41 protein-coding genes and 2 rRNA genes (1 of these 43 only partly in view) are annotated in these 43,379 nt (G+C 55.1%); 15 read left to right on the forward strand and 28 right to left on the reverse strand.

The annotated features are described in order from the left end of the window. From ABLX76_RS15520 to ABLX76_RS15545, 6 genes are all read right to left on the reverse strand, one after another. Nucleotides 1–1,242, reverse strand: the 5' portion of a protein-coding gene (locus ABLX76_RS15520; RefSeq protein WP_050442669.1) for a glycoside-pentoside-hexuronide (GPH):cation symporter. Its footprint begins 147 nt before the window's first position; only the first 1,242 of its 1,389 coding nucleotides appear in the window; the start codon lies at nucleotides 1,240–1,242; its stop codon lies off the left edge, out of view. Between the two features lie 70 nt (nucleotides 1,243–1,312). After that, complete coding sequence (locus ABLX76_RS15525; protein ID WP_023291510.1) at nucleotides 1,313–2,323, reverse strand: LacI family DNA-binding transcriptional regulator; 1,011 nt, start codon at nucleotides 2,321–2,323, stop codon at nucleotides 1,313–1,315. A 459-nt stretch (nucleotides 2,324–2,782) separates the two neighbouring features. Beyond that, nucleotides 2,783–4,048 carry an MFS transporter gene (locus ABLX76_RS15530; RefSeq protein WP_023291509.1) on the reverse strand — a complete coding sequence of 422 codons (1,266 nt, stop codon included), beginning with the start codon at nucleotides 4,046–4,048 and terminating at the stop codon, nucleotides 2,783–2,785. Between the two features lie 41 nt (nucleotides 4,049–4,089). Continuing rightward, on the reverse strand, nucleotides 4,090–6,213 hold the full coding sequence (locus ABLX76_RS15535) for an alpha-galactosidase (protein ID WP_065883478.1): 2,124 nt from the start codon (nucleotides 6,211–6,213) through the stop codon (nucleotides 4,090–4,092). A 114-nt stretch (nucleotides 6,214–6,327) separates the two neighbouring features. Further along, nucleotides 6,328–7,323: a substrate-binding domain-containing protein gene (locus ABLX76_RS15540; RefSeq protein WP_032454463.1), complete on the reverse strand. Its 996-nt coding sequence runs from the start codon at nucleotides 7,321–7,323 to the stop codon at nucleotides 6,328–6,330. A 90-nt stretch (nucleotides 7,324–7,413) separates the two neighbouring features. Next, nucleotides 7,414–7,962 (reverse strand): helix-turn-helix domain-containing protein, encoded by a 549-nt coding sequence (locus ABLX76_RS15545; RefSeq protein ID WP_002882865.1) that lies wholly within the window; start codon nucleotides 7,960–7,962, stop codon nucleotides 7,414–7,416. Between the two features lie 99 nt (nucleotides 7,963–8,061). Between ABLX76_RS15545 and ABLX76_RS15550 the strand changes: the two genes are divergently transcribed. After that, nucleotides 8,062–8,721 carry an AzlC family ABC transporter permease gene (locus ABLX76_RS15550; RefSeq protein ID WP_044520898.1) on the forward strand — a complete coding sequence of 220 codons (660 nt, stop codon included), beginning with the start codon at nucleotides 8,062–8,064 and terminating at the stop codon, nucleotides 8,719–8,721. After that, a complete protein-coding gene (locus ABLX76_RS15555) occupies nucleotides 8,721–9,044 on the forward strand; it encodes an AzlD domain-containing protein (RefSeq protein ID WP_101978045.1) in 324 nt (107 codons plus the stop codon). The genes ABLX76_RS15550 and ABLX76_RS15555 overlap by 1 nt, the downstream gene beginning before the upstream one ends. Here the strand turns inward: ABLX76_RS15555 and ABLX76_RS15560 are convergent. From ABLX76_RS15560 to fdhD, 9 genes are all read right to left on the reverse strand, one after another. Beyond that, nucleotides 9,041–9,634, reverse strand: a complete 594-nt coding sequence (locus tag ABLX76_RS15560) for an ATPase AAA (RefSeq protein ID WP_044520894.1) — start codon at nucleotides 9,632–9,634, stop codon at nucleotides 9,041–9,043. The two genes, ABLX76_RS15555 and ABLX76_RS15560, sit on opposite strands and share 4 nt — an antisense overlap. After that, complete coding sequence (locus ABLX76_RS15565) at nucleotides 9,631–10,068, reverse strand: PTS sugar transporter subunit IIA (protein ID WP_348874801.1); 438 nt, start codon at nucleotides 10,066–10,068, stop codon at nucleotides 9,631–9,633. The genes ABLX76_RS15560 and ABLX76_RS15565 overlap by 4 nt, the downstream gene beginning before the upstream one ends. Nucleotides 10,069–10,077: 9 nt before the next feature. Continuing rightward, nucleotides 10,078–10,347, reverse strand: a complete 270-nt coding sequence (locus tag ABLX76_RS15570) for a hypothetical protein (RefSeq protein ID WP_348874803.1) — start codon at nucleotides 10,345–10,347, stop codon at nucleotides 10,078–10,080. A 59-nt stretch (nucleotides 10,348–10,406) separates the two neighbouring features. Further along, nucleotides 10,407–11,249 carry a class II fructose-bisphosphate aldolase gene (locus ABLX76_RS15575; RefSeq protein ID WP_032429032.1) on the reverse strand — a complete coding sequence of 281 codons (843 nt, stop codon included), beginning with the start codon at nucleotides 11,247–11,249 and terminating at the stop codon, nucleotides 10,407–10,409. Beyond that, nucleotides 11,236–12,603, reverse strand: a complete 1,368-nt coding sequence (locus ABLX76_RS15580; protein ID WP_004203642.1) for a PTS sugar transporter subunit IIC — start codon at nucleotides 12,601–12,603, stop codon at nucleotides 11,236–11,238. Before ABLX76_RS15580 ends, ABLX76_RS15575 begins: the two co-directional genes overlap by 14 nt. Then, a complete protein-coding gene (locus ABLX76_RS15585) occupies nucleotides 12,596–12,910 on the reverse strand; it encodes a PTS sugar transporter subunit IIB (RefSeq protein WP_004203640.1) in 315 nt (104 codons plus the stop codon). Before ABLX76_RS15585 ends, ABLX76_RS15580 begins: the two co-directional genes overlap by 8 nt. An 11-nt stretch (nucleotides 12,911–12,921) precedes the next feature. Further along, nucleotides 12,922–13,902 carry a 6-phosphofructokinase gene (locus tag ABLX76_RS15590; protein ID WP_241515739.1) on the reverse strand — a complete coding sequence of 327 codons (981 nt, stop codon included), beginning with the start codon at nucleotides 13,900–13,902 and terminating at the stop codon, nucleotides 12,922–12,924. Between the two features lie 389 nt (nucleotides 13,903–14,291). Then, nucleotides 14,292–14,504, reverse strand: a complete 213-nt coding sequence (locus ABLX76_RS15595) for a YdgH/BhsA/McbA-like domain containing protein (protein ID WP_023291501.1) — start codon at nucleotides 14,502–14,504, stop codon at nucleotides 14,292–14,294. A gap of 128 nt (nucleotides 14,505–14,632) precedes the next feature. Beyond that, a complete protein-coding gene (fdhD, locus tag ABLX76_RS15600; protein WP_348874805.1) occupies nucleotides 14,633–15,469 on the reverse strand; it encodes a formate dehydrogenase accessory sulfurtransferase FdhD in 837 nt (278 codons plus the stop codon). Nucleotides 15,470–15,625: 156 nt separating this feature from the next. Between fdhD and fdnG the strand changes: the two genes are divergently transcribed. The 5 genes from fdnG (at nucleotide 15,626) to ABLX76_RS15625 (ending at nucleotide 22,344) form a co-directional block, all read left to right on the forward strand. After that, a complete protein-coding gene (gene fdnG / locus ABLX76_RS15605; protein ID WP_348874807.1) occupies nucleotides 15,626–18,676 on the forward strand; it encodes a formate dehydrogenase-N subunit alpha in 3,051 nt (1,016 codons plus the stop codon). A gap of 12 nt (nucleotides 18,677–18,688) precedes the next feature. Next, nucleotides 18,689–19,591, forward strand: a complete 903-nt coding sequence (gene fdxH, locus ABLX76_RS15610; protein WP_002882822.1) for a formate dehydrogenase subunit beta — start codon at nucleotides 18,689–18,691, stop codon at nucleotides 19,589–19,591. Continuing rightward, a complete protein-coding gene (gene fdoI / locus ABLX76_RS15615; protein WP_004203632.1) occupies nucleotides 19,588–20,223 on the forward strand; it encodes a formate dehydrogenase cytochrome b556 subunit in 636 nt (211 codons plus the stop codon). The genes fdxH and fdoI overlap by 4 nt, the downstream gene beginning before the upstream one ends. Beyond that, nucleotides 20,220–21,149: a formate dehydrogenase accessory protein FdhE gene (gene fdhE, locus ABLX76_RS15620; RefSeq protein WP_348874808.1), complete on the forward strand. Its 930-nt coding sequence runs from the start codon at nucleotides 20,220–20,222 to the stop codon at nucleotides 21,147–21,149. Before fdoI ends, fdhE begins: the two co-directional genes overlap by 4 nt. Before the next feature lie 277 nt (nucleotides 21,150–21,426). After that, the gene (locus ABLX76_RS15625) at nucleotides 21,427–22,344 is read left to right on the forward strand and encodes an alpha/beta hydrolase (protein WP_044520862.1); all 918 of its coding nucleotides are present in this window, start codon (nucleotides 21,427–21,429) and stop codon (nucleotides 22,342–22,344) included. A gap of 10 nt (nucleotides 22,345–22,354) precedes the next feature. On the opposite strand, the gene fabY is transcribed toward ABLX76_RS15625, so the two are convergent. The 5 genes from fabY to typA form a co-directional block, all read right to left on the reverse strand. Continuing rightward, nucleotides 22,355–23,296 (reverse strand): fatty acid biosynthesis protein FabY, encoded by a 942-nt coding sequence (gene fabY, locus ABLX76_RS15630; protein WP_004178031.1) that lies wholly within the window; start codon nucleotides 23,294–23,296, stop codon nucleotides 22,355–22,357. Between the two features lie 44 nt (nucleotides 23,297–23,340). Beyond that, complete coding sequence (gene dtd / locus ABLX76_RS15635) at nucleotides 23,341–23,778, reverse strand: D-aminoacyl-tRNA deacylase (protein WP_004203627.1); 438 nt, start codon at nucleotides 23,776–23,778, stop codon at nucleotides 23,341–23,343. Next, nucleotides 23,775–24,635, reverse strand: a complete 861-nt coding sequence (locus tag ABLX76_RS15640) for a virulence factor BrkB family protein (RefSeq protein ID WP_117129495.1) — start codon at nucleotides 24,633–24,635, stop codon at nucleotides 23,775–23,777. The genes dtd and ABLX76_RS15640 overlap by 4 nt, the downstream gene beginning before the upstream one ends. Next, a complete protein-coding gene (gene yihX / locus ABLX76_RS15645; RefSeq protein ID WP_348874812.1) occupies nucleotides 24,629–25,228 on the reverse strand; it encodes a glucose-1-phosphatase in 600 nt (199 codons plus the stop codon). Before yihX ends, ABLX76_RS15640 begins: the two co-directional genes overlap by 7 nt. Before the next feature lie 135 nt (nucleotides 25,229–25,363). Then, a complete protein-coding gene (typA, locus tag ABLX76_RS15650; RefSeq protein ID WP_023291496.1) occupies nucleotides 25,364–27,187 on the reverse strand; it encodes a ribosome-dependent GTPase TypA in 1,824 nt (607 codons plus the stop codon). 378 nt (nucleotides 27,188–27,565) lie between these two features. On the opposite strand from typA, the gene glnA reads away from it, so the two are divergent. The 4 genes from glnA (at nucleotide 27,566) to ABLX76_RS15670 (ending at nucleotide 31,852) form a co-directional block, all read left to right on the forward strand. After that, nucleotides 27,566–28,975: a glutamate--ammonia ligase gene (gene glnA / locus ABLX76_RS15655; protein WP_004203622.1), complete on the forward strand. Its 1,410-nt coding sequence runs from the start codon at nucleotides 27,566–27,568 to the stop codon at nucleotides 28,973–28,975. 188 nt (nucleotides 28,976–29,163) lie between these two features. Next, nucleotides 29,164–30,213: a nitrogen regulation protein NR(II) gene (gene glnL / locus ABLX76_RS15660; protein WP_004203621.1), complete on the forward strand. Its 1,050-nt coding sequence runs from the start codon at nucleotides 29,164–29,166 to the stop codon at nucleotides 30,211–30,213. Nucleotides 30,214–30,221: 8 nt separating this feature from the next. Then, nucleotides 30,222–31,631: a nitrogen regulation protein NR(I) gene (gene glnG / locus ABLX76_RS15665; protein WP_002882749.1), complete on the forward strand. Its 1,410-nt coding sequence runs from the start codon at nucleotides 30,222–30,224 to the stop codon at nucleotides 31,629–31,631. A gap of 110 nt (nucleotides 31,632–31,741) precedes the next feature. Beyond that, nucleotides 31,742–31,852 carry a YshB family small membrane protein gene (locus ABLX76_RS15670; RefSeq protein ID WP_004152951.1) on the forward strand — a complete coding sequence of 37 codons (111 nt, stop codon included), beginning with the start codon at nucleotides 31,742–31,744 and terminating at the stop codon, nucleotides 31,850–31,852. 35 nt (nucleotides 31,853–31,887) lie between these two features. Here ABLX76_RS15670 and hemN read toward each other — a convergent pair whose 3' ends face one another. Both hemN and yihI read right to left on the reverse strand, forming a co-directional pair. Continuing rightward, entirely contained in the window at nucleotides 31,888–33,261 is a 1,374-nt protein-coding gene (gene hemN / locus ABLX76_RS15675; RefSeq protein ID WP_050534191.1) for an oxygen-independent coproporphyrinogen III oxidase, read from the reverse strand. 188 nt (nucleotides 33,262–33,449) lie between these two features. Next, nucleotides 33,450–33,956, reverse strand: a complete 507-nt coding sequence (gene yihI, locus ABLX76_RS15680) for a Der GTPase-activating protein YihI (protein WP_101978051.1) — start codon at nucleotides 33,954–33,956, stop codon at nucleotides 33,450–33,452. A gap of 584 nt (nucleotides 33,957–34,540) precedes the next feature. On the opposite strand from yihI, the gene yihA reads away from it, so the two are divergent. Then, nucleotides 34,541–35,176 (forward strand): ribosome biogenesis GTP-binding protein YihA/YsxC, encoded by a 636-nt coding sequence (gene yihA / locus ABLX76_RS15685; RefSeq protein ID WP_023291493.1) that lies wholly within the window; start codon nucleotides 34,541–34,543, stop codon nucleotides 35,174–35,176. Nucleotides 35,177–35,536: 360 nt separating this feature from the next. Here the strand turns inward: yihA and polA are convergent, their stop codons facing one another. Continuing rightward, complete coding sequence (gene polA, locus ABLX76_RS15690) at nucleotides 35,537–38,329, reverse strand: DNA polymerase I (RefSeq protein ID WP_048296380.1); 2,793 nt, start codon at nucleotides 38,327–38,329, stop codon at nucleotides 35,537–35,539. A gap of 396 nt (nucleotides 38,330–38,725) precedes the next feature. On the opposite strand from polA, the gene ABLX76_RS15695 reads away from it, so the two are divergent. Then, complete coding sequence (locus tag ABLX76_RS15695; RefSeq protein ID WP_049014350.1) at nucleotides 38,726–39,634, forward strand: acyltransferase; 909 nt, start codon at nucleotides 38,726–38,728, stop codon at nucleotides 39,632–39,634. Nucleotides 39,635–39,673: 39 nt separating this feature from the next. On the opposite strand, the gene dsbA is transcribed toward ABLX76_RS15695, so the two are convergent. The 3 genes from dsbA to ABLX76_RS15710 all read right to left on the reverse strand — a co-directional run bounded on the left by dsbA (nucleotide 39,674) and on the right by ABLX76_RS15710 (nucleotide 41,656). Further along, nucleotides 39,674–40,297 carry a thiol:disulfide interchange protein DsbA gene (dsbA, locus tag ABLX76_RS15700; RefSeq protein ID WP_004203613.1) on the reverse strand — a complete coding sequence of 208 codons (624 nt, stop codon included), beginning with the start codon at nucleotides 40,295–40,297 and terminating at the stop codon, nucleotides 39,674–39,676. A 27-nt stretch (nucleotides 40,298–40,324) separates the two neighbouring features. Then, nucleotides 40,325–41,311: a serine/threonine protein kinase gene (locus ABLX76_RS15705; RefSeq protein WP_004203612.1), complete on the reverse strand. Its 987-nt coding sequence runs from the start codon at nucleotides 41,309–41,311 to the stop codon at nucleotides 40,325–40,327. A 75-nt stretch (nucleotides 41,312–41,386) separates the two neighbouring features. Further along, nucleotides 41,387–41,656 (reverse strand): YihD family protein, encoded by a 270-nt coding sequence (locus ABLX76_RS15710; protein WP_002882612.1) that lies wholly within the window; start codon nucleotides 41,654–41,656, stop codon nucleotides 41,387–41,389. 71 nt (nucleotides 41,657–41,727) lie between these two features. On the opposite strand from ABLX76_RS15710, the gene mobA reads away from it, so the two are divergent. After that, nucleotides 41,728–42,309: a molybdenum cofactor guanylyltransferase MobA gene (gene mobA / locus ABLX76_RS15715; RefSeq protein ID WP_348874817.1), complete on the forward strand. Its 582-nt coding sequence runs from the start codon at nucleotides 41,728–41,730 to the stop codon at nucleotides 42,307–42,309. Then, nucleotides 42,306–42,812: a molybdopterin-guanine dinucleotide biosynthesis protein MobB gene (gene mobB / locus ABLX76_RS15720; RefSeq protein WP_023291488.1), complete on the forward strand. Its 507-nt coding sequence runs from the start codon at nucleotides 42,306–42,308 to the stop codon at nucleotides 42,810–42,812. The genes mobA and mobB overlap by 4 nt, the downstream gene beginning before the upstream one ends. Nucleotides 42,813–43,004: 192 nt before the next feature. Here mobB and rrf read toward each other — a convergent pair. Together rrf and ABLX76_RS15730 are read right to left on the reverse strand one after the other, a co-directional pair. Further along, a 5S ribosomal RNA gene (gene rrf / locus ABLX76_RS15725) occupies nucleotides 43,005–43,120 on the reverse strand. Between the two features lie 96 nt (nucleotides 43,121–43,216). Then, a 23S ribosomal RNA gene (locus ABLX76_RS15730) occupies nucleotides 43,217–43,379 on the reverse strand; the annotation flags it as partial.

The following is a 43,379-nucleotide window of genomic DNA, read 5'->3' on the forward strand; positions in this document are numbered from 1 at the left end:
TTGAATAGTCTGAGAATTCTGCTGCGGCTCATTCGCGACATAGCCGGTAAATGCCAGAATCCAGGCGACGATTGCGCCAGCGACCGCCAGCCCCATTTTGAGCATAAACAGGTTTCCCGCAAAGGAGATGCCGGTCAGGCGTTTACCAAATTTCCAGTCACCGTAGTCATCGACGTCGGACATCATCGCCCACAGGATGGGGCCAGACTGAATTAAATGCAGAATGTTAATGACGATAAATAGCGCCATCAGCGGGGTCAGTGATTGCGGATCGATAAACCACAGCGCAAATGACAGAATACCGAGAATAATGTTAATAATGCGGAATAGCGCCAGCTTATCAAAGCGATCGGTAAGCGGTTTGGCAAGCACGCTGCCCAGCATATTACAGGCCACGCCCAGCGCCATAAAGAAGGTAATAAATCCGACAGACGCCTTCATGACATAAGTCGCATAATAAATAGTGACGCCACCGCGGATAAATGCCGGAAAAACGTTCAGGAAAGTAATAGAGATCATTAAGAGCCACTGATCGTTTTTGATAATGTCCCGCAGGTCTTTTTTCAACGACTCGTTTTGCTTAACCGATACCACCCGCTCTTTAATGCTGGAAAAGCAGAACAGGAACATCAGCGTTGCCGCACCACCCATAATGACCATGGTCAGCTGGAAACCGGAGGCGCGGTCGCCATTACCCAGCCAGTCCGTTAACGGCAGAATAGAGGAGGAGATAATTAATGTTGCCAGGCCATTCAGGAAAAAGCGCCATGACAAACAGCCCATACGCTCTTTCTGATTGAGGGTAATGACGCCGCCGACCGAGCAATAGGGAATATTAATCGCGGTATAAATCAGTGACATAACCAGATAGGTAACCCAGGCATAAATAATCTTGCCGTTCATGCTGAGCTCTGGGGTCGTGAACATCAGTACCGCCCCCAGACCAAACGGAAATGCCATCCATAATAGCCATGGACGGAATTTTCCCCAGCGCGACACGGTGCGGTCGCAGATTGCCCCCATCAGCGGATCGCTAAACGCGTCGAAGATGCGAATCACCAGGAATAATGTGCCCACCACTCCGGCATTGAGGCCATAGACATCGGTATAGAACCACGTCAGATAGAGCGCCAGTACGCTCCATATCATTCCTGAACCGGCGTCACCCATGCCGTAGCCGATCTTCTCCCTCAGCCCCAGCTTTTCATAAGCGCTTGGCTTTTCCATTGCGGTAGCAGACATAAATACACCTATTTTTTGTTAAAAGGAGCCCATGGCGCCAAATGTCGCGCCATTTCTAAACATAAAACCCTTACAGGGAAGTAATATTAATTTTTACGCTGCTCTCACGAATAATTAACCGAGAGACAATTTCGTGCATTTCAATACTGTCCGGCTGCTGTTGATGTTTCACCATCTGAAACGCGAGGTGAGCAATTTCATTTACCGGCTGTGCAACGCTGGTGATTTTTTTTGTTTGCGCCAGTAGGGTATTATCAAAGCTGGCAATCGCAATATCTTCAGGAGCGGAGATGCCTTTTTCTTTTAGTCCATCGATAATATAGTTTGCCGCAATATCATTATACACTAAGAGGCATGTACAGGTTCGCGTCGGCTCGCTGAGTTTCTCGATAACATCATCAAGAATACTAATATGGCCTGATATCTTTTCACCCTCGCCTTTGGCTATCCAGAACGAATTATCTTTAGCAAGCTTTAAACCGTGACTCGCTATTTTTTTGCTGTACGACGAAACCTTACGGCTATCCACCCCTTCCTGGGCCACAAAGCCAAATGAAAGATGGCCTGTATGAATAAAATGTTCCGCAATACTTTCTGCGCCCCGGTCCTGATTAATCGATACGGAATTAAAGAACCGGGATACCTGGGTGACGACGGCGACCGGGATCCGGGTAATGCTTAACCATTCTGAAAGTTCGGCTTCTGCTTCTGTCGGCACCCATAGCAAACTGTCAATGCCCATCCCCACTAAGGTCTGAATAATATGTTTATCCTGCTGCGGCTGATTCTGATGCGTTTTAACGATCACCGATTTGCCGATATACCGGGCCTCTTCTTCCACCGTCGCCAGCAGTTCACAGAAGTGAGGATTCACCAGATTAGGCAAAACCACACCAATCAGCCCTGAACATTTCCCGCTAAGCTGAAACGAACTTTTGCTGGGAACATAGCAAAGATAATCCATCGCCTCCCGCACCGCCTTACGCGTTTCCGCGACTACGCTGGGGTGATTATTCAGGACTCGTGATACGGTCGCCGTCGAGACCCCAGCTCTTTTCGCTACGTCTTTAATCGATGCCATGGTGATTGATCATACCCTCTAACAATGGTGTTCACTATAAATTGTGAACTCTGCCAGGAATGTAATCCAGTTCACATGTTGCTGCGTTACATAGATCCATACTCTGGCCTCGCATTTTTATTTTACTGGTCATCTTTATTAAGATACGTTAATTGAGAAAAATAACATAATAAAAAGATATCAAGCTTTCCAGACAGGAAATACAGAGGTGTGATGATATCATTACAGCTCATCACGAGTATGAGGGAGTTAACTTTTATTGACCGAAAGGATTATCTCTTTTTTACAAAAAGAAGAATAAGTTATAGCCCTTATATAGGGTAAAGCCGGGTACAATTCTGGCGGTTATTGTTCATTCCTTATATTTTAATGCCTACCGCTGCTTATGCGCTCTTTCATTTTCACCATAAAAATATTCTTATCTTTCAGTCACATCCATGTGATCTTACCTTCCAATGATTAAACCGTCATCGCATTATCGCGCAGCGGCTCAGTTTTCGTCTTACCCGCTAACGTAAACGCCGATATTAAAGTGACGGTGAGGGCAATACCGCCGAGGATCATATAGGTCTCCTGGAAACCAATCCGATCATACATATTCCCGGCGAAGGCGGAGAGGAAGATCGCCGCCACCTGCTTGGCGAACTGGAAGCCCACCAGGTAAATGGTCGCCGACAGGCGGACGTCAAACACGCCGGTAATATATTTAAAGGCGCCCACCAGCAGGAATGGCACCTCCAGCGCATGGAGCATTTTCAGCGCCACCACTTCCGCGGCGGTGGTGGCGAAGGAAGAGCCAATCATTCTTGCCGCCATCACCATCCCGGCAATCAGCAAGGTATTCTTCGCCCCGATGCGGTTAATAATCCACGGCGAGCTGAACATAATGATGGCGTTACAAATTTCTCCCGCGGTGGTGGCGAAACCAAAGGCACGGGTGCCTGCTTCCGGGGTCGCGAAGAACGATTTAAAGAAGGTGGCGAACTGCTGATCGAAAACGTCATACACGCAGGCCACACCGATGACGTACAGAATAAACATCCACATCTTCCGCTGGCGGAACATGCGCACCGCCGTTTTTAAATCGATCGCCGGGCGATTGGCGCCGAGCGAGTCCATTACCTGCGCGGACTGACTGGCCTGCGGTTTGGCGATAGCCACCAGCACCACCAGCAGCAGCGCGGCGGCCGAGCCCATCCAGAACACCCACTCCGGGTTAACGCTGAACAGCATCCCCGCCGTGGTGGCGCACAGCGCCCAGCCCAGGCAACCAAAGGTGCGCGCCTTGCCGTATTCAAACCCGCTGTTGCGGCTTACCCGTTCGATATAGGCCTCCATCGCGCCGGCGCCAGCGGAGAACACAAAGCCAATGTAAGCGCCGCCGCTCAGCGCCCCGAGCCAGATATTGGTTTTCAGCAGCGGAGCGAAAACATAGAGGAAGAAGGGAGCAATCAGCACCAGCAGAACGGTCACGATCCACATCAGGTGTTTTTTCAGCCCCAGCTTGTCAGAGATCACCCCGAGGATCGGCTGGAAACAGATGGCGAACAGCGACAGGCTGGAGAAAACGAGGCCGGTTTCGGTTTTATTCAGGCCGATGACGTCCGACAGCCAGATCGGCAGAAACGGAAAGCAGGTGGCCATGATGAAGAAGTAGAGAAAGAAGAACAGCCCGAAAATCCAGAAGTTGGGGTTGTTTTTGTGGGTACAGACGGTCGGGTTCATTATATTTTCCTCAAGAAGGGCCGCGGCGCGGCCCGGTACCATCACACGCGTTGCAGGCCAATCAGAATGGCGCTTTCCGGGTCGAGGATGGGCAGCGCCAACCCCGCCTGCTGTAGCCACTCACCGCTTACGGTCTGCGGCGTCGTCATCCATGCCGGCAGCTTCCGCATGGTGTGGCCGCCCTCGCCGGTGATCTGTATGTTCGGATGATCGAGGAGCGTCACCTGATAGCGGGCGCTCGCCTCCAGCCCCGCCAGGCGCAGCGGCGCCATCAGGGTGTAGTCCGGCATCGCCAGCTGGCTGACGAGGAAAATCGCCTGCGCTTTATCCGGGCTGACGACGCCATGGGCAAGGGTGGTGGCGTCCGGCATATCCATCCGCCACTGCACGCCGTGATGGATCACGTCGCGCCACTGCTTATGCAGGGCCGCGTATTTCCGGTACCCGGCGCGTTCTTCTTCATCGGCGCTCACCGGATCCAGCTCAAGCCCCATATGACCGAACAGCGCCGTCAGGCCGCGGAAGGCGATACTGTGCTGGCGGAAGGTGGCATGACAGTGGCGATTACCGATGTGCGCGCCCATCACCTCCGGCGGGAAGAAGTAGCTCATGCCGCGCTGGATGGTATTGCGTTCAAGGGCGTCATTGTTGTCAGAAGCCCAGAAGCGATGGCTGCGCTTGAGGACTTCATAATCGATACGACCGCCGCCGGAGGAGCAGGATTCAAATTCAATATGCGGGAAGCGGGCCACCAGCGTATCGAGCAGGCGATAGAACTGGCGGGTTTGCGCATCGGCGGCAGCTTTACCGTTATGCCCCGGCTGCACCAGCTCGCGGTTCATATCCCACTTCACGTAGTCCACCGCGTGCTCGCCCAGCAGCCAGCTCATCCGCTCCAGCAGATAATCAAAGGCTTCCGGAATATTCAGGTTCAGGACAAACTGATGACGCCCGGGAAGCGGCGTATAGCCCGGCAGCGCCAGCACCCAATCAGGGTGTGCCCGAAACAGATCAGAATCCGGGTTAATCATCTCAGGCTCCACCCAGATGCCGAACTCCATCCCCAGCGACTTCACGTGGTCGATAACCGGCGTCAGGCCGTGGGGATATTTGTCCTCATCGAGATACCAGTCGCCGAGCGCCGCCCAGTCGTCGTTGCGTCCTTTAAACCAGCCGTCGTCAATGATAAAACGCTCCACGCCCAGCGCCGCTGCTTCATCCGCCATGCGCATGATGTAGTCCGGATCGTGGTCGAAATAGATCCCCTCCCAGGTGTTGAGATGCACCGGGCGCGGCTTGTTGCCCGGGAAGCGAATAATCCGTTCGCGCAGATAACGATGGAACTGCTGGCTCATACCGTTCAGCCCGTTCGCCGAGTAGCTGGCATACAGGTACGGCGTCCATAAGGTTTCCCCTTCCGCCAGCGCCATTTCGCCAGGCAGATAGAGCGCCTCGGCCTGCAGATAGCGGCGGCCATCGGTTTTCACCTCCGCCCGCAGGCGATGGTTGCCGCTCCAGCCCAGATGCACGCCCCAGACTTCACCCTGCATCTCGCTAAAGGCGTGGCTGCCGGTGATCAGGGCCGGGAAATGTTCGTGAGAGGTACGCCCGCGGCGGTTCTCCAGCACAAAGCTGTCGTGCTCCAGGGTCAGGCGATGAGGCTGAAACTCGCGGATCCAGCGGCCGTGGAAAGCCATTACCTCGCGAGCGCGTTCGGCGATCGGCAGCGTGACCGCCAGGCGCTCCACCTGCCATGGGCTGGCGCGCAGATTGGTCACGCCATGGCGCACGCTCAGCACGCCGCTGCTATCAAGCTGGATTTCACTGCACAACCGCAGGCCGGCCTGCGGGTCTTCGCTGACCAGGGTCAGCGTCTGGCCCTCGTGCCGCACTTCGCTGGTGGCGAAAATCGGCGAGGCATCCAGCCCCTGGCGATGGCCTTCAATGCCCGGAGCGCCAAACAGACCATGGCCCAGCTCCGCCATTAAGGTGACCGGGGAATCGACGTCGAGGCGGCCATTGGCGACCGGCCGCGTCAGGCTGTCGGCATCCTGCGGCGAAAAGTGGCTTAAATGCGGCCCCCAGTAGATAATTTCGGCGAAAGGGTGGGTTTTGATCACCACGTCAGCCGCTGCGCTTTGCAGGCGTATAATCGAATCAGACATTAGACATCTCCACTTCAAGGAATGCCTTACTGTTGATCCGAAACGTTTCGGAAACCAACCAAAACGTTTCGGATCCGTGATCGAGTTCAGGAAATTAATCTGTGGAGAGCGGTATCAGGCGGTTTCGCCGGGGATGAATTCGGGCTGCCAGAGCACCTGGAGCGAGGCCAGATCCTCGCCGGCGATTAAGCGGCGGACCATCGTGGCTATCTGGCGGCCCACCCCCTGTCGGGTGGACTGAACCACTGCGCCTACCGGGGTGTCGATGATGCTGTCCTGCGGCAAACCGTCGTAGACCACCAGTGAGACGCGATCGGCGCCGGTAAGACGCCCGAGCTGAGCCAGGGCCATCGCCGCGCCGTCGCCATGGGTGTTGCAGTCGGTGACAATCGCCGTTGGCGGTTCAGGCAAGCGCAGCAGCTCCATCGTTGCCTGAAACCCGCCGCGGCGGGTGGGCGGCACGCTGCGCAGCCAGGTTTCCGCCAGGCCCGCTTCGCGCAGGGCTTCCAGGTAACCGTTGCGCCGTTGGGTAATAAACGCCTGATTATTATTTTCACTCAGCAGCGCGATGCGCCGATGCCCCTGGCTAATCAGATGGCGGGTGGCGCGGTAGGTACCCGCCTGGTTATCGAAATCAAACCAGGCGTAGGGCTGCGGCAGGCGGCTACGGCCCAGCGCGAGGAAAGGAAAGCCGGAAGAGAGCAGCTGAATCAGGCGCGGGTCGTCGTCCAGGGTATGCGCGACGATCAGCGCATCGACGCGACGGCTCTGCACCATGCGCATATACCCGTGCTTATCGGCCTGTTCATCATCGGCGATCAGCAGTAAATCAATCTCATAGCGCGCCAGTTCGTGGCTGATTTCTCCCACCATTTCGAGAAAGACGTTGTTATTCAGCGGCGCGGGACGTACCGGGAACACGAGGCCAACGGCGTCGATTTTGCCCATTTTCAGGCGACGCGCGAACGTGTTTGGCCGATATCCGCGACGCTGCGCTTCAGCCTCGACGCGAGCACGGGTCTCCTGCGACACATCATCATAGCCGTTTAACGCGCGGCTGACGGTCGTAACCGAGATCCCAAGTTCTTTAGCAATGGCTTTCAGCGACATAGGTATGCCTGTCTTCGCGGAAGAATGCGGCTAGTGTCCCGCAATACGGCTATGGCGTCCAGCGAGAGCGCGACGCCCGCCGGTGCGATGTCAGTTTTGCTCAGCGATCAGCAGCGCCTGCGTATCCGGCTCCAGGGCCTGAAACACATGCTCCTGATCCGCCGGGTAGCAGATATAGTCGCCCTCGCCGAGCTCTTCCGGCGCCGACGTCAATCCTACCCGCGCGCGCCCCTGAGTGACGATAATATGTTCCACTGACCCTGGCGGATGCGGATGCGAAATGCGGTCGGCGCCGGGCTGGGTGAGCAGCAAATAGATGTCCCGACGCGCGCCGGGCGGACAGGCGGCCAGCAAAATAGCCTGATAGTTCGCCTGCTCCGCCACCACTTTTGTCCCCTCGCCGCGGCGGATCACCTGCGTTTTGTTCACCTGCGGCTCAAGCAGCCGGGCAAATGGAATATCCAGCGCCACGCAGAGCGACCACAGCGTTTCCAGACTAGGATTACCGTTGCCGGACTCCAGTTGCGATAGCGTGGATTTGGCGATACCCGCCCGACGCGCGACTTCCGCCAGCGAAAGCCCGGTCCGCGCCCGCTCCCGCACCAGACTTTTGGCGATAACGCTGATTGGCTGTGTCATACCCGCCCCTTGTTTTTTATATCGAACGATTTGTTCGCCTTGAAAAACGATTATTATGTGTTCATTATAATGGAAATTCGTTCGATATGGCTAAGTGATATGAAACAAACTCTCTCCAGTCTCAGCGGAGACACGATAAAAGCGATTGCTTTAGTTTGCCTCGCCGTCGGGGTGGTGGGCATGTCCTATGGGTCGCTGGCGGTGGCTTACGGCTTCCCCTTATGGGTGCCGCTCGTGCTTTCGGTGTCCGTGCTGGCGGGCGCCTCTGAATTTATGTTTATCGGCATTGTCGCCAGCGGCGGTAGCCCACTGGCCGCCGCCGCCGCTGGCCTGTTAGTCAACGCGCGTCATATCCCTTTCGGGGTGACCGTGCGTGAACTGGTGGGTCAGCGCGCCTTAAGCTTTATCGGGTGCCACATTATGAACGACGAGAGCGTGGTCTTTGGCTTGTCGCAGCCCACCCCCGCGCAGCGCAAAGCGGCCTACTGGCTGTGCGGCGCCGGCGTGGCGCTGATCTGGCCTTTGGGTACGCTCACCGGCGCCGCCGTCGGCAAACTGCTGCCGGCGCCGGAGACCATCGGGCTTGATGCGGTCTTCCCGGCAATTCTGCTGGCGCTGGTGATCCCGGCCTTTAAAAACCGTACCACGCTGATCCGCGCCGCCAGCGGCGCCGCGCTGGCGCTTGCCGCCGTGCCGTTTGCGCCTACCGGGCTGCCGGTGCTGCTCTCGCTGTTTGGTTTACTGTCGAGGAAAAAATAATGGGCAATATGACGCTGTTTATCGCCGGTATCGCCATCCTGTCGCTGGGAACCTATCTGATGCGTCTTGGCGGCGTGAAGCTTGGTAATCGGCTGGCCTTTTCCGAGCGCTCGCAGGCGCTGCTTTCCGATGCGGCGACGGTGCTGCTTTTTTCCGTCGCCCTGGCCACCACTTTCTATGAAGGCGCGCATTTCGCCGGCATGGCGCGCGTTCTGGGCGTTGCCGTCGCGGTGTTCCTCGCCTGGCGCAAGGTGCCGCTGATCGGCGTAATTATCGCCGCGGCGGTGGTGACGGCGCTGCTGCGGCTGGCGGGTATGCCCTAGGACGGGTATGCGAAATTCGCCAGGCCGGTGCGTTGTCCGCTAATTGTGCCTTCAAGCCAGTGAATAACCGGCGTTATCTCCAGCGGGCGCCGCTGGTCTATCGTCAGAAGGGGCCCTAAAGACATGGGCTGCGCACGCCCGGCCAGCTGGGCCAGCTCCGGCAGATACTCTTCGCCGGGGTGGCCCGGCGACCGCGTCGCCAGCCGCGAGGCATAGCGCGCGACCGCCAGCTCGGGAGAGATATGGTTCCAGATCTCAATCACCTGCTCCACGCCCGCCTGCTGCAGCAATTTTTGCAAGGTCTCCCGGGGCTGGAAGCCGAACCAGGCGTCGATCAACCAGACCATGCTGGCAGGCGATGCGCCGACAATCGACCAGATCACCTCATACGCCGCACAGCCCAGTTGGCGATTCATTGGCCGGTCGACCGGGGCCAGACGCGCCATAAACGGCTCTTTGATGCCGTCGATCGTCAATACCGGCAGGCTGAAGGTCTCCGCCAGCAAACGGGTGATGGTACTCTTCCCCGAAGCCGGAATGCCGTTGATTAAAATAGCCGTTTTGCAGACTGGGGTCAGATGTCTGTTCATAGTAATGCGACAACCTCCTCCCGGCTGCGGGCCATCCGCAGTTTGGCCATCGTGTCATTGTTATCCAGCAGCGCGACGATGGAGCGGATCCCCTCCTCGATATGCGCATTGCTATCCCGGGCGCCAAACATAATGACGATGTCGGCCTTTTCACTGTCTGCAAAGGGAATCGGCTTTTCCAACAGCACCAGGCTAAAGCAGTTGCGTCTGACGCCGCACTCGGGTCGGGCATGGGGTATAGCAATACCTTCATCGAAAACGTAATAGGCGCCATGATTCAGGGTATTGTCGATCACCGCCTGGCTATATTCCTTCGAAATAAAGCCTTTTGCCTCCAGCGGGCGGGCAGCCAACTTTATTACCCGCTGCCAGTCGGACTCCACAACGCCAACCTGAATGGCATCGGCCTCAATAAGCAGTTCTTTTATGGTCATTCTGTATTCCTAAATATTGCGGCGGATAATATTGCGTAAATTATCAATCTGCAGAAACAGCGTATCAATATCCTGCCGGTGAGTGGTGCTTTTGGCATATATGGATAGCGCCCGGTTGTAAGTCAGCATCAATGTTTTTTGCACCTCGCTATTGCCAGGCTGGCGCTGTAGTTCGCCTTCCAGCCTGGTAATCTCCTCCGCCAACTGACGGGACTGTTGATCATAATCCTGCAGCGGGGTTTGCTCTTTTTTCCACAACGTTTTCAATGATTCAAACATAGCAAGTTCCCTCCCTGGCGGAAGACAGGGCAACGAAATTGAGAGTGACGGAGAAAACGTTATTTAAATAACGCCATTTTTTCCATTAAGACATCAGTGACAGCCTGGTTGGCGGGAATTAAGAATTTCCGTACGCTGTCATTCACTTTCCCTTTCTCAAACGTCGTTTTACAGCGGTCAACCCACTGCACGTTCATTTCCGTCCCGACGTTCACTTTATTAATCCCTTCGGTGACGGCCAGCCGCATATCCTCGTCGCTGACGCCGGTACCGCCATGCAGCACCAGCGGCACGCCGGTCGCCGCGCTAATCTGTTTCAGCCGCTGGTGCTGTATCTGCGCTTTACCGGTGTAGAGGCCATGCACAGTGCCCACCGAGACGGCCAGCATATCGACCTGGGTCTCCTCCACAAAGCGTTTTGCGTCTTCGACGGTGGTAAAACAGATATCTTCCGCCGCCACCGCTTTTCCATCCTCTGACCCGCCGATCGCCCCCAGTTCGCCTTCTACCGTAATATTGCGCGGGCGGGCCATTTCCACCACTATTCGCGTATTACCGATATTTTCCTCAAGGCTTAAATGTGAGCCGTCGTACATCACCGACGAAAAGCCCGCGTTCATTGCCGTCTCGATGGCCTTAATATCTGAGCAGTGGTCAAGATGCAGACAGGTTGGAATATTTTCACTGTCCGCTAATGAACGCACGGCGTCGACCAGCAAACGATAGCCGAGGTACTCCGCGGTCCCGGTTGAAATTTGGATCATTAACGGGCTGTGGCTGTTTTGCGCGGCTTTGAAAAATGCCGGTAGCATCTCAATACAGTGCAAGTTAAACGAGCCAATCGCTTTAAAATTTCTCTCTTGGGCGATTTTTAAAATCTCATTGAAATTATACAGACTCATGAACATTTTCCCCTTTCGGCTTAGCGGATTTCCCGTTGACAAACCATGCCAGTGCGGCGACAAACACAATAAATAAGGCGACAAAGAGCCAGTTATTCTGGAAGGCGTGGCCTAATACCAGACCCGAGCTGATGACGTCAGAGTCGCTGAAGGTGACGCCCGTAAAGCCGTAACTCTCCAGCATGGGCACCAGAATGGCCGGCAGAAACGTGATAAACAGACCGTGAATAACCCCGCCGATCATCGCCCCGCGGCGTCCGCCCAGCGCGTTGCCAAATACCCCTGCCGTGCCGCCGGCGAAAAAGTTGGTTAACAGCCCGGGGAGGATCATCGCCAGACCGAACATTGGGAAGACCAGCATGCCGATAATCGAGCCGACGGTCGTCGCCAGAAATCCGACAATCACCGCATTCGGCGCATAAGGAAACAGTACCGGGCAATCGAGAGCCGGCTTCGCATCCGGAACAATACGCATCGCGATACCGCGAAAGGCCGGCACCAGCTCATTGAGCAATAAACGCACGCCGCTATAGAGGACAAAAACCCCGGCGACAAACTGAATGGACTGCATAAAGGCATACATCAGGTAGTTAATCCCGCCGGAGAACTGCGCGATGTACTGCGGGCCCGCCGCGATAGCCGGGATGAGATACATCGGCACCATCACCACCGCCATGGCCAGATAGGTATCCTGCAGAAACTTAAAGTTATCAGGCAGCTCGAGATCTTCCGTGGAGCGGGAACCTTTGCCGACGACCTTCGCGACGGCGGCCTGCACCAGATAACCGATGGTACAGAAGTGCCCCAGGGCTACGTCGTCAGACCCGGTTATGCGCCTGACCACCGGCTGCGCCAGGGCCGGCATTAACACCGCCATCACGCCGCCGAAGATGCCCCCGGTTAAAATCAGCGGTACGCCGGTGAGCCCGGATTTATAGCCAATCACGGCGCCGATCGTCGCCATCCACAGCAGCGCCTGACCGGTCAGGAAAATATATTTTAGCGGCGTCAGACGGGCGATAATTATATTGACGGCAAAGATCACCAGCAGCGTCAGCGCCACTTCCGAACCTAATTCCCGATTCGCTAACCCGGCGATGGCGGCCACATCGGTAATGTAGCCCTTCATGCCAAACCCCTGGGTGAAAATATCGTTGAGGAAGGTTAGCGTGGCGACAATGATGTTGATCCCGGCCATCATAATTAAGAAGCCGAGCAGCGTTTTAAACGTCCCTTCCGCGGTTTTGCCCGGGGATTTCTTTTGCAGGATCAGGCCAAGCATGGCAATAAAAGCAATAAGAATAGATGCCTGACCAAGTAAATCCTTAACGATAAACGCAACGAAGCTATTCATAATCAGCCACCTTCAGATGACGTTCTTTTAAGAATGCGACGATTTTGGTTTCAATTTCCTCTTTATCCGTAAGTTTATTGAGCACCACGACGCGTTTAATTTCCTCTTCAGTGGCATCGGCAGTTAAGATGTCGGCAAAGGTTTTTTGCGTCAAAATCATATCCGATTTAAAGGCTCCGGCTTCGGATACGGTGGTGTGTTCAATATGAGCGGGAATTTCCAGCTTTTTTAAAACTGCCTTCGCCGTCATTTCAATGGCAAAGCTTGAACCGAGGCCGCAGCCACATACGCATAAAATTTTCAGCATGGAGGGTCTCCTCAAATAATATTGAGTTGCTTGGCAAGTTTATAATGATGTCCTTCAGGATCGACCAGACGTTTTTTCATACTGACTAAATCAATCGGAATAGGTTTATTACTGGAATTAATTATTATGGCTTTATTTTTCATACCTGACTGAATACAGCGAACCACCTCACTGGCCATAATGGTGCCCTGATAAATCTCTTCACAGGTCGGTTCACCGCTGCGTAAGCCATAGCCGACAATCGTTTTACGGATACGGACGCCAATTTGCGGTTCCAGCTGTTTGATCATGGTATCAATCGCTCCCTGAAAGCCGGGAGAGTACTCTTTGGTGTAGCCTTCTGAGCAGAGGATAACGACGCTGTTCTGCATGCTCAGCTTCCGGGTAATCCGTTCCGCAAGCATGGCCAGCGGCATCTGCGCCTCCGGGATCAGGGCAATATCCGCATTGCATTTAATGGCGGACTGTAACGTTAGTTCTCCACAATAACCTCCTAATATCTCAACCATAAAAACCCGCCCCGGCAGCGCTCTTCCGGTATTTCTTAAACGGGAGACTTCTTTAATAATCTGCTCGCAGGCCGTGGAAAAACCAATCGTATAATCACTGCCATACACATCATTATCGATAGTCATTCCCACGCCAAAGCAATTAATATCAAATTCACTTAGGGTATTGAGAAACTGCAGGCTGCCATCCCCCCCGGCCATAATAAGCACATCAATACGCAACGATTTAAGTTTTTTAGCAATCATTTCATATTCGCTGCGCTGCAGTTTGCGACTGGTGCGTCCGGAGGTAATGATCGGCACAGCGGTAATAGAGAAATCAACCAGATCGCGCCACGCGATATCCTGATGATTTTTCTCCAGCAGACCAGGAATACCGCCATTAAACAGGGTGATCTCGGCATCAGCCTGCCTGGCAATCTGGAATATAAAATTATTCATTCCCGAAACATCCCCGCCGCTAATAACGATGCCAATTTTCATGACGCTTCCTCGCTCATTTGCCTGACGACATTTTTCCCTGACTGCAAGACTTCTATTTGCAATGGAGATCACATAATGCGTATTAAATTAGGTCCGTGAATAGTTGACAGGAGTGATATCACGCTTATTTTTGTGATAAACATCTCATTAAAAGAGAGTGATCTTCATCGCTTTCTGGTTTTAATATCTTTATATTTCATAGCGTTAAAACATCGAGATATTCAGCATTGAAGATGTTTCATTTGCGGTAATAATGGGGATTTAAGAAAAGAACGGAAACGTGAGTACTGCCACATTTTTTTCGCGACGGTGGGAAATAGTGGCTGTTTTTTGCCAAAGCGGAAACAAAAAAAGCGCCCTGAGGCGCTCTTTCGACAGTAACGTTACGCTTATTTGTTCAGTTCCGCAGTCATATGCACGCGGTTGCCGGTAAACGCTTCGGTAATTTTGTAAGACGAAGCGCCTGCTGCCTGGGCCTGTGCGGCGATTTTCGCTTCCGCGCCGTCCATCGTTGTCGCGGTAGCGGTGACGGTTTCAGCAGCGAAGGAAGCAAAAGAGGCGGCCATAGCGATTACTGCGACAAAAGTTTTGATGCTTTTCATGAGATAAACCCTTTCATTTAGTTGTTTAGATAAGGCGTTGTGCCTTGATGTGTTAAATAGTAGCCCGCACATCACCAAACAAAAAGCGGAAGGATTTGCTGTCATTGTTCAAATTTACTGATCAACTTTTAACCCGCATTCAAACGCTGCGGGTGGGTGTAGATCGTCGCCCTGCCCGGCTTGCAAAAGCCCACCAGCGTCAGGTTGCAGCGCTCGGCGACTTCCACCGCTAAGGTAGTAGCTGCTGATACCGCGAACAGGATCTCGACGCCGCACATCGCGGCTTTCTGCACCATTTCATAGCTGGCGCGGCTGGATACCAGCGCGGCGCCAGGCAGCCAGCCCTCGCCGATTTCCGCCCGCCGGCCGAGCAGTTTATCCAGCGCCACATGCCGGCCGACGTCTTCAAAACCGCCCGCCAGTTCGCCCGTCGACCGGACCCAGGCGGCCGCGTGGGTGCAGCCGGAGAGTCGGCCGATCGGTTGAAAGTCGTTAAGATGCGCCAGAGCCTGGTCGAGGTTGGCGAGATCGAACGTCTGGGTGAACGGCAGCGGCTGGACCGGCTTACCAATATCATTGAGCTGCTCGACGCCGCATACCCCGCAGCCGGTGCGCCCGGCCAGCGCGCGACGCCGGGCTTTGAGCCCCATAAAACGCCGGCTGGAGAGTTCAATCTGCACCTCAAGGCCGTTGCACATCGACACCACGTCCATGCCGAAAATCTCCCGCCGATGCTCAATAATCCCTTCGGATAAGGAGAAGCCGACGGCGAATTGCTCGAGGTCTTTCGGCGTGGCCATCATCACTACGTGGGAGATACCGTTGTAGACCAGCGCGACGGGGACCTCTTCCGCTAACTCATCTGGCTGAGGGTGTTGCAGATCCTCGCGCTTCCAGAGGGAGACCTGGCGATATCCTGTGATATTCGTCACATTTTCGATTTGTTCGAGAGGCTTCTTGTTCACTTTGCTTTAACCGTATTGGAACAGGCATACACACAATGTGGTATTCTGTTTTTATCCCTTCAGGAATGAGGGAAATATGCCCTAATTCTGAACCTTTGCGGCCTTCACCGCAAAGCAAATAACTACATGTGACAATGTCGAAACAAGGAGCGAACCATGCAGGTCAGCAGAAGGCAGTTCTTTAAGATCTGCGCTGGCGGTATGGCGGGAACCACGGCAGCAGCGCTGGGCTTTGCCCCGGCAACTGCGCTCGCGGAGACACGGCAGTACAAATTGCTGCGCACACGCGAAACCCGTAACACCTGCACATACTGTTCTGTCGGCTGTGGGCTGTTGATGTATAGCCTCGGCGACGGCGCAAAAAACGCCAAAGCATCCATTTTCCATATCGAAGGCGATCCGGATCATCCGGTTAACCGTGGTGCGCTCTGTCCGAAAGGGGCCGGTCTGGTGGACTTTATCCATTCTGAAAGCCGCCTGAAATTCCCGGAATATCGCGCGCCAGGCTCCGATAAATGGCAGCAAATCAGCTGGGACGAAGCGTTCGATCGCATCGCGAAGCTGATGAAAGAGGACCGCGACGCCAACTTTATCGCACAAAACGACGCCGGCACCACCGTCAACCGCTGGTTGACCACCGGGATGCTGTGCGCCTCCGCTTCCAGTAACGAAACCGGCTATTTAACGCAAAAATTCACCCGCGCCCTCGGGATGCTGGCGGTGGATAACCAGGCGCGTGTCTGACACGGACCAACGGTAGCAAGTCTTGCTCCAACATTTGGTCGCGGTGCGATGACCAACCACTGGGTGGATATTAAGAACGCCAACCTGATCGTGGTGATGGGCGGTAACGCCGCTGAAGCGCATCCGGTGGGATTCCGCTGGGCGATGGAAGCCAAAATCCATAACGGTGCCAAACTCATCGTTATCGATCCGCGCTTCACGCGTACAGCGTCAGTGGCTGATTTCTATACCCCGATTCGTTCCGGTACCGACATTACCTTCCTGTCGGGCGTGATCCTGTACCTGCTGAATAACGAAAAATTCAACCGCGAATACACCGAAGCCTACACCAACGCCAGCCTGATCGTGCGTGAGGACTACAGCTTCGACGACGGGCTGTTCAGCGGCTATAACGCAGAAAAACGCCAGTACGACAAAACCAGCTGGAACTATGAGCTGGACGAAAACGGCTTCGCCAAACGCGATACCACGCTGCAACATCCGCGCTGCGTCTGGAACCTGCTGAAGCAGCACGTTTCCCGTTATACCCCGGATGTGGTCGAAAACATCTGCGGTACGCCGAAGGCCGACTTCCTCAAAGTCTGTGAATACATTGCCGAAACCAGCGCGCCGGATAAAACCGCGTCGTTCCTGTACGCTCTCGGCTGGACCCAGCACTCCATCGGCGCGCAGAACATCCGCACCATGGCGATGATCCAGCTGCTGCTCGGCAACATGGGGATGGCAGGCGGCGGCGTCAACGCCCTGCGCGGCCACTCCAATATCCAGGGTCTGACCGACCTCGGCCTGCTCTCTACCAGCCTGCCGGGCTACATGTCGCTGCCTAACGAAAAACAGGCCGACCTGCAGACCTACCTGACGGCTAACACGCCGAAGCCGCTGCTGAAAGACCAGGTCAACTACTGGGGCAACTATCCGAAGTTCTTCGTCTCCATGATGAAAGCCTTCTTCGGCGATAAAGCGACAGCAGAAAACAGCTGGGGCTTTGACTGGCTGCCGAAGTGGGATAAGAGCTACGACGTTCTGCAGTACTTCGAGATGATGAATCAGGGCAAAGTGAATGGCTATATTTGCCAGGGCTTTAACCCGGTCGCCTCGTTCCCGAACAAAAACAAGGTCGTCGCTTCCCTGTCGAAGCTGAAGTTCCTCGTGACCATCGACCCGCTCAATACCGAAACATCCACCTTCTGGCAAAACCACGGTGAGTCGAACGATGTTGACCCGTCGAAAATCCAGACCGAAGTGTTCCGTCTGCCGTCCACCTGCTTCGCCGAAGAGAACGGGTCTATCGTCAACTCCGGCCGCTGGCTGCAGTGGCACTGGAAAGGTGCGGACGCCCCGGGGATCGCTGTCACCGATGGCGAAATCCTCGCCGGTATCTTCACTCGCCTGCGTAAGATGTATGCCGAAGAGGGTGGCCCGGCGCCAGAGCCAGTGCTCAACATGACGTGGAATTACTCCACACCGCATGAGCCGGCGTCGGAAGAAGTGGCGATGGAAAGCAACGGTAAAGCGCTGGCGGATATTACCGACCCGGCGACCGGCGCGGTGATCGTCAAGAAAGGGCAGCAGCTGAGCTCCTTCGCACAGCTACGCGACGACGGCACGACCTCCAGCGGCTGCTGGATCTTCGCCGGAAGCTGGACGCCGGAAGGCAACCAGATGGCGCGCCGCGATAACGCCGATCCGTCCGGTCTGGGCAATACGCTGGGCTGGGCCTGGGCATGGCCGCTCAACCGCCGCATCCTGTATAACCGCGCCTCCGCGGACCCACAGGGTAAACCGTGGGATCCTAAACGTCAGTTGCTGAAGTGGGACGGCGCGAAATGGGGCGGCGTGGATATTCCGGACTACAGCGCCGCCGCGCCTGGCAGCGACGTCGGTCCGTTTATCATGCAGCCGGAAGGGATGGGCCGTCTGTTCGCTATCGATAAGATGGCGGAAGGACCGTTCCCGGAACACTACGAGCCGTTTGAAACGCCGCTCGGGACTAACCCGCTGCACCCGAACGTGGTCTCTAACCCGGCCGCTCGCGTCTTCAAAGGCGATCTCGAGCAGATGGGCAAAGCGGAGAAATTCCCGTACGTCGGCACCACTTACCGCCTGACCGAACACTTCCACTACTGGACCAAGCACGCGCTGCTTAACGCCATCGCGCAGCCGGAGCAGTTTGTGGAGATCGGTGAAAAACTGGCGAATAAGCTTGGCATCAGCCATGGCGATACCGTCAAGGTCTCCTCCAACCGCGGCTACATCAAGGCCAAGGCGGTGGTGACCAAACGTATTCGCACGCTGAAAGTGGACGGTAAGGATATCGATACCATCGGCATTCCTATTCACTGGGGCTATGAGGGCGTGGCGAAAAAAGGCTTTATTGCCAATACCCTGACGCCGTTCGTCGGTGATGCGAACACGCAGACGCCGGAGTTCAAAGCTTTCCTCGTGAACGTGAAAAAGGTGTAACGGAGACGACTTATGGCTTATCAATCGCAAGATATTATTCGTCGTTCCGCGACTAACGGTTTCACCCCCGCGCCTCAGGCGCGGGACCACCAGCAGGAGGTGGCGAAGCTTATCGACGTCACCACCTGTATCGGCTGTAAAGCCTGCCAGGTGGCCTGTTCCGAGTGGAACGACATCCGGGATGAAGTCGGTCACAACGTCGGGGTGTATGACAACCCGGCGGACCTGACCGCCAAGTCATGGACGGTAATGCGCTTCTCGGAAGTGGAGCAAAACGACAAGCTGGAATGGCTCATCCGCAAAGATGGCTGCATGCACTGCGCCGATCCGGGCTGCCTGAAGGCCTGCCCGTCAGAAGGCGCGATCATTCAGTACGCCAACGGCATCGTCGATTTCCAGTCCGAGCAGTGCATCGGCTGCGGTTACTGTATCGCCGGCTGTCCTTTCGATGTGCCGCGTCTGAACCCGGAAGACAACCGCGTCTACAAATGTACCCTGTGCGTAGACCGCGTCACCGTCGGCCAGGAACCGGCCTGCGTGAAAACCTGCCCAACCGGCGCCATCCACTTTGGCTCCAAAGAGGATATGAAAACGCTGGCCGGCGAGCGCGTGGCTGAGCTGAAAACCCGCGGTTACGACAATGCGGGCCTGTACGATCCGGCCGGCGTCGGCGGCACCCACGTCATGTACGTGCTGCACCATGCCGACAAGCCGAATCTGTACCACGGCCTGCCGGAAAACCCGGAGATCAGCCAGACCGTCAAGTTCTGGAAAGGCATCTGGAAACCGCTGGCGGCCGTCGGCTTCGCCGCGACCTTCGCAGCCAGTATCTTCCACTACGTCGGCGTCGGTCCGAACCGCGCGGAAGAGGAAGAGGACAACCTGCATGAAGAGAAAGACGAGGTGCGCAAATGAAACGACGTGACACCATCGTGCGCTACACGGCGCCGGAACGCATCAACCACTGGGTCACCGCCTTCTGCTTCATCCTGGCGGCGGTAAGCGGGTTAGGCTTTTTCTTCCCGTCCTTTAACTGGCTGATGCATATCCTCGGCACGCCGCAGCTGGCGCGAATTCTCCACCCATTCGTCGGGGTGGTGATGTTCGCGTCGTTCATCATCATGTTTTTCCGTTACTGGCACCACAACCTAATCAATCGGGATGATATCTTTTGGGCGAAGAATATTCGTAAGATCGTCGTCAACGAGGAGGTAGGCGATACCGGGCGCTATAACTTCGGCCAGAAATGCGTATTCTGGGCGGCGATTATCTTCCTGGTACTGCTGCTGGTGAGCGGTGTGATCATCTGGCGTCCGTATTTTGCGCCGGCTTTCTCAATCCCGGTGATCCGATTTGCGCTGATGCTGCATTCATTTGCCGCAGTGGCGTTAATTGTGGTTATCATGGTGCATATCTACGCCGCCCTCTGGGTGAAAGGCACCATTACCGCGATGGTGGAAGGCTGGGTCACCAGTACGTGGGCGAAGAAACATCACCCGCGCTGGTACCGAGAGGTCCGCCAGAAACAGGAAAAGTCATCTGAATGAGTATTCGCATAATCCCGCAAGACGAGCTGGGTTCGAGCGAGAAACGCACGGCGGAAGCCATTCCGCCGCTACTGTTCCCCAGACTGAAAAATTTGTATAACCGCCGCGCTGAACGCCTGCGCGAGCTGGCCGCCAACAACCCGCTGGGCGATTATCTGCGCTTTGCCGCGCTGATCGCCCATGCCCAGGAAGTGGTGCTGTACGACCATCCGCTGCAGATGGATCTCACCGCCCGCATTAAAGCGGCCAGCGAACAGGGCAAGCCGCCGCTGGATATCCACGTCCTGCCGCGCGACAAACACTGGCATAAGCTGCTGCACTCGCTGATTGCCGAGCTGAAGCCGGAGATGAGCGGCCCGGCGCTGGCGGTGATTGAGAATCTGGAAAAAGCCTCTGAGCAGGAGCTGGAGCAGATGGCCAGCGCGCTGTTTGCTTCCGACTTCGCCTCGGTCAGCAGCGATAAAGCGCCGTTCATCTGGGCCGCGCTGTCGCTCTACTGGGCGCAGATGGCCAGCCTGATCCCCGGAAAAGCGCGCGCCGAATACGGCGAACAGCGCCAGTTCTGCCCGGTGTGCGGCTCGATGCCGGTCTCCAGCATCGTGCAGATCGGTACCACCCAGGGGCTGCGCTATCTGCACTGCAATCTGTGCGAAACCGAGTGGCACGTGGTACGCGTCAAATGTAGCAATTGCGAACAGAGCCGCGATCTGCACTACTGGTCACTGGACAACGAGCAGGCTGCGGTGAAAGCTGAAAGCTGTGGCGACTGCGGAACCTACCTGAAAATTATGTATCAGGAGAAGGATCCGAAAGTCGAAGCCGTCGCCGACGATTTGGCATCCCTGGAGCTCGACGCCCGCATGGAGCAGGAAGGCTTCGCCAGAAGCTCAATAAACCCGTTCATGTTCCCCGGCGAAGGGGAGTAAGTTCTCATCAAACCGGGAAGCACTTGCGACCCGGTCTTTCAATGCGTTTCTATAAAGATCATCTTGCTACGCCATTGGCTTACAGTAATCGAATCAGGCTCGTACAGCTACCAGTCACACATTACAAGTGCCAAACCGCAGTATCCAGCACCTCGGCCGGCGTTCACGCATTTTTGCGAGCCGCTTTCCAGAACGTAAAGGCGATCTCATCAAGTCTGTCTTTTCGCCATAATCCAGGCTATAACACTGGATATTAAAACAGTATAAGGAACTTCACATGGCGCTGGAAAAAGGGATTGCTTCGCTGGTTGAGGCGTTTATTGCGGCAGAGCGTCCGTCATCACGCGATCAACATATTGATGATCGGAGAGCCGGCTATATCGCCAGCGCGGTGCTCGCCGGGGAGATGGAAACCAGAGTGCGGGTGGAGGATATCACGCTGGAGGGGATGAACTTCCGCATCGTTTCACCACCCACCGCCAGCGGCTTGTTGCCGACACTTATCTACTACCACGGCGGCTGTTTTGTCAGCGGCGGCTTTGCCACCCACGACAATCAGCTCCGTCAGCTAGCCTGGTTCAGCGGCTGCCGGGTGATCGCCGTGCAGTACCGCCTGGCGCCGGAGCATACCTTTCCGGCGGCGCACGATGACGCAGAACAAGGTGTCATGATTATCCACCGACACGCGGAGCAGCTTGGCGTTGACGCATCACGCATCACCCTGGCTGGCGACAGCGCCGGCGGGCACCTCGCTCTGGTAACGGCCCTGCGCCTGAAAGCGAATACGGCGTGGCAACCCGCGCAACTGATTCTGATTTATCCCATGCTTGACCCCACCGCCAGCATGGCGAGCTACGTCAGCAACGGCGCTGACTATGTGATTACCCGGGACACGCTGCTGAGCGGCTATGAAATGTACCTCGCCTCGACGCCGGCGAACCATCCGGATGCCAGTCCGCTCTGGCGAGACGATTTTCACGGTTTGCCGCCGGTGCATATTCTGACGGCGGAGTTCGATCCTTTACGCGACGAGGGCGAAGCGCTGCATCGAAGGCTGATGGCGCAAGGGGTGGAGAGTTCCTGTCAGCGCTATCTGGGAGTGATCCACGGCTTCTTTCAGCTGGGGGGGATCAGCCGCGCCGCGCGAGAGGCCATGCGGGATATCGCCTGGCGCGTAGCATCGCCAGGACGATAACCGCCCGGGGCTACTCTTCCTCGTTGCCGCCCTCTTCGTAAGAGCCAAAGGGCTTCGCCGGCAGCACGATGTAGATCCCCTCGAATACGGCGCCCTGTTTATCGTCGCCAAAAAGCTCCACCTGCATTTGCACGCGGGCTTTACGCCCACGCGCCAGACGGTCAAGATCGCCGCTCAGCGAACCGAGGTCGGCAATGGCGCTGGGACGGCCGCTAATGGGCTGACTGTAGCGGATGTGCGCATCCGCCAGAATGATGGTGCCCCCCAGGTGCCGCTCGCGCAGCATCAGCCAGATAAGCCCCCATCCGGTTAAGGTGGCGAGAGAGAACAAGCTGCCGGCAAACAGCGTGTGGTGCGGATTCTGATTCCCCGCTTCCGGCATGGTAGTAATAAATTTCTGCCCGGTGTACTGCTGAATGCGCACGCCCATCTTTTCACTCAGCGGGATATGCTGATACCACGCCTGCTGCAGCTGCGCGCACCAGTCGCCGCGGTGGAGAATATCGTCCAGCGACGCGACCGGTTTAATCATCAGGAAATGACGGATCGGCGTGGTGGTCGGGGTAGTAATCTCCCCCTGATTGACAAAGCCGAGCTTGGCGAAAAACTCCACCGCATCTTCGCGAGCGCTACAGGTGACCCGCTTAACCCCTTCCTGACGCGCGACGGACTCGAGGGTCATCGCCATCAGCGTACCCAGCCCTTTATCCTGCACCGAGGGATGAACAGCCATAAAGCGAATGGAAGCTTCATTCTCCGCATTGATATATAGCCGGCCGACGGCCACCAGGTTGCCCTCTTCATCCACCACCATCTGATGATGCGCCATCGCATCCCAGGCGTCACGTTCCGAACCCTTAGGCTGATGCAGCGGCTTACGCAGCATTTCCCAACGGAACTGATAGTAGCTCTCTAACTCTTCTGCTGTTTGCGGTACACGAAGGTGATACATAGTCGTACTCTCTTTTGTTACCCGCAGCCTGCCCGGAAGCTGGGTCATACCTGCAACCAAAAGGTCACGGGACCATCATTGACCAAAGAAACCTGCATATCCGCAGCGAATCTTCCGGTCTGGGTGTTCATTTCCTGCTGGCGACAGCGGGCGACAAAATACTCATACAGCGCCTCAGCGCGGTCCGGAGCAGCGCCTTTCGAGAAGCTCGGCCGCATCCCCCGCTCGGTATCGGCCGCCAGCGTAAATTGCGAAACCACCAGCACGCTGCCGCCCGCCTGCTGAACATTCAGGTTCATTTTCCCCTCCGCATCGCTGAAGATGCGGTAGCCCAGCACGCGCTCGCAGAGGCGATTCGCTTTTTGTTCATCATCGTCTTTTTCGACCCCCAGCAGCACCAGAAGCCCCGGGCCAATTTCGCCCGTCACTTCGTCCGCCACGGTAACGCTTGCACGGGATACGCGTTGAATTAATGCAATCATGGTTGTTCTGTTTCTTCTGTTTTAAGTTTGCGGTATTCACCGAGAGTGACAGTAATTTCAGCGCCAAGCAAGACGATACACCAGGTCCAGTACACCCAGACGAACAAAATCGGCACCACCGAAATCACGCCATAAATGAGCTGATAGGACGGAAAGGTGGTGATATAGAGGGCAAACGCTTTTTTACCTGCCTCGAACAGCAGCGCCGCCACCAGCGCCCCGATCACCGCGTCGCGGTTCCGCACCTGGGTCGTGGGTACAATACTGTAGAGCAGCCAGAATGCTGCCCAGGAGAGGATCAGCGGGAAAAGGCGGAGCAGATTATCAATTACGCCGTCCAGGTCGCTTGCCCAGCGCAGCGACAGCAGATAGGAACTGATCGCCAGGCTGGCGCCCGCCAGCAGCGGACCAAGGGTCAGGATCATCCAGTAGACGGCAAAGGAGTAAACTTTGGACCGGCTGCGCGTGCTGCGCCAGATGGTGTTTAGCGCACTGTCGATCGAGTACATCAGCAGCAGCGAGGTCACGATCAGGCCAAAGGCGCCTACGGCGGTCATGCGGCTGGAATTGGCGACGAACTGCTCGATATATCCCTGGATCACATCCCCGGTCGCCGGAATAAAATTGGCGAAGATAAAATGGCGGATCTGCACGCTGACTTCGGAGAACATGGGGAAGGCCGCAAACAGCGCGAACACGACGGCAATCAGCGGCACCAGGGACAGTAATGACACATAGGCGAGGTTCCCCGCCAGGGTGGTCATATGGTCTTCATCAATACGCCGCCACAGCAGCTTAAGCCACGCCAGCAGCGGCCGGGTATGGTGGAGTAATTTTTGATGAACGGTTCTTAGCATATCTGTTTCGCGAAATAGTCAGGGATGGTCTTCTTCCCGGTCACCAGAATACTGGTGATCCCCAACCGGTTAGCCCCTGCTATATTATCGACGTTATCATCAAAAAAGACCGTATCTGCGGCGGAAAAACCCTCTTCTTCCAGTACTCGCTGATAAATTTGCGCTTCAGGCTTACGCATTCCCATCTCCTGAGACAGATAGATGCGATCGGCGGCAGCGCGCACTTCCGGGTATTCATCCGGCCAGAACGTGGTGTGAAGACGATTGGTATTGGAGAGCACCACCACGCGATGGCCCTGGGCACGCAGTTTTTGTATGATCGCAATCACTTCCGGACGCAGCGCGACAAACACTGCCTGCCAGCCGTGAGCAAACTGCTCATAGCTGAGGGACATATTCATTTCATGGCACATGGCGGCGGCAAAATCTTCATCGCTGAGCTCGCCGCGCTCATGCTGATGGAATGCCTCTCCCATGGTGAAATGCTGCTTCAGCGTCGCCAGCGGGATGCGGGTTAAATCGCTCCAGGCCCCCAATACCCGGTTGAAGTCAATGTCGACAATCACATTACCTAAATCAAAGATATAGAGCATTTTCGTCTCCTTCCGCGCCGTGGAAAATTAACTTTAGCGGGAAAGGCAGGATTTGACTATTGGCGTGTGATGCAGGAATCAAAAAAAGAAACCCCGCCGGAGAGGCGGGGTTTTACGAACAACAAGAAGAATAAATTACTCTTCTTTTGCACCGCGCATCGCGCGTTTACGGTCGTTCTCGGTCAGGTGACGTTTACGGATACGGATAGAGGTCGGAGTGACTTCTACCAGTTCGTCGTCATCGATGAACTCCAGAGCCTGCTCCAGGGTCATCTTAACCGGCGGAACCAGAACCGTGGCTTCGTCAGTACCGGACGCACGCATGTTGGTCAGTTTCTTACCGGTCAGGCAGTTTACCGTCAGGTCGTTAGAACGGCTGTGAATACCGATGATCTGGCCTTCGTAAACTTCCGCACCGTGACCGAGGAACAGCTTACCGCGATCCTGCAGCCCGAACAGGGCGAACGCTACCGCTTTACCCTGACCGTTGGAGATCAGCACGCCATTGTTACGCTGGCCCACTTCGCCCGGACGAACGTCGTCGTAGTGGCTGAAGGTGGAGTACAGCAGACCGGTACCGGAGGTCATGGTCATGAACTCTGAACGGAAGCCGATCAGACCGCGGCTTGGGATCACGTAGTCGAGACGTACGCGGCCTTTTCCGTCCGGATTCATGTTTTTCAGGTCGCCTTTACGCTCGCCCAGCGCCTGCATAACAGAACCCTGGTGCTGCTCTTCGACGTCCAGCGTCACGTTCTCGAACGGCTCTTGTTTACGGCCGTCGATTTCACGGAAGATAACTTTCGGACGGGAAACCGCCATCTCGAAACCTTCACGACGCATGTTTTCAATCAGAACGGACAGGTGCAGTTCACCACGGCCGGAAACGCGGAACGCATCAGCGTCTTCGGTTTCTTCAACGCGCAGCGCCACGTTGTGCACCAGCTCTTTGTTCAGGCGGTCCAGAATCTGGCGAGAGGTAACGAACTTACCTTCTTTACCGCAGAACGGAGAGGTGTTGACGTTGAAGAACATGGAAACGGTCGGTTCATCGACGGACAGGGCTGGCAGCGCTTCGACATTCTGCGGGTCGCAGATGGTGTCGGAGATGTTCAGCTCGCCCAGACCGGTGATCGCGATGATGTCGCCAGCTTCAGCTACGTCGCTCTCGATACGCTCAAGACCCAGGTGGGTCAGTACTTTACCGACTTTACCGTTACGGGTTTTGCCTTCGCTATCGATGATAGTGACCTGCTGGTTCGGCTTCACTTTACCGCGTTTGATGCGGCCGATGCCGATGACGCCAACGTAGTTGTTGTAGTCCAGCTGGGAGATTTGCATCTGCAGCGGACCGTCAAGGTCAACGTCCGGCGCCGGCACGCGATCGACAATCGCCTGGTACAGCGGGGTCATGTCTTCAGCCATGTCTTCGTGGTCCAGACCCGCGATACCGTTCAGCGCGGACGCGTAAACGATCGGGAAGTCCAGCTGTTCGTCGGTCGCGTCGAGGTTAACGAACAGGTCGAACACCTGATCGACAACCCAGTCCGGACGCGCGCCCGGGCGGTCAACTTTGTTGATGACCACGATCGGCTTCAGACCGTGGGCAAAAGCTTTTTTGGTCACGAAGCGCGTTTGCGGCATCGGGCCATCAAAGGCATCTACCACCAGCAGCACAGAGTCAACCATGGACATAACACGCTCAACTTCACCTCCGAAGTCGGCGTGCCCTGGGGTATCAACGATGTTGATACGGTAATCATTCCATTTGATTGCGGTGTTTTTCGCGAGGATGGTAATCCCACGCTCTTTCTCCAAATCGTTGGAGTCCATCACACGTTCTTGTGCTTCAGTACGTGCGTCGAACGTACCGGATTGCTGTAGCAGCTTGTCAACCAGGGTAGTTTTACCATGGTCAACGTGCGCGATGATGGCGATATTACGCAGATTTTCGATCACAACTTTGCCTCAGGCATTAGAAATAGCGCGTTATTGTACACGTATTAAGCGAAGGACTGAACAGGATCACAAACATCCTCCGCAAACAAGTATTGCAGAGTTTCTTTGTGACCGCTTTCACGGAGCGATAAAAGGGCACCGTAACAAAAATTGCACCAAAATGGTGCTCAATGTTCACACTGAGGCACTATTTTGGTGCATTATCTCCATCATGGTGCAGTCCTTTTGCACTATGGTGCGCATGATACAGCGTTTTATAGGGCATTTAAAAGTTGGCACAGATTTCGCTTTATATTTTTTAAGGCAACAACGCCACTTTTAAGCAGTATGAAGTTTTCGTTACCACGACGACAATGACCAATCCGGGAGAGTTTAAGTATGTCCGCTGAACACGTTTTGACGATGCTGAACGAGCACGAAGTGAAGTTTGTCGATCTGCGCTTCACCGATACCAAAGGTAAAGAACAGCACGTCACGATTCCGTCTCATCAGGTAAATGCCGAATTCTTCGAAGAAGGCAAAATGTTTGATGGCTCCTCGATTGGTGGCTGGAAAGGTATCAACGAATCTGACATGGTCCTGATGCCGGACGCTTCCACCGCGGTCATTGACCCGTTCTACGAAGAACCGACCCTGATCATCCGCTGCGATATCCTCGAGCCAGGCACCCTGCAGGGCTATGACCGTGACCCGCGCTCCATCGCGAAACGCGCTGAAGAGTACCTGCGCGCCACCGGCATTGCTGACACCGTCCTGTTTGGGCCAGAACCAGAATTCTTCCTGTTCGACGACATCCGTTTCGGCGCCTCTATCTCCGGCTCCCATGTCGCGATCGATGACATCGAAGGTGCGTGGAACTCCTCCACCAAATACGAAGGCGGTAACAAAGGTCACCGTCCGGGCGTGAAAGGGGGTTACTTCCCGGTTCCGCCAGTAGACTCTTCTCAGGATATCCGTTCCACCATGTGTATGATCATGGAAGAGATGGGCCTGGTTGTTGAAGCTCACCACCACGAAGTGGCTACCGCAGGTCAGAACGAAGTGGCAACCCGCTTCAACACCATGACCAAAAAAGCGGACGAAATTCAGATTTACAAATACGTTGTTCACAACGTCGCTCACCGCTTCGGTAAAACCGCGACCTTTATGCCGAAACCGATGTTCGGCGACAACGGTTCCGGTATGCACTGCCATATGTCTCTGGCGAAGAACGGCACCAACCTGTTCTCCGGCGACAAATACGCAGGTCTGTCTGAGCAGGCGCTGTTCTACATCGGCGGCGTAATCAAACACGCTAAAGCCATCAACGCCCTGGCGAACCCGACCACCAACTCCTACAAGCGTCTGGTCCCGGGTTACGAAGCGCCGGTTATGCTGGCTTACTCTGCCCGTAACCGCTCTGCCTCCATCCGTATTCCGGTGGTGACCTCTCCGAAAGCGCGTCGTATCGAAGTGCGCTTCCCGGACCCGGCTGCCAACCCGTACCTGTGCTTTGCGGCGCTGCTGATGGCTGGCCTCGATGGTATCAAGAACAAAATCCATCCGGGCGAAGCAATGGACAAAAACCTGTACGACCTGCCGCCGGAAGAAGCGAAAGAGATCCCGCAGGTTGCCGGTTCTCTGGAAGAAGCCCTGCAGGCCCTGGATGCTGACCGCGAGTTCCTGACAGCTGGCGGCGTATTCACTAATGACGCTATCGATGCTTACATCGCCCTGCGTCTGGAAGAGAACGACCGCGTACGCATGACTCCGCATCCGGTTGAGTTCGAACTGTACTACAGCGTCTAATTTTGCTGTAAATCCAGGGTATGTCGTGTTGTGGCGCGAGATGCCCGGGATATTTTGTTGCCGTGGAAACTTTCAGCCCATCTCAGGATGGGCTTTTTTCTCCACCAACACGCTGATCTCGCGAGCTTTTTACCGATAAAAAGCTATACTGCACTAAATTGGTGCACTCTTTTTCAGGAGACTGTCGAATGGCAACAGGCACACTGCCCGATGCTGGGCAGATCCTTAACTCTCTTATCAACAGTATCTTACTGGTCGATGACGACCTGGCGGTGCACTTTGCCAATCCTGCGGCCCAGCAGCTGCTGGCGCAGAGTTCGCGCAAACTGTTTGGCACCCCGTTACCTGAGCTGTTGAGCTATTTCTCATTGAATATCGGGCTGATGCAGGAGAGTCTGCAGGCGGGCCAGGGTTTTACCGATAACGAAGTGACGCTGGTTATCGATGGCCGCTCGCATATCCTGTCGCTGACCGCCCAGCGGCTGCCGGAAGGCTTTATTCTGCTGGAAATGGCGCCGATGGATAACCAGCGCCGCCTGAGCCAGGAGCAGCTGCAGCACGCGCAGCAGGTCGCCGCCCGCGATCTGGTCCGCGGCCTGGCGCACGAGATTAAAAACCCGTTAGGCGGCCTGCGCGGCGCGGCACAGCTGCTCAGCAAAGCCCTGCCCGACCCGGCGCTAACGGAATATACCAAAGTGATCATCGAGCAGGCCGACCGGCTGAGAAATCTGGTCGATCGTCTGCTCGGGCCACAGCATCCGGGCATGCACGTTACCGAAAGCATCCACAAGGTCGCCGAACGGGTAGTGAAACTGGTCTCGATGGAGTTGCCGGACAACGTGAAGTTGATCCGTGATTACGACCCCAGCCTGCCGGAACTCCCCCACGACCCGGATCAAATTGAACAGGTGTTGCTGAACATCGTCCGTAATGCGCTGCAGGCGCTGGGGCCGGAAGGGGGCGAAATTGTTCTCCGTACCCGGACCGCTTTCCAGCTGACGCTGCACGGGGTGCGTTATCGCCTCGCCGCCCGTATTGACGTCGAAGATAATGGCCCGGGTATTCCGCCCCAGCTCCAGGATACGTTGTTTTATCCGATGGTCAGCGGCCGCGAAGGCGGTACCGGCCTGGGCTTATCTATCGCCCGCAGCCTTATCGATCAGCACTCCGGCAAAATTGAATTCACCAGCTGGCCGGGTCATACCGAATTTTCGGTATACCTGCCTATTCGGAAGTAGAGGTGTTTATGCAACGAGGGATAGCCTGGATCGTTGATGACGATAGCTCCATCCGCTGGGTGCTTGAACGCGCGCTCACCGGAGCCGGCTTGAGCTGCACAACGTTCGAAAGCGGCAATGAGGTGCTAGATGCCCTCACCACCAAAACCCCGGATGTACTGCTGTCAGATATCCGTATGCCGGGAATGGATGGCCTGGCGCTGCTCAAACAGATTAAGCAGCGTCATCCAATGCTTCCGGTCATCATAATGACCGCGCATTCCGATCTGGACGCCGCGGTCAGCGCTTATCAACAAGGCGCGTTTGATTATCTGCCCAAACCTTTTGATATCGATGAAGCCGTCGCCCTCGTCGACCGGGCGATTAGCCACTATCAGGAGCAGCAGCAGCCGCGAAATGCGCCGATAAGCAGCCCCACCGCCGATATCATTGGCGAGGCGCCGGCCATGCAGGATGTCTTTCGCATTATTGGCCGTCTGTCGCGCTCATCCATCAGCGTGCTGATCAATGGCGAATCCGGTACCGGTAAAGAGCTTGTCGCTCATGCCCTGCATCGTCATAGCCCGCGCTCAAAAGCGCCATTTATCGCGCTGAATATGGCGGCGATCCCCAAGGACCTGATCGAATCGGAACTGTTTGGGCATGAAAAAGGGGCCTTTACCGGCGCCAATACCGTCCGTCAGGGTCGCTTTGAACAGGCTGACGGCGGTACGCTGTTCCTGGATGAAATTGGCGATATGCCGCTGGATGTCCAGACTCGCCTGCTGCGCGTTCTGGCGGATGGCCAGTTTTATCGCGTGGGCGGTTACGCGCCGGTGAAGGTCGATGTGCGGATCATCGCCGCCACCCACCAGAATCTGGAGCAGCGGGTGCAGGAGGGGAAATTCCGTGAAGATTTATTCCACCGCCTGAACGTGATCCGGGTGCATTTGCCGCCGCTGCGCGAGCGTCGGGAAGATATTCCTCGTCTGGCCCGCCATTTTCTGCAGATTGCCGCCCGCGAGCTAGGTGTTGAAGCCAAACAGCTGCATCCGGAAACGGAGACAGCGCTGACCCGCCTGGCGTGGCCGGGCAACGTTCGCCAGCTGGAAAACACCTGTCGCTGGCTCACCGTCATGGCCGCCGGCCAGGAGGTGCTGACGCAGGATCTGCCGAGCGAACTGTTTGAGACCACCATTCCTGATAGCCCGACGCAGATGCAGCCAGACAGCTGGGCGACGCTGCTGGGTCAGTGGGCCGATCGGGCGCTGCGCTCCGGTCATCAAAACCTGCTCTCAGAAGCGCAACCCGAAATGGAACGCACGCTGCTGACAACCGCCCTGCGTCATACTCAAGGACATAAACAGGAGGCTGCGCGCCTGCTGGGATGGGGTCGTAATACCCTGACGCGTAAGCTAAAAGAGTTGGGTATGGAGTAGGGTTTAACGGCGTGATGAAAAATAGCCGATCAGCGCAAAGTGCTGCTATTTTGTACTTTACTGTTCCGATGAGTTGAGTATGATCGTGCCCGGCATTAGGGGAGAGCATCATGTTTGAATCACTGGTGAGTATGATATCGAGCGGCGCCGCTGCGAGTCACACGCCGCAAACGGCAGTCGCTGCCGTGCTGTGCGCTGCGCTGGTCGGGCTGTTCAGCTAATTGTTCCCCCTCTCCTGCGGGAGAGGGGGAAAACATTAAATCACCCGTGAGAACTGCTGCATCCGAGCCTTTTGCCGGAGATAGGCATCAAAGCACATGCAGATGTTGCGGATCAGCAGGCGGCCTTTCGCCGTTACCTGGATAGCCTTACTCTCCACCACCACCAGCCCGTCATGCGCCAGCGGCGCCAGCAGTTTCAGGTCCTCGGCAAAATAAGTCTGAAAATCCACGGCCCACTGCGCTTCGACGGCATCAATATCCAGACGGAAGTTACAGATCAACGCCTTAATCACGTCGCGACGCAAACAGTCGTCACGGGTTAACGCGATCCCGCGCCACAGGGCGTTCCCTTGCTCTGCCACCTGCTGGTAGTACTGCTTCAGCTCTTTTTGGTTCTGAGCGTAGCTGTCGCCAATCATGCTGATCGCAGACACGCCCATCCCCAGCAAATCGGTATCGCCCTGAGTGGTGTAGCCCTGGAAATTGCGATGCAGTACGCCGTGACGTTGCGCGACCGCTAATTCATCATCAGGACGCGCGAAGTGGTCCATGCCGATAAACTGATAGCCCGCCGCCGTCAGCGAGCCGATGGTCTCCTGGAGGATCTCCAGCTTCTGTTCAGCAGAGGGCAGATCGGCATCTTTAATTTTGCGCTGTGCGGCAAAGAGCGTGGGCAGATGCGCGTAGTTAAACACGCTCAGGCGGTCAGGGTTGAGCTCGGCGACCTTTTGCAGGGTGAAGGCAAAGCTCTCCGGCGTTTGCTTCGGCAGGCCGTAGATGAGGTCGATATTGGTCGAAGTAAATCCAATCTCCCGCGCATGGCGAAGCAAGTCAAAGATGAACGCTTCGTCCTGCTCGCGGTTAACCAGACGCTGAACCTCTTTATTGAAGTCCTGCACGCCCATACTCAGGCGGTTGAAACCCTCAGCGCGTAAATGATCGAGGACATCCAGCTCGATTTCACGCGGATCGACCTCGATAGAGATCTCGGCTTCGGCGCTGAAATGAAAATGGGTACGCAACAGATCCATCAGGCGACTGATTTGCGCCTTATTGAGATAGGTCGGCGTGCCGCCTCCCCAGTGCAGTTGCTTAACCTGACGGTTGGCAAACAGCGGCGCGCGGTGGATGATCTCCTGTTCAAGGAGATCGAGATACTGATCGGCCTTATGCTGCTGGCGGGTGACGATCTTATTGCAGCCGCAGAAATAACACAGCTTATGGCAAAACGGGATATGCACATACAGCGACAGGGGACGCTGTGGGTAACGGGCCACAGCGGCATCGAATTCCGCCGCGCCGAATTGTGGTGAAAACTCCAGCGCGGTGGGATACGAGGTATAGCGCGGCCCGGAATAGTTATATTTCTGGATCAGGGCCAGATCCCAGTCGATTATCTGCTCAGACATGCTCACTCCTTCCGATGGTGCCGCCGACGGGTACGCCGTCCCGGCCCCACCGCACCGCGGGTCATGAGCCGGTTGCGCAGCCATTTTTGACGCCGCGACAACCGTCGTAGTTTAACGAATAACCACAGCAGATAACATATAACCAGAAGGGTTATAAGCAGTACCGGGGATCCGATGGGATGCAAATGTTAGTTTCCACCCTTCAGCAGACGCATCATATCTTCCTGACGCTCTTCCTCTTCTTCATCTTCGTCTTCGTAAGAGAGGCCGAGCTGCTGCATCAGCTCATCAATACGATCCAGTTTGGCATCCACCCAGCTCTGCTCTTCAGCATTCAGGGTACCGCCCTCTTCCAGACGTTCCAGCAGCGCGTCCAGGCGCTCATCATTCTCCAGCAACTCCAGCTCAGCCTGCGGTGAAAGCATAGGTTTCTCGCTCTTTGGTTTATGCTGCTTGGGAGCTGGAGCGCTGCTTTCGCTCGCGCCCAGCGGGATTGGTTTTTTGCTGCCCACGCGCGGATCTTGCGCCTGGCGCTGTTTTTTACCCGCTGAAGCCGCATCGCCGCCGTTCGCGCGACTTCCTGCCGCGTGGCCACGATGTTTCTTCTGCCGTTTGCGATCGCGAGCTTCCTGATTTAACTCTTCACGCGACTTGCGGCCGGATTTGCCACGGGTGGCGGATGTCGGTTTTTTCATGGTGTGTAATCTTCAGACAGTATTATTCAGTATAGAATTGAGGCGGAATCTAGCAGAAAGCAAGCAAAGAAAAAAGGCGACAGATTACTCTGTCGCCTTTTTCCTCACTGACCACCCTTAACGGGCTCTTCTTTCCCTGTTCGCTAACGACTTACCCTGTCTTTCCCTTAGCGTCCAACGGTCCCTGTTTCTTCCTTTTCCCTTTGAAACGTTTCCAAAACGCGTGTCATCCTGGCAATCCTGTGGTCTTCGCCTCCTGGCGCTTCCTGACCCCTCGTCCTGAGTCCTCATCCTTTTCAGCATCCTCGCCGTTGTGTATTACTTTACCGTGTTGACAAAAATCGACAACCAGTCTGGCCGTTAAAAATCTACTTTCAGATTTCTCTATTTTTATAATTTATTTAGTTTCATATGGTTATGATTTATTGGCCTTATTTTTCTCAGGCATGTCCTATACGAAGAATAGCCAATGTCTCACAAAGTGCAGGGTTTTTACTTACAGAACCGGCGTGCGGTAAAAACAGCCTTTTTCTGCTGTTCAGGTATAATCCCTGCCATAGCCTGTTTTAACGGAGACGACCGTCTTGACCAACTGGAATTATCAACTGACGCACTTTGTCACCAGCGCGCCAGATATCCGCCATCTTCCTGCCGATACTGGTATTGAAGTGGCATTCGCCGGCCGCTCCAATGCGGGAAAATCCAGCGCACTGAATACGCTGACCAACCAGAAAAGCCTGGCGCGGACCTCCAAAACGCCCGGACGTACACAGCTGATTAACCTGTTCGAAGTTGCCGAAGGCAAACGCCTGGTCGACCTGCCCGGCTATGGTTATGCGCAAGTCCCGGAAGAGATGAAGATCAAGTGGCAGCGCGCGCTGGGAGAATATCTGGAAAAACGTCTGTGCCTGAAGGGCCTGGTGGTTCTGATGGACATTCGCCACCCGCTTAAAGATCTCGATCAGCAGATGATCCAATGGGCGGTAGAAAGCGATATTCAGGTGCTGGTGCTGCTGACCAAAGCCGATAAGCTCGCCAGCGGCGCGCGTAAAGCGCAAGTGAATATGGTGCGTGAAGCGGTACTGGCCTTCAATGGCGATGTCCAGGTTGAACCCTTCTCCTCGCTGAAAAAATCTGGCGTGGATAAGCTGCGACAGAAGCTGGATAGCTGGTTTAACGAAATCCCGCCGCAGGAAGAAGAGCGCGCCGCAGACGAGTAATCGTCACGAACAGCCGGATAAGAGCGTACCGCGCCTTATCCGGGTTCCTCTCCAGAATCAAGCACAAGCGTGTCCTGTCCCTTTGCCACTTTTCTTTCGCGCAATAAAAAACGCCCCGGTCATAAATGACCGGGGCGGCTAAAATATTCAGCCAAATCCGATTACGTGAAGTAAAAGGTCTGAAAGATAGAACATCTTACCTCTGTACCCTACGCGAATAACTCTACTCTTCTTTCGCTCACGGATAAAGCATTTTTTGTAGTTTTTTTTCACTATTTACATAGCAAATTCAAATGATCCTCACAAAACTCTATAAGTTATGTTGCTTACTTACAGAAAATCGCGTTGCGCTTTGTATACTTAGTGCGCTTGATCCCAGTTTTCTCCGCTGCCCACTTCCACCAGCAACGGTACCGCCAGCGTAGTGCTGTTCTCCATCAGTTCGTGGATCTTTTTCGATACGGCATCAAGCTCATCTTTATGCACTTCAAAGACCAGTTCATCGTGAACCTGCATGATCATCCGCACGCGAGGCTTCTCGCTGCGCAGCCATTCATCAACGGCAATCATCGCCCGCTTGATGATATCCGCAGCCGTCCCCTGCATCGGGGCGTTAATCGCCGCACGTTCCGCACCGGCGCGACGAGCGCCATTGCTGGACTTGATATCCGGTAAATAGAGTCGACGGCCATCCAGCGTTTCAACATAACCTTGCTCCTTCGCCTGCGCGCGGGTGCGCTCCATATACTCCAGCACGCCCGGATAACGCTCGAAATAAAGATCCATGTACTTCTGCGCTTCTTTACGCGGGATGTTCAGCTGGCGGGCCAGGCCAAAGGCGCTCATGCCATAGATCAGACCGAAGTTGATAGCTTTCGCACTGCGCCGCTGTTCGCTGCTGACGCTGTCCAGCGGTAAGCCAAACACTTCAGCCGCCGTCGCCCGGTGAATATCCTTCCCTTCCGCGAAGGCGGTCAGCAGGCCTTTATCCCGCGACAGGTGCGCCATAATGCGCAGCTCGATTTGCGAGTAGTCCGCCGAGACAATGACGTAATCTTCCGGCGCGATAAACGCCTGGCGAATACGGCGCCCTTCTTCGTTACGCACCGGAATGTTTTGCAGGTTTGGATCGGTAGACGACAAACGGCCAGTGGCGGTAACCGCCTGATGATAGGAGGTATGCACGCGGCCCGTTTTGGGGTTAATCATCAGCGGCAGCTTATCGGTATAGGTCGACTTCAGCTTCGCCAGCCCACGGTACTCCAGAATCACTTTCGGCAACGGGTAATCGAGCGCCAGCTCTTCCAGTACCTCTTCAGAGGTTGACGGCGCGCCGCCCGGCGTCTTCTTCAGCGGTTTGATACCCTGTTTTTCAAACAGGATCGTTTGCAGCTGTTTGGTGGAGGAGAGATTAAACGCTTCCCCGGCGATCTCATGCGCCCGCTGCTCCAGCTCAACCAGGCGCTGGGCAATTTCCTGCGAGTGCGCATGCAGCACGGCGGGGTCGATTTTAACGCCATTGCGCTCAACGCGAGACAGCACCGGCACCAGCGGCATTTCAATGTGTTGGAAGATATTCAGCGGACCTTCATGCTGCTGCAGCTTCGGCCACATTTTCAGATGCAACTGAAGCGTGACGTCGGCGTCTTCCGCCGCGTAGCGACCAGCCTCCTCCAGCGCAATCTGGTTAAAGGTGAGCTGATTCTTACCCTTGCCAGCGATCTCTTCGAAGGTAATCGTTTTATGCTTCAGCCAGCGGTCGGAAAGACTGTCCATATCGTGGCGGCCCGCCACGCTGTCGAGAATGTAAGATTCCAGCATGGTATCGAACGCAATCCCGCGCAGCTCAATGTCGTAATTAGCCAAAATGCCGCGATCGTATTTGAGATTTTGCCCAACCTTGAGCAGCTTCTCATCCTCCAGCAGCGGTTTAAGCAGCGCCAGCACGCGCTCGCGCGGGATCTGGTCCGGCGCATCAAGGTAATCATGCGCTACCGGGACATAGGCGGCCACGCCCGGCTCAACAGCGAATGAAAGGCCGACCATGTTGGCGGAGATGTTATCCAGGCTGTCGGTTTCCGTATCAAAGGCAAAGAGCGGCGCCTGCTTCAGCTTATCGATCCAGGTGAGCAGCGTGGCCTCATCAAGGATAGTGACATAGTGCTCTGCTGAAAGTGCAGTAGCGGCTTCAACCTCTTCTTCGGCTTCTGCCGCTGCTGCAGGCACTGCAGGTTTCGCAGCCGGTTTGCCCCCCTTCGCCTGCAGCCATTTCCCGGCTTCAACGTCGGTGGTCCAGCGCTTAAACTCATACTGTCTGAACAGCGCCAGCAGATCGTCTGCCGCCGGCGGCTGCACCTCAAGCTCTTCACAAGTGAGCTCCAGCTCGACGTCGGTTTTGATGGTCGCCAGCTGATAAGAGAGATAAGCCACCTCCTTGTTCTGCTCCAGCTTCGCCGCCATCGTTTTCGCGCCGCGGAAGCTCAGTTCAGCGATTTTCTCCGGTTCCGCATACAGCGTATCGAGGCCGCCAAGGCCTTGCAGCAGCGCCTGGGCGGTCTTTTCGCCCACGCCCGGCACGCCAGGAATGTTATCCGAGGAGTCGCCCATCAGCGCCAGGAAATCAATAATCAGCTCCGGCGGGACGCCGTATTTGGTAACCACCTCATCCGGCCCGAGGATAGTGTTGGTCATGGTATTGATCAGGGTGATCCCCGGCGTCACCAGCTGGGCCATGTCTTTATCGCCGGTACTGATCAGCACCGGACGTCCGGCCCTTTCCGCTTCCCGCGCCAGGGTGCCAATCACATCGTCAGCTTCGACGCCCGGGACTGCCATCAGCGGCAGCCCCATCGCTTTCACCATCTTATGCAACGGCTCAATCTGCGCGCGCAGATCGTCCGGCATCGGCGGGCGATGAGATTTGTAATGTTCGAACAATTCATCACGGAAGGTTTTCCCTTTCGCATCAAAGACCACGACGGCATGAGTCGGTTGATACTGCAGAATCAAACTGCGCAGCATATTCAGTACGCCGTACATAGCCCCGGTGGGCTCCCCTGCGCTGTTAGTCAGCGGCGGAAACGCATGATACGCCCGATAAAGATAGGAGGAGCCGTCAACGAGGATGAGAGGGTTTTCTGGGATCTGAACCATAATTTCCGTGCCTGTTTATCAGATTATGGATAAAGGATGCCACAGACGGGCATGAAATCCTGAATTTTTCCCGCATTTCGCGGAAAAGATTCAACGATCGTCGCGATCGCGCGACAACTTAGCTTGTGGATAACTTTGTGCATAGTTTTACAACGTCAGCTTATCCGCCCCGGGAAATAAATGAATAAATAGTATTAATTACTATTTATCAATCACTTAAAAACAGATCAACGATCCTGGCATTAATTTGATGACCTAATCTTCCATGTGGATAGAAGATCCTTGTTTTTTTCTGTTCTGGTAAGACCCGTCATTTGCCGCGTTTTCTGGTAAAATCAGCCCCTTGCGCAGCTTAAAGGCGCTCTTTGTCAGCCTAACTTTCTGAATAAACTAACTATGTCGAGATTACTCGCTGCGATAACACTTCCGCTGAGTATCGCCTTAACCATCTTAGTCACCGTTATCTGCTCTGTACCGATCATCGTCGCCGGGCTGATTAAACTGCTGGTCCCCATTCCAGCGGTATGGCGCTCTATATCCGTTTTTTGCAATTTTATGATGTACTGCTGGTGCGAAGGGCTGGCGCTGCTGTTGCATCTCAATCCCTGGCTAAAATGGGACGTCCAGGGTCTGGAAGGCCTGAACAAAAAGAACTGGTATCTGCTGATCAGCAACCACCACAGCTGGGCAGATATCGTGGTGCTGTGCGTACTGTTCCGCAAGCATATTCCGATGAATAAGTACTTTCTTAAACAACAGCTGGCGTGGGTACCGTTCATCGGTCTCGCCTGCTGGGCGCTGGATATGCCTTTTATGCGCCGCTATTCGCGTAGCTATCTTATTCGTCACCCGGAACGCCGTGGTAAAGATGTCGAAACCACCCGCCGTTCATGTGAGAAATTCCGCTCACATCCGACGACTATCGTCAATTTCGTGGAAGGCTCACGTTTTACCGACGCAAAAAAGCGCGAGACGCGCTCCCCTTACCACAATCTTTTACCACCGAAAGCGGCAGGTATTGCCATGGCGCTCAATGTTCTCGGTTCGCAGTTCGATAAACTACTGAACGTTACGCTGTGCTACCCGGAAAATAATGCAAGGCCGTTTTACGACATGTTAAGCGGCCGACTGACGCGCATTGTGGTTCGTATCAATCTGGTACCGATTGGCGAAGAGCTACACGGCGATTACGTCAACGATAAGAACTTTAAGCGTGGCTTCCAGCGCTGGCTGAATGGGCTGTGGGAAGAGAAAGACCGTCAGTTAACTGACATTATGCGGGACAAAGAAGGGGCGCCACGGTAAAGCAGATAGAGTAACGCCGGTCAGTGACCGGCGCTTTTTTTATTTCTTCTCAACCAGCTGCTTCACGGTATCCGCATACTGAGCGACGAAGACATCCATATTGCTGGTGTCCATCCCCTGCGGGTTCAGCTGGTACTTACCATTGACGTACATAGCCGGTACCCCCTGCAGCTGCAGATCGGCTGCCGCTTTCTCCTGCTGAGCGACCAGAGATTTCACCACGAAGCTGTTCCATGCGGCATCGTAGTCTTCCCCTTTCACGCCAGCGTCGACGAACACTTTACGAATGTCAGCCAGGCTCTGCACGGTCTGGTTTTTCTGCACCGCTTCGAACATCGGCGCCGTAATTTTATCTTCAACGCCCAGCGCGATGGCAACAGCCCATGCCTGCGTCAGCTCCTTGCCCAGCGGCCCCAGGAACTCGACGTGGTATTTGGTCATTTTGGTGCCTTCTGGCAGTTTCTGGCGCACGCTGTCAGAGACATGCAGCACTTCTTCAAACTGATAGCAGTGCGGGCAGTAGAATGAAAAGAACTCAAGCACCTGTGGCTCGCCAGCAACCGGCTTATCAAGGGTGATGTACTGCTTGCCGTCGGTGATCTGGGCAGCGGATGCACTAAAAGCCAGAATCATACCAGCCAGCGCCAGCCAAACTTTTTTCATGATTTACTCTCTCCTGGATATATCACATTAATACATTGGCGTTAACTGAAGCGGGGGTTCCTGTAGAACCTTCACCTGCTCGAGAAAAGTAGACGTCTGCCCTCGCCAGTAATCCTCCCCGGTTAACCAGGGGAAATTAACCGGGAAAGCCGGATCGTCCCAGCGTCTGAGCAACCACGCCAGATAATAAACCAGTCGCATGGCGCGTAAAGGTTCAATAAGCGCGATTTCATCGCTGTTAAAGGGGCTGAATTCCTCATAGGCCTCGACGATGGTCTCCAGCTGCATACGCTGTTCAGCCTTATCGCCGTTGAGCAGCATCCACAGATCCTGAATCGCCGGGCCGGTTCGCGCATCGTCTAAGTCAACAAACAGCGGCCCATCGCGCCAGAGGATATTGCCTGCATGGCAGTCACCATGCAGGCGCAAAGTAGTCCCGCCGCCGTGCCATTGGGTCATGACGGCAGCGATGAGTTTATCGGTCGCCTTCAGGAAATCGGCCTTCAGGCCTGACGGGATAAGCGTCGACTGTTCAAATACCTGGCGCGGTTCCAGCAGATACTCCTGCACGCCAATCTCCGGACGCGCAGAAAAGCGCTGTTTGCGCCCGGTCTGGTGCAGGCGCCCAAGATAACGGCCAACCCACTCCATCTGATCAAGGTTATCCGCCTCGAACTGTCGGCCGCCAAGGCTTGGGAAAACGGCAAAATAAAATCCCTGATGCTGATGAAGCGTACTGTCGTTAAATAACAGCGGCGCAGCAACGGGCACTTCATCTTCTACAAGCTGAAGCGCAAACTGGTGTTCTTCAAGGATCTGCGCTGCCGACCAGCGCTCAGGACGATAGAACTTCACCACATAGCGATGACGCTCTTCGTCCTGGAACTGATAAACGCGGTTCTCATAGCTGTTCAGCGGGGTAAGACCGGAGTCCACCCGCATACCCAGATCGAATAATCCATCGATAATGGTATCCGGGCGAAGCGTCTGAAAAGTAAAAGCCTTATCGTGCATCCTGACATCCGATAATCGTACGAATAGTTCAGGATATCATCTCATTGCGCTTTACGCGGCAGCGCTTACAACCTTTTACTCTTTTATTACGCCGCGGGCGCGCAACAGCGCGGTTTTAAAGTCCTCTTCATAATCCTTCTGAATACCCGGGATGACAGCATCTTTTGAAGAGTCACGCATCTTCAGGTGATAGATCAGAATATCGTCGGAAAGATCGCTCAGTTCGCCATCATAGCCGGCCTCTTTCGCCAGCTTCTGCAAAAATTGCATCAGGTTCAGTTCAGGCTCTTTCTGCCAGGCGGGCTGGAGAAGTTCAATTACTTCATTCAGACGTTTACATTTCATGGTCATGCTCCTTACTCTTGATAGGGACAAGTTAACAGGGTCAATCCCACAATGAAAGAGGCGATATTCATATGCAAAGCGAGGCGATAACCGGCGTCGTGCTGGCGGGCGGCAGGGCCACGCGAATGGGCGGCATTGATAAAGGATTACAGTTGCTCAATGGACGTCCTCTCTGGCGACACGTCGCGGAGGCATTAGCTCCGCAGGTAGATGAGTTAGTGATTAGCGCCAACCGTCACCTTACGCAGTGGCAAGCCAGTGGATATCCGGTGTTTCGTGATACGCAGGCGGGGTACCCGGGTCCTTTAGCCGGTATGCTTGCTGTGATGCAGCAGGTCGCGAGTCCATGGTTTGTTTTTTGCCCCTGCGACACGCCCTTCATTCCGTCATTTTTAGTTGAGCGCTTTATCCAGCAAAAAAGCGCTGCGCCGGTGGTTTGGGCCCATGACGGCGAACGGGATCATCCCGCCGTTGCGCTGGCGCATCGTCAAATTATTCCGCATCTGGAGGCCTGTCTTGCCAGCGGCGAACGCCGGGTAATGGTGTTCATGCGCCAGATGGGCGGCCATCCGGTTAGCTTCAGCGAGGTAAAATCGGCTTTTATGAATGTGAATACGCTCGAGGATTTGCAACGTATGCAGGAGCCATCATGATCCCGCTATTAGCGATTGCCGCCTGGAGCGGTACAGGGAAAACGACATTATTAAAGCGTCTCATTCCTGAGCTGTGCGCTCAAGGATTACGTCCTGGTCTGATCAAGCATACCCATCATGATATGGACGTGGATAAGCCGGGCAAAGATAGCTATGAATTGCGCAAGGCGGGCGCTGCGCAAACCATTGTCGCCAGCGAACAGCGGTGGGCGCTGATGACCGAAACACCCGAGAAGCCGGAATTAGATCTCACATGGCTGGTCAGTCGAATGGATGCCAGCAGACTGGACCTTGTTTTGGTCGAGGGTTTCAAGCATGAAGCAGTGCCTAAGATCCTGCTTTTTCGGCAAAACAGCGGCCATCGTGTGGAAGAGTTAACGATGGATGATCATACCATCGCCGTGGCCAGCGATGTATCGATCGCGACCTCACTTCCGCTGTTGGATTTAAATAATATTCCGCAGATTGCGACATTTATTGTCGGCTGGTTAGCGAAGCAGTAGCAGAACTTCAGGCGATATTTTTCCCTGAGTCAGTGCTGCATATCTTGTCCGCGCCACAGGGGCGTAGCCCCATGTCAGATCCGTAGCCCCGGTAAGCGCAGCGCCACCGGGGGAAGCATGTCGGCACCCTCGCCGGAGGACAAAAACGCAAAAAAGCTCAGTCTTTCGACTGAGCTTTCTGCTTTATTTGATGCCTGGCAGTTCCCTACTCTCACATGGGGAGACCCCACACTACCATCGGCGCTACGGCGTTTCACTTCTGAGTTCGGCATGGGGTCAGGTGGGACCACCGCGCTAGTGCCGCCAGGCAAATTCTGTTTTATCAACACGTCCTGCGGACGCATCGATTAATCTGTATCGAAGCTGAAAATTCTCTCAAATCGCCAAAACATCTTCGGCGTTGTAAGGTTAAGCCTCACGGTTCATTAGTACCGGTTAGCTCAACGCATCGCTGCGCTTACACACCCGGCCTATCAACGTCGTCGTCTTCAACGTTCCTTCAGGAGACTTATAGTCTCAGGGAGAACTCATCTCGGGGCAAGTTTCGTGCTTAGATGCTTTCAGCAC

Source organism: Klebsiella sp. JB_Kp004 (assembly GCF_040065795.1).
In the GTDB taxonomy this organism is placed as follows: domain Bacteria; phylum Pseudomonadota; class Gammaproteobacteria; order Enterobacterales; family Enterobacteriaceae; genus Klebsiella; species Klebsiella quasipneumoniae.

Bases quoted from the DNA above. Each gene is read 5' to 3' on its own strand.
- ABLX76_RS15525 (WP_023291510.1), bottom strand. From the start codon at position 2,323: ATGGCATCGATTAAAGACGTAGCGAAAAGAGCTGGGGTCTCGACGGCG.
- ABLX76_RS15530 (WP_023291509.1), bottom strand. From the start codon at position 4,048: ATGAACCCGACCGTCTGTACCCACAAAAACAACCCCAACTTCTGGATT.
- ABLX76_RS15535 (WP_065883478.1), bottom strand. From the start codon at position 6,213: ATGTCTGATTCGATTATACGCCTGCAAAGCGCAGCGGCTGACGTGGTG.
- ABLX76_RS15540 (WP_032454463.1), bottom strand. From the start codon at position 7,323: ATGTCGCTGAAAGCCATTGCTAAAGAACTTGGGATCTCGGTTACGACC.
- ABLX76_RS15545 (WP_002882865.1), bottom strand. From the start codon at position 7,962: ATGACACAGCCAATCAGCGTTATCGCCAAAAGTCTGGTGCGGGAGCGG.
- ABLX76_RS15550 (WP_044520898.1), top strand. From the start codon at position 8,062: ATGAAACAAACTCTCTCCAGTCTCAGCGGAGACACGATAAAAGCGATT.
- ABLX76_RS15555 (WP_101978045.1), top strand. From the start codon at position 8,721: ATGGGCAATATGACGCTGTTTATCGCCGGTATCGCCATCCTGTCGCTG.
- ABLX76_RS15560 (WP_044520894.1), bottom strand. From the start codon at position 9,634: ATGAACAGACATCTGACCCCAGTCTGCAAAACGGCTATTTTAATCAAC.
- ABLX76_RS15565 (WP_348874801.1), bottom strand. From the start codon at position 10,068: ATGACCATAAAAGAACTGCTTATTGAGGCCGATGCCATTCAGGTTGGC.
- ABLX76_RS15570 (WP_348874803.1), bottom strand. From the start codon at position 10,347: ATGTTTGAATCATTGAAAACGTTGTGGAAAAAAGAGCAAACCCCGCTG.
- ABLX76_RS15575 (WP_032429032.1), bottom strand. From the start codon at position 11,249: ATGAGTCTGTATAATTTCAATGAGATTTTAAAAATCGCCCAAGAGAGA.
- ABLX76_RS15580 (WP_004203642.1), bottom strand. From the start codon at position 12,603: ATGAATAGCTTCGTTGCGTTTATCGTTAAGGATTTACTTGGTCAGGCA.
- ABLX76_RS15585 (WP_004203640.1), bottom strand. From the start codon at position 12,910: ATGCTGAAAATTTTATGCGTATGTGGCTGCGGCCTCGGTTCAAGCTTT.
- ABLX76_RS15590 (WP_241515739.1), bottom strand. From the start codon at position 13,902: ATGAAAATTGGCATCGTTATTAGCGGCGGGGATGTTTCGGGAATGAAT.
- ABLX76_RS15595 (WP_023291501.1), bottom strand. From the start codon at position 14,504: ATGAAAAGCATCAAAACTTTTGTCGCAGTAATCGCTATGGCCGCCTCT.
- fdxH (WP_002882822.1), top strand. From the start codon at position 18,689: ATGGCTTATCAATCGCAAGATATTATTCGTCGTTCCGCGACTAACGGT.
- fdoI (WP_004203632.1), top strand. From the start codon at position 19,588: ATGAAACGACGTGACACCATCGTGCGCTACACGGCGCCGGAACGCATC.
- fdhE (WP_348874808.1), top strand. From the start codon at position 20,220: ATGAGTATTCGCATAATCCCGCAAGACGAGCTGGGTTCGAGCGAGAAA.
- ABLX76_RS15625 (WP_044520862.1), top strand. From the start codon at position 21,427: ATGGCGCTGGAAAAAGGGATTGCTTCGCTGGTTGAGGCGTTTATTGCG.
- fabY (WP_004178031.1), bottom strand. From the start codon at position 23,296: ATGTATCACCTTCGTGTACCGCAAACAGCAGAAGAGTTAGAGAGCTAC.
- dtd (WP_004203627.1), bottom strand. From the start codon at position 23,778: ATGATTGCATTAATTCAACGCGTATCCCGTGCAAGCGTTACCGTGGCG.
- ABLX76_RS15640 (WP_117129495.1), bottom strand. From the start codon at position 24,635: ATGCTAAGAACCGTTCATCAAAAATTACTCCACCATACCCGGCCGCTG.
- yihX (WP_348874812.1), bottom strand. From the start codon at position 25,228: ATGCTCTATATCTTTGATTTAGGTAATGTGATTGTCGACATTGACTTC.
- glnA (WP_004203622.1), top strand. From the start codon at position 27,566: ATGTCCGCTGAACACGTTTTGACGATGCTGAACGAGCACGAAGTGAAG.
- glnL (WP_004203621.1), top strand. From the start codon at position 29,164: ATGGCAACAGGCACACTGCCCGATGCTGGGCAGATCCTTAACTCTCTT.
- glnG (WP_002882749.1), top strand. From the start codon at position 30,222: ATGCAACGAGGGATAGCCTGGATCGTTGATGACGATAGCTCCATCCGC.
- ABLX76_RS15670 (WP_004152951.1), top strand. From the start codon at position 31,742: ATGTTTGAATCACTGGTGAGTATGATATCGAGCGGCGCCGCTGCGAGT.
- hemN (WP_050534191.1), bottom strand. From the start codon at position 33,261: ATGTCTGAGCAGATAATCGACTGGGATCTGGCCCTGATCCAGAAATAT.
- yihI (WP_101978051.1), bottom strand. From the start codon at position 33,956: ATGAAAAAACCGACATCCGCCACCCGTGGCAAATCCGGCCGCAAGTCG.
- polA (WP_048296380.1), bottom strand. From the start codon at position 38,329: ATGGTTCAGATCCCAGAAAACCCTCTCATCCTCGTTGACGGCTCCTCC.
- ABLX76_RS15695 (WP_049014350.1), top strand. From the start codon at position 38,726: ATGTCGAGATTACTCGCTGCGATAACACTTCCGCTGAGTATCGCCTTA.
- dsbA (WP_004203613.1), bottom strand. From the start codon at position 40,297: ATGAAAAAAGTTTGGCTGGCGCTGGCTGGTATGATTCTGGCTTTTAGT.
- ABLX76_RS15705 (WP_004203612.1), bottom strand. From the start codon at position 41,311: ATGCACGATAAGGCTTTTACTTTTCAGACGCTTCGCCCGGATACCATT.
- ABLX76_RS15710 (WP_002882612.1), bottom strand. From the start codon at position 41,656: ATGAAATGTAAACGTCTGAATGAAGTAATTGAACTTCTCCAGCCCGCC.
- mobA (WP_348874817.1), top strand. From the start codon at position 41,728: ATGCAAAGCGAGGCGATAACCGGCGTCGTGCTGGCGGGCGGCAGGGCC.
- mobB (WP_023291488.1), top strand. From the start codon at position 42,306: ATGATCCCGCTATTAGCGATTGCCGCCTGGAGCGGTACAGGGAAAACG.